Raw genomic sequence first — 57,572 nt, forward strand, 5'->3', positions numbered from 1 at the left:
ATTCCCATTAAAATCAAACTAACTGTTCCCGATTTCAACGTATCAAGTGCGATATTTCGTGGATTGTGAACCCCCAAGCCTTTGATTGTTTGAACAACAATGATTCCAAAAGCAAGAGATGCTAACGCATCCATGGTATTGTAACCTTCAGTAAATCCTTTAAAGAAAGGATTTGTTACATAAGCTCCATGAACATCAGCTGCTTGAATACTTCCCATCGGTTTGATAAAAGCCGTCACAATCAAAACCCCTAAAAAGACTAAAAATAATGGGTTTAAAATTTTCCCTACATACATCAAAATCTTGGTAGGTTTCATTGAAAATATAAGTGCAACACCAAAGAAAATAATTGTAAAAATAATTAATCCAAGTGAATGATAGCTTGATGAAATAAAAGGTGCAATCCCAATTTCGTAGGAAACTGTTCCAGTTCTTGGCAGTGCAAAGAATGGCCCTATTGTTAAATAAAGTAACACAGTCATACACATGCCATACAGTGGGTGTACCCGACTTGCTAAATCAAATAATCCATCACTCTTTGAAACTCCAATCGCTACAACCCCTAGAAACGGCAACCCGATTCCAGTAATTAAAAACCCAAGTGTTGCAGGTCCAACATTGACTCCTGCTTCTTGCCCTAAATGCACTGGAAAAATTAAATTTCCAGCTCCAAAAAATAATCCAAACAACATTGATCCTATAAATATATAAGATGATAATGACAATCGTTTATCCATCCAAACTCTCCCTATTTCAGATTTAAAAAAATACTCTTAACCAATGGTAGCCTGTTTAAAAAAAAATCGCAAGTGAATTTGTAACTTTCCTCTTTTTTTAAGTCCTACTCTTTCAATCCCCTTTTTGCTATACTTACTATAAAGGAATCAAACGAAAGGGCGTGTTTTGGTGGCAAATATCAAAGATATTGCAAAAGCTGCAGGTGTTTCTTCAGCAACCGTGTCTCGTGTAATTAATCAAAATGGTTATGTGAGTGAAGAAACGCGAAAAAAAGTCGAGTTGGTTATCCAGCAATTAGATTATGTTCCAAACCTAAATGCCGTTTATTTAAAAAAAGGAGCTACAAAAACCCTTGGCATTGTTGCTCCTTATTTTTCAGATTCTTTAACTGTTTTTTTACGAGGTTTTACTCTTTCTGCCCAAAAAGAAGGATACAATGTCACTTTATTTATGACTGGTGACGATAAACAAAAAGAGCTAGATGCTTTTGAAATGCTTCGTCGCAAGCAATTAGATGGTCTTTTACTGCTCATTCGTTTAAATGATTGGAAACAATTAGAGCCTTTCACAAAATATGGTCCCATCGTGACTTGGCAACGTGTAGAGTCTGATCATATTCCTTCCGTCTTTATGAACCACTACGACGGTTATATGTTAGGCTTAGAGCATCTTTATGCCACTGGTTGCCGAAATATTGTGAATTTATATGGCAGTACAAGTGGCTTAAACACTAAAAGTCGCATGAAAGCCTATCTTGATTTTTGTGAAAAATATCAACTCAATCCTAATCTTCAACCTCAGTTTAAAGGATTGAATTCAAGCGAGGATGGAGAAAAAGTGGCCCATTGGTGGAAAGAACAATCCACTAAACCAGATGGCTTTGCAACAAGCTCTGACGCCGTTGCAGCTGGTTTAATTACCGAAGCCAAACGGCTAGGTGTGCGAGTTCCTGATGCTTTTTCAGTTGTTGGCTTTGATAATATTGAAATTGCCCGTCTCTTAGATATTACAACGATTGATTACCCCATTGAAAAACAAGCTCAAAATGCGTTTACTCTTATTTTCAATCAATTAACTCATCGTGAAAACCCATTAATACCATTAGATTTCCATTTAATCAAACGACATACAACAAAATAAAGCAGCGTGGCAAAAGTTCGCAACGCTGCTTTATTTTTTTACGCATATTCAGAAAATTTCTTTTCCAAAACAACTTGAATCACTGAAAATAAACTACATATTCCCCAGTAAATCAATGCGACTAAAATATACATTGTCATATAATCAAACTCTCGTCCACCAACAATTTTAGCTTGTTGAAAAATCTCCGGTACTGTAATCATCGCTGCTAATGAGGTTCCCTTAATCAAGTCCAATAAAACATTGCTTAGAGGTCCTACGGCTGTTCTTAGCGCTTGTGGAAGGATAATCTTACGCATAATGAAAAAATGCGTTAACCCTAATGCATAGGACGCTTCCCATTGCCCTTTATCGATACTATTTAAACAGGCTCTAAAAATCTCAGCAATATACGCTGAACTATTCAAACTAAAACCAATTAATGCTGCTGTAATCGCTGAAAATTGAATTCCAATGAAAGGCAACCCAAAATACAATAGAAATAAAAAAACAATCATGGGTGTTCCTCGCATAAAAGAAATGTAAAGCCTCGCGATAAAATTTAGCACTTTAATAGAAGACATTCGCATCAGCGCTAAAAAGAATCCCAAAATCAAGCCTACAATCATGCTAAAAACCGCAATGAACACCGTATAACCTAATCCTGTTAAAACAAAGGGTAAACTATCTAACGCTAATTCAGGATTAAAAATAGCTCTCCATTGAATGTCCCTCATGATTAAAACTCCTAGTCTACTTTTATTTCTTCTGTAATTTTAACATCTGTCTTTTTAGAAACATCTGCTCCGCCAAAATACTTCTCTGATAGTTTTGTCAGTGTCCCGTCTTTTTGCATTGCGCTTAATTGTTCATCTACTTTTGCTTTTAATTCTGTGTCATTCTTTTTCATCACTAACCCAATACTTGTTGGTTTGTAGTAAATTTCTGGAATCATCACTGGAATTTCAGGCATAGCTTCCACAGTCATTTTTTGTAAATAGTAGTCATTTAAGATCACATCCGTACGACCATTAGCCACATCCGATAAATATTGATCATTGGTCACATTATCATAAATAACCGGCTCTGCTCCATACTTTTTAGAAATATCCATGTAAACAGTCGTTGCTGCTCCAGCTGATTTTTTACCTTTTAAATCCTTTAATGAATGAATCCCAGATTGATCTGATTTACGTACAATCATACTGCCAAATGAATATTTGATTGGTTCTGAAAAATCAAATTTCTTCTCACGACTTTTTGTGATTTCAACATCACTTGCTGTAATATCCACTTGTCCATTATTAACTGCAGCGAACATTCCATCTGCTCCAATTTCAGAGTATTCCACTTTCAAGTTCAACCGTTTGCCCACTTCATTCATTGTATCAACAACATATCCTGTTAACTCATTTGTTTTTTTATCATGAAAAGAAGTTGGGTAAAGCGTTCCTGGAGTAGCTACTTTAAGTGTTCCAGCTTTTTCAATTTTCGCCCATTTCTTGGCACTTTCAGTATTTTGTGTTGCCTCTTCTTTATTTTTTGTTCCATTACATCCTGCTACTATAACTGCTAGCATAATCACTAAAGCAGCAATCCATTTTTGTTTTCTTTTATTCACTATCAAAACTCCTTTTTCTTTATTCGCGCCTGTTTTAATAGCGCTTCAAAGAATATAACAGTAGGTAGAAACTGTGTCAATTTGTAGTATGTTTTTGATAAATTTATTTCTTTCTTATGTCTCTCTCAACTAGAGTTTATCAGGCTTTCCTTATTCTTTTAAAATACAATATTGTTTTTTTGAAACAAAAAAAGGATAGAGAATTCCTCTATCCTTTAATAACTCCGACTATAATCAACTACATTTTTTGGCAAACTCTCTTTTCCTATATATGCCGTCAAGTTTTCTAGAAAAATCGCTCCTAAACGTTTTTTAAAATGTTCTGCGATTCCACTAATATGAGGCGTAATCAATACCTCTGGCATCTTCCACAACGGAGAATCGCTTGCTAAAGGTTCTTCTTCAAAGACGTCCAACCCTGCAAATGCAATATTGTTTGATTTAATCGCTTGGATCAAATCATTCGTTTTTACAGACGCACCTCGACCTACATTGATAAATAGCGTATGCTTTTTCATTTGATTAAAGAGTTTTTCGTTATAAAAACCATTTGTTTCATCTGTTAAAGGTAAACTATTAACCACGATATCTGTCTTAGGCAATTCTACCGTAATCTCCGTTTGCCTGATAACCGTATCCATATACTTAACTTGGCGTCCGCTACGATTAACCCCAATCGTCTCCATTCCAAAAGCTTTGGCAAGACGTCCTACTTCAAAACCAATCTTTCCAGTTCCTACAATCATAATCGTTTTTCCTTGTAATTCAATTAAACGAGTGACTTGATCCCACATCGCATCTTTTTGGTCTTCACTTGCTTTTTTGATACCTCTTGTATAGAATAATAGCATCCCAAAAACAGATTCCGCTATTGGTATCCCGTGAATCCCACTACCGTTTGTTAAGGTAATACCGTGCTTTTGAAATAAGTCTAAATCTAAATAATCTACACCAGCCGAGCTTGCTTGTATCCATCTTAATTGAGGAAGTTTATTTTCTGATATTAGCTCCGTTAGTTCTTTTTTCCAACCGTAAATAATCTCAACAACCGCTAACATTTCTTGAGGATCTTGATCGGTGATCAACTCGAACTCAGGAGCACGTTCTTTCATTTCGGAAAGTTGCTCTGCGGTAGTATCTTGTATCAGCCAAATGGCTTTTTTCATTCTAATCACTCCATTTCAACTTCTATTATCTCATGACTTATTTTTAGTTGAAAGGGATATGATTTTATCAAAAAAAGAACTTGCAAAAAAAACAAGTTCTTTTTCTTCTTATTTAGTTGAAGGTTTTGTTTCTCTAACAGTAAAAGCTGGCAATACTTGTTGTATTTGCTCACGTTGTGGTTCATACCATTCAGGTAGCATCAAGCTTTCTCCCATTGTTTCAGGTGATTCATCATGAGCGAATCCTGGTGTATCTGTCGCAATTTCAAAAAGAATTTCACCTTTTTCTCTAAAATAGATAGCTTCAAAGTAATTCCGGTCTTGGACTGGTGTAACTTGGTAACCATCCTCACTCAGTACTTGCTTCCATTCAAGTTGGTCTGAGGCATCTTTTGCTCGAAATGCTATATGATGAACAGTTCCACTTCCCATCGTCCCTCTTTCAGCAACTTTTTTCAAAACTTCAATCGTATTTCCAATTTCACTAGTTGATTTAAAACGAAGATGGGTTTCATTTTCAGCTATTTTTTCTAAGCCCATCGTGTTTTCTAACAACTCTCCAGTACGTTCTGGTCTTCTAGAGTTCAGCGTTGCTCCTGCAAAGCCGATAATGGCTACTTCTTGAGCAACACCATTGAAATTCCATTGATTGAGTTGTGAACTTTCTCTTTCGACAATTTCTAATTTTAACCCATGAGGATCGCTAAAAGTTAAATAACTTTCATCAAAACGAACTTCTTTATGTGTTTCTATTTGATAAGCATGTAATCGATTTTCCCAAAAAGTCAAACTATTTTTAGGAACCATAAATGAAATAACCTCTACCTGCCCAGCACCTTTTTTTCCATTATAGGCATTTGGCCAAGGGAAGAACGTTAAAATAGATCCTGGATTTGCTCCATCATCTCCAAAATATAAATGATAGGTTTGTGGATCGTCAAAATTAATCGTTTTTTTAACTAAGCGCAACCCTAAAACACTAGCATAAAAATCGACATTTTCTTGTGGATTTCCAACAATTGCCGTAATGTGATGAATTCCTAAACTTTTTTTCATTTTATTTCATCCTCCCATTGCTCCATTTTAATCACTTGAATAGTTGGTTTCGTTTGTTTGTTTTTTAGCGCTACTGGCGTAACATCTGCTCCTGTGGAATCATAAACGGTTGTATTTAATAGAATATCGTCCAAACTGCCACGAAATAGGCTTAAATACATTTGGCGTAGTTCTACTTGTCGTTCTTTTTCGGCAGATGATAATCCTTCTTTTTTTGATTTGTTCGCTAATTGGTTGATTTGCATTAATAATTGTTCCATTTCGTCACCTCTTTTAATTAATGAAACGAGTTAAAACGTTCTAATTCATTTCTTAGTTTTATTCTAACACTTTACTTACTTTTTGTAAACTGCTTATTTATAATAAATAACAATAATTTAACAAATACTTAATAATTTTTTCATAATCATTTAAAAAGAATTGTTTCCCCTTCGTTTTAAGCTTATGATAAATTGGTTATAACTATCATATTTTTGAGAAGAAGGGATGTTTGCTTTAATGAAAGAAGAAAAAAAGTTAAGGTGGTATAATGTTGCCCTAATCGCCTTTGTTTCAGTTTGGGGACTAGGTAATGTTGTAAACAACTACGCGAATCAAGGCGTTTCCGTTATTACATCATGGATTTTAATTATGCTCCTTTATTTTGTACCTTATGCCTTAATCGTTGGTCAACTTGGCTCCACTTTTAAAGATGGAAACGGTGGCGTTAGTACATGGATTAAAGAAACGACAACGAAGCGCTTAGCTTATTACGCTGCTTGGACCTATTGGGTCGTGCATATTCCATACTTAGCACAAAAACCACAAGGAATTTTGATTGCCTTAGGTTGGGCCGTACGTGGAAATGGAAACTTAGTAAATGTAACACCCGCTTTACAAGTGTCATTGATTAGTTTAGTCATTTTCTTATTTTTCTTATGGGTTTCTTCTAAAGGATTAACAACATTAAAACGTATTGGTAGTATTGCAGGTATGTCAATGTTTGTTATGTCATTATTATTTATTCTCTTAGCGGTTACTGCTCCAGCGATTACAGGTGCTTCTTTTGCAACACCTAATATGGGAGACATTAAAACCTATTTACCAACTTTTAACTTCGCTTACTTTACAACGATTTCAATGCTTGTCTTCGCTGTTGGTGGTGCAGAAAAAATTTCTCCTTATGTAAACAACACTAAAAATCCAGCTAAAGAATTTCCAAAAGGAATGCTAGCTCTTGCTGCAATGGTAGCCATTTGTGCGTTACTTGGTTCATTTGCAATGGGGATGATTTTTGATAGTAACAATATTCCAAAGGATTTAATGGCCAATGGAGCATATGTCGCTTTCCAAAAATTAGGTGTCTATTATAATGTAGGAAACTTCTTTATGATTCTTTATGCAATTGCTAATACGTTAGCGCAAATTTCAGCTTTAGCCTTTTCAATCGATGCTCCACTTAAGATTTTATTAGGTGACGCTGACGAAGAATTTATTCCTCGTAAACTTGCTAAATTAAACAGCAAAGGAACGCCAGTAAATGGATACGCTATGACAGGAATTTTAGTTAGTATCTTGATCGTTGTTCCAGCAATCGGAATTGGCAATATGAACGAACTATACAACTGGTTGTTAAACTTAAACTCAGTTGTAATGCCTCTAAGATATCTATGGGTATTCTTAGCTTATATGATGTTAAATAAATTACACAAAAACTTTACGTCTGAATATAAATTTGTTAAAAATCCAAAAGTCGGTTTCTTAATTGGGGCATGGTGTTTCTTATTTACTGCTTTCGCCTGTATCTTAGGAATGGTACCAAAAACAGATTTCGATGCAAATCCATCTGCTTGGTATTTCCAATTAAGCTTAAATATTGTTACACCAATCATTTTTGTTGCACTGGGAATGATCTTGCCAGCAATTGCTAAAAGAGAATTTGCTAAAAAATAAAAACGACTAAATAGCTAGCTTATCTCATAAAAAGATAAGCTAGCTATTTTTTTGTTGTGTTTATTTTATAAGATACTGTATCCTAATGTTTTGATGTCACGGTTAAACATTCGAACAGTGTCTAAAGAAAGTTCATTTAAATCCATGCCAATCATCGACATTTTGTTAATAATTTCTGGTGTACATGTAATGATATCAGCTCCTGCTTCTTGGGCTTGGAAAATATTTAATACTTCCCTTGAGCTTGCCCAAAGCAATTCCGTTCCTGGTTTTGTATGACATTCTTTTGCTGATGCCTTCATTAATGGCATTGGATCTACTCCAGTATCAGCTGCTCTTCCTGCAAAAACGGAAACAATATTCGTTGTTCCTTCTTTAAATGCTGCCACCGTTTCTTCGACTTGTTGAATCGTTAAAATTGCTGTTACATTTAAGGATAGCCCTTTTTCAGAAAGCTTTTTAATTAACGGTACTGCAGACTCTCCTTTTGTATTTGTAATTGGAATTTTTACATACACATTTTTCCCAAAGCTTGCAATTTTTTCGGCTTCTTTTTCCATCGTTTCAAAATCATCGGCAAATACTTCAAAAGAAATCGGCAAATCTGTAATTTTTTCTAGTGCTGCTTTTGCAAAATCTGTATAACTTGTAATCCCTGCTTTTTTCATCAAAGAAGGATTCGTTGTAAAACCAGTAATTTTACCCGTTTCATAAGCGGCTACCATTTTATCAATTTCTGCTCCGTCTGCGTATACTTTTATTGTTAATTCTTGTGTCATTTAAATCGCTCCTTCTTATTTTATTTATTCTTGGTCCATTTCAACATTGTTAATCGCAATTTTTGATGGTCGAATAATACTTGGTAAAATTAGAACAACTACCAAAATACCGACTAATCCATAAATTCCAAATGTTCCCATAAATTCGCCTACTTTTCCGAGAGTAATGCCAATCACGCCAAAGTCAATGTCACCAAAAGTGGTGTTGCTAAATCCTAAACTACCTAAAACGGGTAATAACAATGCGGGTAGGAAAGCTAAGCCTAAACCATTTACGAAAGCGCCTAAGACTGCACCACGACGTCCACCAGTAGCATTTCCATACACGCCGGCTGTTGCTCCACAGAAGAAATGAGGAACTAAACCTGGAATAATCAACACGCTTCCTGCAAATCCTAAAATAAACATTCCTAATAAGCCTCCGATAAAGCTGCTCACAAATCCTAGAATAACCGCTGTTGGAGCATATGGGAAGAATACCGCGCAATCTACTGCTGGCACTGCATTTGGGATAATTTTCGTAGCAATTCCTTGGAAAGCTGGAATCAAATCGGCTAAAATCATTCGTACACCGGCATAAACGATGGTAACGCCCACTGCAAATTGCAAGCCACAAATAATTGCATATAGATACGGCGACTTACCGTCAGACAATGTTTCAACAAAACTAGAACCTGCCGCAATTGCCGCAATCAAGTAAAAAATGACCATTGTCAATGCTGTTGAAATCGTCGTATTTCGCAAGAAACTCCATTTTTCAGGTACTTTAATGTCTTCTGTACTTCGACTGCCTTTTCCAACTAATTTCCCAATCGAACCTGCAACAAAGTAACCTAAGCTGCCAAAGTGACCAATTGCGACTTCATCACCATCGGTTACTTGTAACGTGAATTTTTGATTGATAGCTGGTGAAATAGCACTCCAAGCACCTAAGAAAAAGCCTCCAACTAAAATCATTTGCCACCCACTAAAACCAACTGCTCCTAGCACGGCTGAAAGTAAACACGCCATAAAGAAACTATGATGCCCGGTTAAAAACACATATTTGTAGCGCGTAAAACGAGCAATCAACAAGTTAAAGATTAGTCCAAATACTAAGATTGTCATCGTTTCAACGCCAAGCAAATCCTGAGCTACTGAAGTAATCGCTTCGTTATTAGGCACAACGCCTTTAATATGGAATCCTGCCTCAATCATTTTCGATAACGGTTCAAGATTAGATGAAATGACCCCTGCTCCTGCTGCTAACATTAAATATCCTAAAATGGGGCCAAGAGTTCCAGTTAATACCTTATGTGCGGGTGATTTAAGCGAAATCAATCCTACCATTGCCATCAAGCCCATTAAAATAGCCGGCTCGCTTAATACATCTTTTAAAAATTCTAATACTGCCATTTACTACCCCTACCTTCTTTTTTAGTTGTTATTCATTTCAATTAAAGTCGGCAATACATCTTCTATAATTTTCTTTTTATTCATATAACTTCTAGTAAAAACAACTTTTTGGCCATTTTTAAAAATATCGGCAAATTCCTTAACCGTTACAAACAAATCAGCATCTTTTCCTGTTGCAGCATTAGAATCAATTGATTCTGCATCAATTGCAATGCCATTTTCTTTTGCTATTTCTTCTATTTTTAGTTTCAACATTAAACTGCTTCCAATCCCATTTCCACAAACTGTTACGACTTTAATCATCTTAAGCACTCCCTATTGTTTTTCAATTATTTGTTTTATTTTTTTATACATTGTTGTAGGATCCTTGGTTTCAATCAAGGCATCAATTTTTTCTTCGTCTTCCAGTATTTCTGACAGCTGTTTTAGCGCTGTTAAATGCCCCACGCTATCAACTGCTGCTAGCACAAAAATCAACTGAACTTGGCGATCGTCGTCTTGTTCTTCTCCTAAGTTAAAATCGACTGCCGTCTCCAAATGAAGCAAACTAATGCCTAGTTCTTTGACACCATCCTCAGGTCTGGAATGCGGTACTGCTGTTTTTGGTGCCAACACAATGTAAGCTCCCATGTCATGAACATTGTCAATCATTGAGGTAATGTATTGGTCTGTAATGTACCCTGCTTCCCTCAAGGGTTTTGCTGCTAATGCAATGGCATCTTGCCACTCCAACTTTTGATCACTAAATTGAATAAATCGTTCTTCTAATAATTCTGTCAAAACTTTTCCTCCCGATAATTGATTTAACCCAGCGCCATATATTGAACGAGACAAGGCTTCATAAAGTTCTTTTTCATGATGAATCGTAGCATTTCTAGCAATAATTTTAATTAAATTAGAAACTTCAATCGATTTGTTCACAGCCTCAATTGCAAAATCATCAAACACTTTACGTTTTAAAATCTCTTGCTCTACGTAATTCAACATGGGGGTTGAAAGATATAATTTTTTCGTCGTGTGAAAGTAAGTCGTTGAAAAAACCATATCGTATTCCTGCTCATTAATTTGCTTTGCTTGCTTCAAATCATGAATTCGATTAAATTGAATCATTGGAAACAATTCTTCTAGTTGATGGTTCATGATTAAAGATGAACTGATGCCATTCGGACAAATCGACAACGCTTTTAAAGTTCGAGAAATCGGCTGATTCCGTTTTAATTGCCCGCCAAAATGAATCGTAAAATATGCCAGTTCATTTGCTGGAATAGGTTTATTTAATAGCTCCTCAAAAGGCAATAGTCCTTTTGAAACTAAATAATAAAGTTCCTCATATTCCGTCATGATTTGCTTTGCATAAGGATTTTCTAAATGAATATCAAACAATATCCGAAAATATGCAGGCACCAAATGTTCATATAAGCTCAATTGCAATTCTTTTTTATCCGCAAAATTATTGCCTGTAATCATTTGAACACGATTGATGATATCGTACGTTACTTTCAGTAAAGTCTCATCCTTATAAAACTGTTGCGTTCCTTGTAAAGCACTTAATAAATGTACTGTAACGAAAATGGCTTCATTTTCTGATTCATCTTGAAAAAATTCAATGGCTAGTTTTTCGCCTAGTTCATAGAGCGGCTGGCTTTGAATGAAATGTCGCTCCACTTCCGAAAATAACGGTTCATTCACAGACTCTCTCTCTATTAAAAAACACAATAGAAATAAAAATTCTTTTATTCTTTCAGATACAAATTCAACTTTATAGCTTTTTGCCATTTGATACAGTCTTTCACTGATTGAATCGATGGGAAACGTTATCTGCCAGTTGTTAAAAATCAGCTGAATCATCCATTCTCCAATTGAAAGTTGTAAAAGCTTCCCAAGAGAATATTCGGCTAATTTTCTGATGTCCATTTCTGTCCCTTGAAAATCATAACCCTCGCTTCTTGAATAATTAAAAGCAACTTTATTTGTCTGACACAACTGCCTTACTTTTTTTAAATCTAAAATGACAGAACTTTTACTTAACTGCATTAAGTCTTGATAATGGCTGTGGGAAATAGGTTCTTTTTTGATAAATGTATAGAGAATAATTAAATAAATACGCTCTTCTTGCATCAAAACATCGCGATGATTCAATTGCTTTTGTTCGTTGCTCCACTCCCTTTTTAGCCCCTCTGGAATCTTAATCTTTCCTTGTACTAATTGAATCGTAGGTAATTGAAGATTGGAAAGTTCCATATTGGCTTGCTGAATTTCATAGTGTGCTTTTTTCTTAGAGATTGACTGCTTTCTGGAAAAAGCGTTAACTGATACATGATCATGTTCCATTAATGAATCAATAAACGTAACGATTTCATTTGTTAACATGCTTGCCCTCCTCTTATCCTTAGAGTATAATAAAACGCTTTCATATTCTATCTTAATTGAGACTTAATTGGTAGCCACCTTTTTAAAAGTGATTGGTCTTTGCTTGTTTTAATAAGCAAATTAAAAAGAAAAAAGCTGATTGATTAGCTTATACGAACTAATCTTCCAGCTTCTTTTTTTAATTCTATTAACGTCGAATTGATTGAGCCATGCGGTAATACGTATGACGTTTCCCACGAATAGCAATCGATAAGGCCATTAAATTTTCAGGATCTGCCACACCTGAATACCCCGCATCACCAATATGCTGAATATCCACACCAGCTCGTTTGCTTGATAAGGCAAATTCTCGGATTGTTTGAGGATCTGAACTTTCTTGACTGGTTCCAATTGCCGTCATAGATAAGGCTCCTTTGGACTTAATCAATTTCACTGCCTCATGGACTTCACTTTCCAATAAACCTGGGACCGTTCCAACGGCCGGCATTAAAATAATATCTGCTCCATTTGCAATAAAATTTTCAATTGATTGTTGATCAACTACCGGCTCCGCCACACCAGCTCCATGCATTTTCCCAGCAATAATTAATCCATCAAAATGCTCTTTTGCTAAAAGAATAGCGGCCTCTATCTCTTGATTACTCACACCTGTTGATGGATTTCCTGTTAAACAGATAAAATCAAACCCTAGCTCATTTGCTTTAATAAGAGTTTCTTTAGTGGCTCTGCGTCCTAACGGAAGTTGAAGTAAGTCTCCCACAGTTTCAGCGGTCACATCGACTGGTTCCAAATTCACTCCGATAGGTCGTCCAACTATTTTTTTTAACGTTTGAATCGGATCTTTTAGCCCCTGTTCCAACCCTTGAATCACTGGATTAAAAACATCCAGTATATTTAATAAAATTAAATCTGCCCCAAAAGCTGCAGCTGTTTCTGCATTCGTCAAATCCCCTAATAAAGGCTGTGAAATCACTACGTTTTCCGATAACACTGTTCGGCCTTCACTGGCTAAAATCGCTTGCTTTAACTCTTCTTTGCTCATTTTTTCAAAATCACTAGCATGACAATTTAATAGACGTTTCATAAAAATCCCCTCACTTTTCGTTGATTGCTTTAAGTTTACCATAAATCCGCTTACATCTTGATATTCTTTTCTCCTGATTCAACTTTTATGATACACTTAAATTAGAAAATCAGCTGATGAAAGAAGGAAAAATAGTGACTCAAAATCAAGAAATCGCAGTCGTCGGTGCTGGAATCGTAGGCGCGACAACGGCTTTTTATTTAGCGAAAAAAGGCTATTCCGTCACCATTTACGATGAAGGCACAGGTCAAGCAACTGCCGCTGCTGCCGGTATCATTTGTCCGTGGCTCTCTCAAAGACGAAATAAAAAATGGTACCACTTAGCAGCAAGTGGGGCAAAATTTTATCCTGAATTAATGACGGATCTTGGAGAATCTTTAACGGACTCAGCCATTTATCAACAAGTGGGAACGTTGTTATTCAAGAAAAATGAAAAGTTGCTTTTAAAATTAGAAAAATTAGCAAAAGAACGTAGAGAAACGGCTCCTGAAATAGGGGATTTAACGATTGTTGCTAGCGATCAGTTACACGATTACGTACCGATTTTGAATAGCTCACAGGCGGCTTTATTTGCAAGTGGGGGCGCTCGAGTAGATGGCGAATTGCTGACTAGAAAACTCATTGAGCAAGCCGTTGAATTAGGCGCAACTTTTCAACAAGGAAAGGTTGCTTTAACAATTGACGCAGAAAATCAGCTTTTTGTTCAATCGAAGAAATATGCACAGGTCGTTCTTGCCGTGGGCGCTTGGTTGCCTGAACTATTAGAACCGCTTGGCTTTACAGTAGATATTCGTCCACAAAAAGGACAGCTTCTTTGTTTAGACATTCCTGAAGAAACTACGAACTGGCCTGTGGTGATGCCAGATGGCGAAAAGGATATTATTCCTTTTAATAACGGCAAAATCATCGTAGGAGCAACTCACGAAAATGATAAAGGCTATGATTTAACACCCACGGCACCAGAGCTGAAATTAATGATAGCCGAAGCAAGTGAATTAGCTCCTTCATTAAAGCAAGCAATTCAAGTATCCACCAAGGTCGGTACAAGAGCCTATACCTCTGACTTTTCACCTTTTTTTGGTCAAGTCTCAGAATGTCCTCAACTCTATGTTGCAAGTGGATTAGGTTCTTCTGGTTTAACAACTGGACCTATTATTGGAAAAATGATCGCGCAAGCAATTCACCAAGAAGAAACGGAATTGGATTTTGCAGATTATCCAGTTGCTGATTATGTTTTTGAGCGGGAAAATAAGTAATTCCCTTTTTTGTCTAACAAATTTGTTATTTTTACATTTTACACAATCCAAATTGCTTTAAATAAAAAACATCATCTAATAACTATATGTAAAAACGTTATCTAAAAGTTCCATATTTGGAAATTTTTTAGATAACGTTTTTTCGTTTCTTGTTACATAATGGTCATACTTTTTACTACATCTATAAAATCTATTTCCCTAGTGAACCTTTACTAAAAACATTCCTAATTTCTGGAGAGACATTTGACACATCATAACTTTTCACTAGCTTGCCTTTCACAATCCACCGCCAAACAGTTCCGACTTCTCCCACACATGTTATCAATGTGATTTCTTTTTTAGCCTGGTCATTAACAACCGATGAATCTGCTTCATTAATTCTATAAGCTTCTTCTGTTTGGTATTCGTATACTTTTTGAAAATCAGTTACATAAATTAAACTGCCCTTTTTGATAGAGAGTAGTTTATCAAATGTATTTAAATAATTGTGACTAATCAACGTATAGTTCTTCTCTCCCATTACTTGCCGGGGTTTGTATTCAATTGCAGTTTCACTCATCCCTTGATTAAATAGCTGTTGATTATCGCTATATTCTTTGATTCCCATTTCTAGATCTAAGGTTGGAATCACAATGACCCCTGTTAACGAAAGTTGTTGTTTTTTTGAGGTTACATATTCATTTTGAGTTTCATCACTAGCTCTATTTTTTTGTATGACTTCTTTATATTCATTTTGAGTCAGTCCAATCTGTGGTAATTTTGTTTGTTGATAATTCTTATATAGGAAAAGCAACAATAAAAAGACTATTGCTGCTTTACATACAAATTTAATGGCTTCTTTCATTTTTTGATTCTTTTACGAATTCGCTCAAAAACAAAAACACCACTGATTGCACTTATCATTAAACTTCCTAATACCAATTTTGTAACTTGAGGATTGTTTACTCCTGACGAAACAAGCGGCTTACGTTTATTTGTCATTTGACATTTAACGATTTCTCCATGATTTTTAATGGTAAATGGTACTGGCGTTTCATCAATCAAATATCCTTCTGGTGCATCGAACTCTACAAAGGCATATTCCCCATCTGGTAAGTTCTCAAAGGTAAATTTGCCATTTTCATCGGTTCTGCCTTCTACGACTGTTTGGTTGTCCTTATCAAGAATTTTAATTCCTGTATTCGGTAAAACTTCACCTGTAGAAACATCACTTTTTGATAGCTCCACAATTCCTTTAACATGCTCATTTTTTAACTCAATTAAAGGGAATACCTCTTCATTTTCAGTTACATCCATTTCATTTAATAAAGTCCCTTTTTCATTAAATAGACTGATTTTTTCTTTCGTAACAATGATTTTTAATTTTTCTGTATTTAAGACATGACTTTGATCAGAAGGTTTTACTTCTCTTTGATAGTACGTACCAACAATCAGTTCTTTCCAACTAGCCATACCTTCATCATCTGTTTGAGTAGTTTGAATCACTTTTCCAGCTTCATCCAACAATTCAAATGTAGCTCCTTTTCCAACTTGATCGTATGCGTAGACATAACCTTCATTTGGTTTAAGAGTTGCGGATTCATTGATTTTTTTAAAGGATACATTTGTTTTGAATAATTCGTTGATTAATTGATTACGAACTTGTTTAGTCAATGCATTTTTATCAACTGCAAAGGAATCTTTCCACACATGGATAGTTTGTTTGTCTTCATTATTGTAAGCTTTGTATTCAAATGGATAGTGATGGGTATCAAGAATATGGTTTGCTTTACTGTCCACTTCTTGAATGTAATAGTTACCATCTACATTTGGCAACAAAATATCCTCGAATTTCACGATTCCATCTTTTACAACTGCGTAATTTAGCGTTGTATCTGCGGGGATCGCTACATCACCAACTACTAATTCATGCGTGTTTTTTAGAGCAAACACTTGGCCATTATTGGCTGCTTCTAACTGAATTACCGGTGAATTGTCTTTCCATTCTGTTACTGTTTCTTGTTGTTTGTAGCCTAAAACATCAATTTTTTGCAAATAGTTATCCGCTTTTACTGATGCACTCGTCAAATCAATCAATTGCCCTTGATACTTTATTTCAAATTTAATAGGCTCTTTTAATTTCACTACGCCATAAGGAGCTTTTGTTTCTACAAGTTCATATTCTCCAATATAGAGAAATTCTGGTGATTCTGCATTTCCTGATGCATCTGTTTTTAAAATAAAATCTGTTTTATCTACTTGAATAAATTCACCTTTTTTATAACGAACTGTTCCATCAGGTGTAATAATGTCTTTAGCTGGACGAATTTTGAATTCAAAGCCTTCGCCATTTTGTAGCGTATAATTAATTTCTGTTAATTTTCCAAACTCACTGTCTTTTTCTTTCACCTCAGAGGCTTGTTGGATATTTTTATGCAGGTTCACTTTTCCTTTTTGATTGTCATTTTTGAATTTAATCACAATAATACCATCGGCATTCATTTCTAATACGGAAAAAACGACAGGCTCTTTGGCTAATACATAGCCTTCTGGAGCTTCTATTTCATGTAATTCATATCGCTTTTCGCCCCATTTTAACATTTCAGAAGTAACAAGGTACCCTTCTTCATTTGTTTCAAAAATAGTGGTTTTCTCAACTGAATTTGGTTTTAGCATTTCTACCCATTGAGTTGCTTTACGGTCAAAAATTTTAAACTTAGCCCCGCTGCGAGGAATGGTTTTGTTTGTTTCACTATCTACTTTGAAAACTTGAATTTTTGACTCAATCACTTTATCTTCTAATACATAATGATGTGTGTAGCCCTGCTTTTCAATTTTAACTTCAAAAGGGGCAAATAATTTATAGCCTTCTTTGCCTTTTGTTTCAGTAATTTTATACGTATCATAGGGTAATTGTTTCAGTATAAAATAACCATCTTTATCGGTTAAAGTTGAGTAGGCAATACCGGTTGTTTTTGAAGTTGCTGTAATTTCTACATTAGATAGTGGCGGTTTTATGTCTGGATTAATTGTTAAGTCGTTATTCAATAAGGTTTTGTTCCCGACTTTATAGCCATCGATGTTACCTTTAATAACGTCTTCCTTAGCTTCAATCATTTTAATCGATTCCGCTACTTCTTGACCTGCATATTCAATTGTAAATGGAATTTTATTGGGATTTAAATTATAGCCAACAGGAGCTTTTTCTTCTAACCAATAATAACTACCTAGATATAAATCTTTGATTTCACCTTGGACAATGCCTGCTTTAGGGCTTAACGTAATCGATTTTATTTTAGTCCCATCGGATTTGAACAGTCCGTAGACTGCGCCGTTTAGAGTAGCTGCCCCCTGTGGATGATCTCCTGTTTCTGAATCTTTTTTATGAATTCTTGCCACACCACGTTGGCGTTTGTTGTTAAATGTTAACGTGGCTGTTTTATTCGCTTTAATAATAACTTTTTGCGGAGTGCGGTTGATGACATATCCATATGCTGCTTTAATTTCTTGAACGGTAACTTCAGTTCCATCTAATACATCTTTTAATTCAGCTTCACCTTTAGCATTTGTTGTTACTTCTTTCGTTTGACCATTATAAGTTAAACGGAAAATGGCTCCTGGAATAAGTTCTCCATCTTCTCCTTTTTTCATTAATTTTACATGACCATTTTTGATGACATTTAAATTAACTCTGATTGTAATCGGATTATTATTCCCACCGGTAGTAACTGTTTGTGAGCCTGGATTCACCCAAAAATATTGTGAGCCTGAATAAGGACGATCTCTTACTAAAGTAATCGTTCCATTAGTTGACGTCACTTTAGGGGTTACTTCAAGAGCATTTCCATTGATTTTAGCACCTGAATTGGTTCCATCACTAGCAATACGATAGTGGCTTAAAACACCTTTTGTATCTGCAAATGAGCTTTTCTCATTTACGACTACTGATTGTGTAGACTGATTAATTGATGGAATTGTTTGATAATGATTAATAGCATTTTCTATTTGATTTCGATACTCAGCAAGGCCTGGCATACTAATTTCAATGTTCCAACCTAAGGCTTCCCAAACCATTACTTGAGTTGTAATAAAAAATTCTCTTGAAAAACCCGCTGTTCCTGCCCCACCTGAACCGAAGTTTACAATCTCATTAACTCGACTAGCCTGACTTTCTGATATCCCTGCAAAACTTGTTTGTGGAGTGAAATTTCCATCTGCAAATAGGACATCTGGCTGAACACAATACGCTACTTGACCATCCACTTCAAAATAACCAAATACAGATTGACTTGCAACTACACCATTTCTACTGGCTACATAATATTGTGAAAATTTATCTGCCATTACTCCAGTACTTCGAGTATTATACCCAATGATAGGATAGTTAATTTTTGTTTTATCTGTATTTAAATCTGTATCTTCAGGCTGCACCTGATTATCTGATTCATTCACTTCCTGTTTCAAAGGAGGATCTTCCGTTTCAGGATGACTCGTTTCAGTTTCTATCACCTGCTCTTGTGTTTCGTTCTTTAATTCATCACTCACTGCCAACGCAGAGGGAACAAAAGTTGTATTTAAAGTTAAAAATAAAATAATAATCGTTGTTAATTGACTAAGCTTTTTTCTCATATTGATTGACTCCTTTTTCATTTAATGTGTGTACGTAATTAAAATAAGTTGGTTCATAAATAGAACACGTAAGGTTTATAGCAATCGTAACCTCAAACTCTAGCAAGATAGAATACTTATCAAGTTCTTGCATGTACGCAGCACACCTTTTTTATGTAGGTCCTCCCTTTCGCCTTAGAGCTGCACTGATAACGAAAGCAGTCAAAATATCGCTGACTGGTTATTCACTTTTGACTTTCAGTAATATAGACTATTACTTACTTTAAGATATTGACAGGGGACGCTTGGTTTATATGTCAAAATTAAAAATGTACTTAATTTTACTTCGAGGAATTGTACTAACAATCGTTATTTCCTCTACATCTTCAAAAATAACTTTATCTGCCCCAGATTTCTTCAACACATAGTTGACTAATTTTCGATTTTGTAAGCTCAAATTATAAAATACAACTTCTTTAACAGCAGGATTATTTTTTAGCTTTGCTTGTAATTGTTTACGTTCATTTTTTTGAAAAAGTTGCTTTTTCTTTGATGTTACCTGAGCACTTAGCTCTATTGAGCAAGTTCCTTTTCCAGTATAATAGAGTTTTCCACCGATTGTTCTTCTAGCAATTACTTGTCTATCCCTATCCATTACTTTTTGAATATTTGAATAACAATCAGCTATCTTAAATGACTTTACAACTTTATAGTCGTTGCTGCCAAAAATATTCTGCCTTAATTCAAGGCTTGCCTCCTTAACAAAAAGCTGCTCTCCAGAAAAACAGTGGACCAAATAGCCATATTTTTGAATATTTCCACTATTCATTTCAAAATTTTTAACCCTCAATCTCGCGCCCCCCTTTCCATTTCTCTTAATAACATCTCATTGTGCTACTACAAACAAATCACCTCCATTAACCTTTAACAAGCAAATAAAAAAAGGCAGCAATCACTATATCTTAGTGACTACTACCTTCTGTTCTATTAAAAATCATTCTGAAATGTATCACAAAAAACATAACAAATAAAGTATTTAAATCTCCAAGAATTTTAATTATCAAAAAATTCCATTTTGAGTTTTAATACAAAATTGTCTTATAAATGTGTTATACTACTTTCAGTGACTATTAATAGTTACAAAGGGAGATTGACACCTAAACATACTAACCTATGTTTAGAGTTCGCCAAAACACGTCGACCAAAGGTTGGTAGCCTTTGAGAGTGTCTTGGTTTCTCTCTGATTTTATATACTATTTTCTATCTGCTTGTAATTTTAGATAGCTAAAATGCTATCTTCATACAAAGCATAACAGAGGTTTCCAACTACTGCAAGTTAAATTTAATTTAAAATTAAATATATTTTAATATAAAATTTGATTATTTTAATAAAAAAGAGAAGAAAAACATTTCAATTATTCAAAAAAAAATAACAACTATCTCTTTTTTGACATGTTTTTTCATTTAAGTATTCCCAGTGCTCTTCAAATTAAAATGAAAAAAAAGCAATCTGATGTGGAACTTACATCCTCAGATTGCTTTTTTTCATATCAACTATCTTATAAACAATTAGAATAACAAACAATACACATGAATCATAAAAATGGAATTCCATTTCAATTTATTACTCATTAGATATTTCCATCTTATGCAAAAAACAACTATAATAATATTTATTAAAATAGAAAAAATAACCTATTTATTTGTTGGTTTTAAATTTGTTCACTTTAACAACATTATCCCGTTTATCCCATTCAATATAATCACAAAAATAACAACAACTTGATAGATTTTTAAGACAACTTGTTCAGAAAATAGTCCACTTAATTTAGCCCCCATAAAACCACCTACAATCGCTGCAGGGATAATCCAATACAACATCGTTAAATCATAGTGACTATATCTTCCAGAAATACCAATAATGCCTAATTTAGCAAGCTGTGAAAAGAAAATCGTAATAATCGAGTACACAGTGGCATCCTTAATATCTAATCCAAAGAAAAGCATCAATATAGCTACATTTATTGGACCACCGCCAATACCTAAAAAAGTTGATAATCCACCTAAAAACGCGCCTACCAAAAGATAAACAAGTACTGACTGAAAGGCAAGTGGTTTCCATTTTTTTTTAGTATAAAGCAGTGCAAAAAGTAAAGATGCGATTGTTACTAAAATCTGCAACCATTGAACACGTACTTCTCCACCAAATAAACGCAAAGCTCCCTCAAACAATTCATTACCTAAAAATCCACCTATAACTGAGCCTATCGATAAAGTAAGTACAGGAATAAGCTGAACCTTAATGCCATTATTTAGTTGCTTAATAGTCGAGACAATTGCCATTGTAAAAACAGCAATACTTGAATAAAACGAAATAGCACTTAAACTATGAGCACCAATTGCATCTAACAGTGGCTTAATAATTACACCGCCACCCATACCTGAAATAGCTCCTATCGTATTCGCAAAAATAATGATAAGAAAATAAATAAGTCCCGTCATGTTTAACCTCTCCTTCATCAAACACTCTTATTTATTATCCTATCATTTTTCCTTCTATTATTCAGTAATTAAAAATAAAATTCTACTTATTTTCTTAAGTCAATGCAATATCTCTTTTCTTAAAAATAAATGTCGTTGCTAGATAAATGACTAAACTATATCCTAGTAATGCAATACTAGTTTGCATCAAACTTAATTCTCCTGGCATCACGCCACCTTGTGAGAAAGTATTTACATTTAATAGATTAAAAATACTCCATTTTAAAATAGGCCATTTTGGAATAGCAATCATTAACATTCCATTAATGATTGAACTAGCAAAGACCGTTAACATTCCAATTCCAACAGCTAATGCTTGTGAACGGAAAACAGCTGAAATCATTAATGAAATTGCACTATAAAAAACAATTAGTAGATAGTTTGTAGCAGCCAACATCCCAGCTGCTTTTATTGCAGAGACAGCTCCTAAACTTGCTGAGGCCGGCAACATAAATGATTGTACTGGGAATAAAATCAATCCTACAATTCCTGCGCTAAGCATCGTAAACAATGTGACGAATGCTCCAAATAACAAACAGACAATAAATTTAGATAGTAAAATCTGACTGCGTTTAAATGGACGAATCAATAGTAATTTAATTGTTCCATCACTGAATTCAGATGCAACTGAAATACTTGCAACGATTACTACAACCATATTCACAATACTTAACACACCTGCCAAGCTTGCAAAGAAAGATCCTGCTGATTGCCCACCATTATTTGATGTAATAGGAGTGACACCACTTTCATAGTATTTCTCATAATAAGCAAGTTCATTTTTAGCACTTTTTAGCTCTTCCGGATACTCCAGCTTCTCTTTTTTAGACGCTATTAAATAGCGATCACGACTAAGTAACATCGCATCTTCTAGGTTGGTAACTGGTTTTCCCTCGTCATCAAAAGTAAAAAGTGGTTCATCTTTTTTCAGTGTTTTTGTTACAGATTTCCCATTTTCTTCAACTGTATATTCTGCTGATTGTTGAGAAAAATAAACTTGTAAACTTCCAGCAGCTAAAGTTAACACGAAGATTAAAGCAAGGTATACATAAAATGATTTTCTAAAGATCAATTTTCTCGTTTCATTCACAACCAAATTTATCATTTTAAGCTGCCTCCTTTAGTGAGTTCTAAAAATCGCTCTTCAAGATTCGCCTTATGTGGTGTGATGCCGTAGAAAGATATCCCAACTTGAACACCATGCTCAATCAATGCGGGAATTTGATCTCTTTCAATTTCAATTGTCAAGGTGTCTCCAGCTGTTTGGACAATGGACAATCCCATTAACGCAATTTCTCTTTGCAATTGGGCTTGTTGAGGCGTTTCAATGGTTACTTGAACGCGACCATTGCTTGAAGTCGTTTCAGCTAAATTTTCGATATGGGTTACTTTCCCACGTTCAATAATCATAATTCGATCGGCAAGCAATTCCATCTCTGATAGAAGATGACTGGAAATCAAGATACTCGTTCCTTCCTTAGCGATTTCTTCAATTAGTTTCCTAAAATCATACATTCCTTTAGGATCTAAACCATTTAACGGCTCGTCTAAAATTAAAAGAGCTGGTTGATGTAGAATCGCTTGGGCGATTCCTAAACGTTGACGCATACCTAAAGAATATGTCTTTACTTTTTGATGAATAGCTTCCGTCAAACGAACTCTCGTCACAACTTCCATCAACACCTCATCAGTTATTCTCCGTGGACTCATTCGTGCAAATTGTTTTAAATTTTCCCATCCAGATAAATATTTATAAAATTCTGGGTTCTCAATAATTGCTCCAATATTTTCCATACACTTGTTAAACTCTTTATCTAAATCATTCGATGCAATTTCAACAGTCCCCTTATTGCGACTAATTAAGCCTGTCAACATTCTGATAATCGTGGTTTTACCTGCTCCATTCGGTCCTAATAACCCAACAATTTCACCTTTTTGAACTGTGATATCAACATTTTCAACAATAACCTTATTTCCAACTCGCTTTGTTAAACCATTTGCAACCAAAACTTTTTCTTCCATAGCTCCTCCTCCATTCTTTTCATGATATTTTAAGTATAACAAACTTCTAACTCATACATAACAATCTCTAGTTGGAACTTTGTCTACTGCTTAAGACCTATTTTATAATAACAAAGATAGTTTCTTTATTTTTATTGTTTTTTGCTAATTTTATCTTAAGATTTGAAAACAATAAAGCAATATATATATTGCTTTATATTGAAGTTGTTGTATACTTTAACTATAAATACTATTTGTTTTTTTATGATTAGAAAGTTGGAAGTAGATGAAAAATTTAAATTTAAAACAAGCACGAATTGACAAAGATCTTTCACAACAAGAACTAGCTCAACTTGTAGGAGCTACTAGGCAAACAATTGGCTTGATTGAATTGGGAAAATACAATCCCTCTTTACACCTTTGTTTAGCCATTTGTTACGCTTTGGAACAAAAATTAGATGCTTTATTTTGGAAGGAGTCCGATAAAATATGACATTCGTACAATTATTGATTAAAGGTTTCAATAAGAAGGAAGATGAAGCACTTGATGAACGAGAGTCAAAAGAATACCTAAAAGCTTTAGAAATTAGTTTCACGGGATTACTACTGACTGCTATCATAGGTTCCATTCTATTAGATACTTTAAAAACCCATTGGGGTTACACTGTTCCCCTCACTTATTTTCAGCTATTTGTGTTACCCATTTGTATAGCGAATGCTTATATTTGTTTTTATTTGGCCAAACAAGCCATCGTGCCACCAATCGTATCTGCTATTTTTACGCTACTTGTTCTGCCCATCACCTGTTTAGGCTTAGGTCTAGATTTGCTCTTTATTTTAAAGATTGATTCGTTAGTCTTGGCAATTCTACTCTTCCCAATGATTGTTGCCGCACCTTTTCTAATGTATTTCCTATTAAAAATAGTCTATCAACATGGGGTTAAAAAAATGGAACGCCAATTATTAGAGCTCTAAACAAAAAACAACGGACACAAAAGTCTTTAACACTTTTGTATCCGTTGTTTTTTTATGCATTTAATTAAACACCTGTATTGTCTTTCTTGAAAGGACCATATTCACCAGTAATTGGATCCATTTTTTCTAAACCTCCAGTTGAAGGCGTGTATTGGAACATTCCAACCATATTTGAAATTTCAGTTCCATCTACGGTATGAGCATGTCTGATTTCAACTTGGAACAAATCAGCATTTTCTTTGGTTACATAGTATTGATTATCTGTATACGAATAGCCAGTCAAACCTGATACTGCTGTAATAATTTTTATTTTTTCACTATCTGGGTTTGTAGCAGCAGAGCTGTCACTACTTGCGGCACTGCTATCTGACGAGCTAGAAGAGTCAATCGTTCCAGTGGTAGCTTTTTCGCTGTCTGATTTTTGCGCTAACCAAGCAGCAATCTCATCATCCGTTGCCTGTTTGATGTCTTTTCCAGTTGCTTTTTTAAATTCAGTTGCAGCAAGTTCAGAATTGCGTTCTGTTTTATATTTTGAGCTCGTTGTAACTTGTTGTTGCTGTTGTTCTTTAACTAACGCTGCTTGCGCTTGATTGATTTTCACTTTTAGTACTTCTGCTTCTTGTTTTAATGATTTAAAGTTAGCTGCAGTTAAATCTTTTGCTAACAACTCATCAATGGTTCCAGCTGCATCGTCTAATTTACCTGCATCAAATTGTTTCTTACTTGTATCGTACAAAGCTTGATAGACCTCTTTATTCGTTGTAGCTTCTATTTTAGCTAATAGGCTTTCTCCAGCTTTGATTAAATCTTTTGAACCTTTTTTCTCGTTCACTACATTCGTTGCCTCGGTTTTAGCTTGATCTAATTTTTCAGCTTTAAAATCACTTTCTGCTTTAACATAATTTTTAGTCTGATCTAAGAAGGTTGTTGATTTTGTATCTTTTTCTTTGTAACTTAAGGCTTTTTCAAATGATTTTTCCGCCTCAGTATAGTCTTTATTACTAATTGCTAATTGTCCCTCGCGCATCGCTGTATCATACTGATCGTTCTTAGATGTGGTAGCTTCTCCGCTGCCATTGTTACAAGCCGCTAATACAAAAATACTCATAACCATTACCAACACAACACTTACTTTATTTTTTACTTGTTTCATTTTTATCGTCTCCTCCCATAACATCATTCTTTTTATACTTTTATTATACCTTATTTAACTTCGCAACCCATCCAATATCCCTTAATATTAAAAAAATCTTACTAATTCGTTCTATTATGCTCAACTAAAAGTTAATAAAAATTCTGATAAATCAGTTTCTATACCAAAAAATCAGTTCGTTTGTGATTTGTTTCACTTACATAAGTTACATAAGTTTAACTTAATTACATATTGTTCACTATTTCACATACTCGCAGTATGATAAGAGTGTTCAAAGGACATGGCCGTGTTTGAAGCAATTGAAATTATAACAAAATCGTTTGTGATTAAAAATACATTATAAATTTGGAGGAACAAAAAATGAACCTTGGTGAAATTATCAAAACTACTTTAACCGATATGAATATTATTAGTGCTATCACTTCAACTGTCTTTATCATTATGCTTGGCTTCTTTTGCAGAAAGAAAGGAATTTTTTCAGCAGAAGTTGGGAAATTACTTTCTAAAGTCGTTTTAACCGTTGCCCTTCCTGCCTTAGCTTTTAACGCTTTTATGCAAGATATTGATCCTGACACATTAAAACAAGGTATGAACGTTTTGATTTGGGGAATTGCAATCTACATTATTTTGATTTTTGTTTCAAAACCATTTTTCCTTAGCTACAAAGGAGATAAACAAGATACTTTACGTGTTTTAACTATTTTCGGCTCTACAACATTCTTTGGAACACCTATCGTAAGTGCAATCTATGGACCAGTTGGTGTGATGTTCAGTTCAATCTTTAACATTGGTTACCGTATCTTCCTTTATTCATATGGCTACATTAAAATGAGTGGCTTAAAAATGGAACTTAAAAATATTAAAACAATGTTCTTAAACCCAATCGTTATCGCTACATTCGCTGGACTTTTCATCTGGATTTTCCAAGGTTACTTGCCACAAGTAACTGTTGCTGGTATTGATGGTGGAGCTGCTCATCAAGTTGCGTTCCTACGTATCGACCAAACTGCATTATGGTTATTCAAACCTATGACTTATCTTGCTGGACTTGCTTCACCTCTTGCTTGGTTATCAATTGGTTCAACTCTTGGCGAAGTAAGTTTCAAAAAAGCTGCTTCTGATAAAACTTCTTGGTACTACAGTGTTGTCAAAGTAATCTTAGTCCCTGCAATTAACATCGTATTACTAGCTCTATTAACTGTCACTCATATTTTACCAGTAAGCTACGAAGCTCTTGCTACTATCGTAATTATGATGGCTACACCAACTGCAACGGTTGCTGCTGCTTATGCCATTAGCTTTGACAAAGATGCCTTACTTGCCTCAAATGCTTCTCTAATTTCCACTGTTACGGCTGTTGTAATGACACCTATCTGGATTGTTATTTTAGAAGTAATCAGTAAAACTGGCTTATTTTAAACCTTATTAAAACAACTTTAAATAAAAATTAACGGAGGAATTTATCATGACTATTCAAATCGCTTGTTACGGAGTACGCCCAAATGAAGTAGCTTTCTTCAATAACTTAAACAAATACAACTTCAACTTAACGTTGATTGAAGACTTATTAACACATGACAATATTGAAACTGCTGAACATCACGAAGCTGTGTTACTACGTGGAAACTGTGTTGCTGATCGTCAAAACATTGAAAAAATGGCCCAATATGGTGTGAAATATTTATTCACTAGAACTGTTGGCTTTAATCATATCGATTTAGAAGCAGCTAGTGAATACAATATGGAAGTAGCTCGTGTCCCTTCTTATTCACCAAATGCAATCGCTGAACTTTCATTGACTTTAGCAATGATGTTATTACGCCACACCGCTTACGCTACCATGAGAACAGCCAACAAAAACTTTATCGTTGATAGCGAAATGTTTAGTCGTGAAATTCGTAATTGTACCGTTGGAATTATCGGAACGGGTAAAATTGGTTTAACTGAAGCAAAATTATTCAAAGGCTTAGGCGCTAAAGTAATTGGTTACGATGTCTTTGAAAGTGATGCTGCAAAAGAAGTTCTTGAATTTAAAGATTTAGATACTTTATTAGCAGAAAGTGACGTTGTCAGCATGCACGTTCCTTACTTCCCTGGAAAAAATGATAAAATGATCAATGCAGACTTTTTAGGAAAAATGAAAAATGATGCCATTTTAATCAACACTGCTCGAGGTGAATTGCAAGATGACGATGCCATTTTAGCAGCACTTGAAGCAAATGAATTAGCCGGTTTTGGAACAGACGTCTTTGCTAATGAAAAAGACTTATTCTTTAAAGAATTCGCTCCTTGGGAACCACTTCCAAGTCCAACTGTTCAACGTTTAGTCGATATGTATCCTCGTGTTCTTGTAACTCCTCATATCGGTTCAAATACAGACGAAGCTTTATCAAACATGATTGAAAAAAGTTTTGATAACTTCAACGATATTTTAACAACAGGACAAACTGAAAACAATGTTCCCTTGCCAACAATGGCTTAAAAAAACGACTCTTTCAAATTGAAAGAGTCGTTTTTTTTATAAATATTTTTCAATGACTTGTTGTTGGTCTTTATTTTTCTTATAAAGCGTGATAGGGCGCCCTACTTCACGGTATTCCATTTCCTCTGTCAGGTAGCCAATTTCAGCTAAAAAAGCGAGGTATTTTTTGGTAGATATTCTAGATAATCCAACTTTACTAGCAAGTGATTCCGTTGAAAAATGAATTTTTTCTTGATTAATTTGAGCTTGAATTTTTTTCAATGTTAATTTAGACAATCCTTTGGGTAGGTCTTCGTGTGCTTGTGTAGCTCGTTGCTCTGAAAGCTGACCTACATTGAAAAATTTATCTAAACGCGTTTGATTGGTTTTTTCATCTTCTTGAAACACCTTATTTAGCTCCAAGTATTTAGTAAAGGCTACTTTAAAGCGTTCAAAAGTAAATGGCTTGATTAAATAATCCACCACACCATAATATATCGCTTCTTTAACCGTAGCCACATCATTTGCAGCCGTGATTAGGATAACAGATAGTTCTTTTTTTGTTTCATGCAGTTCTGCTAAAAACTCAATGCCTGTCATCCCCGGCAAGTAAACATCTAATAGCAACAAATCAACCGTTTCATGATCAAGAATCACTCTAGCATCTGCAACGTTTCGGACATTTCCAACGATTTCAACTGCCGAAAGCTGTTGAATGTATTGCTGATTCAACATCGCTACCATCGGATCATCTTCAATTATTAAGACTTTGGTCACTCTTCTTCCCCCATTTCATACGGTAATTCAATATAAAAACGTGTTCCTTGTGGTTCATTTGTCGTTACTTCAATAAATCCTTGATGATTCGTCACAATTTTTTGAATGAGATTTAAGCCGAAACCACGATGCTCGCCTTTTGTTGAAAAGCCTCTTTTAAACATCTTTTCTTTTATTTCAAGTGGAATACCAACACCTGTATCGGTTACTTGAATAATAAAAATTTCTCCTTCTAAATCATAATTCAATAAAAGTTCTACCGTTTTTAACTCTTGGTTTATCATAGCCTCTTTAGCGTTATCGAGAAGATTCCCTAAAATTTGCAATAAAATATGAATACTGTTGCCCATTTTAAGTTCTGGTAAGTAAGAGGCTTCGGCTAGCACAATATCTACATCTTGCTCTTTTGCCTCGTTGATTTTCCCAAGGATAAAGCCTGCTACTGCAGGGACTTTGATTTTTTCTGTTACAAATCCAACTTCTTCTTGGTAGTCATAGCTTAACTGTTGAATAAACCCGGTTACTTCCTCATATTTTTGTAATTCAATTAAGCCTAAGATTACATGCATCTTATTCATAAATTCATGGGTTTGTGCTCGTAATGAATCAATATATTGTTGCGTTCCGCTAAGCTCATGAATCATATGTTGCATTTCTGACTGATCTCTAAAGGTGGCCACTGCTCCATAAAAATTACCCTCAATAAACATCGGCGCAATACTTGCAATCACTTCTAAACCATTTAAATAAAGAACTTGATCTTTTATTTTTACATGAGTATTAAAAATTTCTTCAAATAAAACAGTGTATAAGTGTTCTTCTAGTGGCTGATTTACAGCAACATCCATTTGAAGGTTCATTTTTTTGAACATCTGGGTAGCTTCACGATTCACTAGCATTACGTTTTTATAGGCATCAATCGCTACAATTCCTTCACTAACCTCGTCTTCAATAATTTCTTTTTCACCTAAACGAGTTGCAATTTCACTTGGTTCTAAACCGAATAAGATTAATTTTACTTTTTGAGCTAAGAAGATTGCGCCTACAACGCCTACAATCAATCCTAACAATAAGCCAATTAGAATCTTACTTTGAGCTGCTTCCACTTCTTTATTCACTGTTGCAAGTGTCAATCCTACGCAAACGACACCAATTACCTCTCCTTGATCGTTTTTCACGGGGCTAAAGTAACGAATCCCATCTCCTAAAACACCCTCTTGGACAGAATAATGTCCCTTACCCGACAGTGTTTTTTTTGCATCTGCTAAGTTTGAAAAGGGTTGTCCGATTACTGTTGCATCGGGATGAGAAAGCCGAATCAAGTCTTTATTTAGAACAACTACAAAATCAACATTGGTCATTTTTGACACTTCTAATGAAAAGTCTTGTAATGTATTGTTAGAAACGGTTCCCGTAATACCACCTTGAACCTCTGTATTTGCAGCAACCAGATTCGCTACGGTTGCAATCTTTTCTTTCGTATTCGCATATTCTTTTTCGACAACGTAATTGCGAATTAGGATAGCCGATACAATTAATGATACAACCGTTGCACACACGACTACAAAAATAATCGTACTTTGCAATGAGAGCTTACGGCTATTTCGATATTTAATCATTGACTCTTTTCGCTGTTTTTTCCCCATTGAATACCACCTACTCTACGCATTCTTCTTAACAATAGTAACGAATTGTCTGATAATTAGCAACTCATTGAACTACGAATTATTATGTTGTTATTTTAAAATAACTATCAACATAATGCTTCTATAATAAATGAAGTTCGTTTTCATAAATTAGTTGAATGTTTTCCCGAAATTTTGATCCCAGCATCTTATCTTAAAAGTTTATTCTACATAAACGTTTCTCTTTTATTTTAAGCCACTTTTCTATATACTGTTATTGAATACACTATCTTAAATAAGGAGGTCTCTGTTATGTTTAAAAATTTTATGAATGAATTTAAAGAATTTGCTCTACGTGGAAATGTACTTGACTTAGCTGTTGGGGTTGTTATTGGGGGTGCTTTTAGCGCCATTGTAACTTCACTGGTTAAAAATATCATCACACCCTTAATTGGAATTATCTTAGGTGGTCATGACGTTTCTGGTTTAATGGTCAAAGTTGGAACTGCTGAATTAAAATACGGCGCATTTTTACAATCAATTATTGATTTTGTTATTATTGCATTTGCTATTTTTATCTTTATTAAAGCAATCAACACTTTAACAACTAAATTCAAAAAACCTACTGAAGAAACAACCGAAGAACCTACAATTGAAGCTTCTGAAGAATATTTGAAAGAAATTCGCGATTTATTGGCTCTCCAAGCTAAAAACAATCACACTAACTAAAACAAGGTTTGCTTTAATTGAATCAATTGAAGCAAACCTTGTTTTAGTTTAGTAGTCCAGTAATCTCCCGTCATCGTGCCAAGAGCCATACAGCTTATTCAATTTTGTATGATCAATCAATTTGTCTAACCTTTTCTCAAATAATTCCGTTTCTTTTTTATTACTTTGGATTGTATCGATACGAATTCTTTGATATAACTCAGGAAAGGCTGTGAAATTTTTATAAACTTCTAAGTCTTCTTTTAAGCGTTGAAGGATTTGTTCATCTATTATAAAAGAAGACGGCTCCATGTTTGGAAGTACTTTTGCACCAAAATCAGTCATCAATCCTTGTTTCTCTAATCTTCGAACGCGTTCTTTATTTAATTCTGTCCAATTGCTTTTGGTTGATCTTGGACTTAATCGTTGAACTAGTTGTCCATCTAATTTCTTTTTTATTCCATCAATCCACCCAAAACACAACGCTTCTTCTACAGCATCTAAATAGAGAAGTTTATTGACTTCAGGTTGAATACTTACCGTTATCCAACAATACTTAGCTGTTTCACAATTAGTTATCAGCCAATCACGTAATTCCCGTCTACTTGTAACTTTGAGTATGTTATCTATTTTCATCCTCTTACCTTTCGTACTTAAAATTATTCTTTCCTTTAAGTTTATCATAATAACTGAACTCTATACATCTGTTTTAGCTCTATCTAACTAAAAAAAGAGACTTGAAAAAAACATCAAGTCTCTTCTTTATTAAAAAATGCTTTAAATCGCTTTCCAAACAATTGAAGTAGCTAAACCTGGCTCTTCTCCTTTAGTCCACCATTGCGCTTGGTAGCCTTTTCCTTTGTAGGTAACTTTATCCCCTGCGACATAGGTTTTGGTTGCATCCCATTCATTACTTGGAACTTCAGGCCCTTCTATCGTTTTTACAGCAAGTGATGCACTTCCTAATGAAACATTTCCAGCACGGTCTGTTGCTTTGATTTGATAGCTGTAACTAGTAGCTGGTTTTAAACCGCTATCGCTGTACGTTGTACCCTTTGCAGTTCCAACTACGACGCCATCGCGTAGAATCTGATAGCCTGTCACACCAATATTGTCTGTTGATGCTGTCCAATCCAACTGAACTTGGTTAGCGGTTATATTACTCGCTTTCACATTCGTTGGAGCTGATGGCTTTTCCGTATCTGCCACACCTCCACCACCGTTAATCAATGTATCATACGCTTTTGAAAATCCTTGATTGTAAGCAACGCCATTGACATCCTTGCCTAAATCCCAGTTAATCGACCAAGTCATCAGCCCTTTAATAGGATTGCCGTCTTTTTTTAATTGATCAAAGACGTTATACACCACTTGTGGATCTTTAACATAGCCTGATGCCCCTGCATCATTATTAGCTGGTAAACCGATTGCTAATTTTGAAGCTGGAATTTGTAAGAAGCCTCGTGTCCCATGAATTAAAGAATCTGCCATATAATAAAGAAATTCATATTTATAAGCATCATCATTTTGTGTTACCCATTTGCTGATTTCATCTACCCAAACACCATCTCCACCTTGGTTGTACAATTGTGGTGCGATAAAATCATACTCATCTTTTAATGAAGTTAAATAAGATTCATACGCATTTCCAGGTTTTAAATAAGGGAATTCTGGTGCCATGCTAATAATAAAGTTTTGATTTTGAGCTTTGTAATGTGCTTTCACGATTTTTAGAGCTTTAGGAATAACCGTTTTGTTATCTCCAGCTGTAATGGCTGCTTGTTCTAAATCGATATCAATTCCATCAAAGCCATAGGTTTCGACTAAACGAATCAGTTCATTCGCAAATGCTGTTTCATCGCCATTTTTTAATTGCACATGAGCATCCGCTCCACCTAATGAAATCAAAACCGGTTTGCCTGCTTTATTTAGTTCTCCGACTTGCTGGCGAAATTCTGCATCTGTTCCTTTGTAAGGTTTAAAAGTTGGAATTCCTTCCCCTTTCATAAAGGCTACTGCAACAACATTATATGCGTCTGGTGTATTTCTCAATGCAATTTCTGCTGAAGAACCACGTTTATATCCATCATTAGGATTGGCTTGCCAGTTATGCCAAAATCCCATTAAAATCTGTTTATTTTCAATACTTGGCATGACTGAAGCATCATCTGCCGCATTTACCTTTAATTGTTGAACTAAAAATAAAGAACATGCTGTTACTCCTAAAATTAACCCTTTTTTAAACAAGTTTCCCTTTTTCATTATCAAAACTCCTTATCAACTTTTATTTTTAAAAGCGCTTTCAACAACCATGTTATAATAAAAAAAATAAAATGTCAAAATTTAAGTCAAAATTATATTAATATTTTAAGATATATTCCAATTGGATTTATATACCAATTTACAACCAGAGTAATTATCATTTCAGCTTCTAATTAATATATCCTTCATTAATATATAGACCAATTCTCATGTCTGTACTTTTTTATTTTAGATCTTTTTTTATTAATTAAAAAATACTCTCATACTTTTTTCTATTTTATAAAAAAGAGGAAATCCTTATTCAAATGATTGTTTTTAAGGTATACTTATTGAAGATAAAATAACTAATTTATAAATAAATACTCTCTACTAGTACTATTTTTATCTACATATAAAACAACCAAAAGGAGACTTACTACTTATGAAGCACTTTAAAAATGTCTTTGAACTGTATCGTTTAGATTGGCAACGTATTTTTAAAAATCCCTTTGCCTTTCTTTTAATTGTTGCCATGATTATTATCCCCTCACTCTACGCATGGTTTAACATTGCGGCTCTATGGGATCCGTATAGCAATACGAGTGAATTAAAAATTGCCGTTTATAGTGCAGATAAAACCGCTTCGATTAAAGACACAAAAATCAATATTGGAGATAAATTAATTGCCTCCCTTCACGACAATCACAATTTAGGTTGGGAATTTGTAGACTCAAAAAAAGAGCTAGATAAAGGGGTAAAAAGCGGAAAATTTTATGCTGGAATCTACATTCCAAAAACTTTTTCTGCTGATTTATTAAGTTTTGTTAAGGGGGATATCAAAAAACCAACCATTGATTACAGCGTCAATGAAAAAATCAATGCGATTGCTCCTAAAATAACTGATAAAGGCGCTTCCACCTTGCAAGAAACTATTTCTCAAGAGTTTGTTTCGACCGTCAGTAAAACAGTGGTCTCTGAGTTTAACGCCATTGGTATTGACTTAGATAATAATTTGCCAGCTATTACAAAAATTTCAAATCTTGTTCTCGATTTAAATAATAACTTAGACACAATAGACGGCTACACAAAAGAAGTGGTTGATCTTCAAGGAAAAATGCCAGAAATGAAGGACAAATTGGCTAAAGCAAATGAGTTTATTGATTATTTACCGGAAATTAACCAAGTTATCCAAAAGGTTGTTGAGGTCAATCAGTTGCTTCCTCAATTTGATCGAACTGGCGAACTAATTTTAACCCTTCAAACAAAAATTCCAGAAATTCAAAATGCTGGAACCCAACTTGCAAAAATCGATCAAGATTTTGACGGAATCGCCAATACTTTAAATGAAGGTATTACTGAAGCTAATGGTGCTTTAAGCATTATTTCTGATGTTCAAAAAATTCTACCTGACGTCACTAAATTAGGTGAGCAGGCAAGTGGTATGGTCTCTACTGTAAAGGAAATTTTACCTAAGCTAAAACAAGCTTTTGCGGCAATTAAAACGGCGATTGATTCTGGACTGAATGTCATAACGAATATTGCTTCAACGGTTAAAGAGGTTGTCTCTTCCTTACAAACTTTTATTGACAAAGCAGAATTAACCCCTGAAGATAAAGCCACTATCAAACAAATTTTAAATCGCCTAAGTGAAAACTTAACGTCAGCAAATGCTTTAATTGGCAATTTGATTGATAATTTAACACAATTGCAAACCGCAGCTGGCAATCAAGATTTAGCGCCAGTTATTGAAGACCTAAAAAAAGTCCAAACGGCGCTCCAATCACTCCAACAGAAAGTACAAAAACTCTATGATACCATTGATACCTTAACAACCGAACAAATCAAACAGCAATTAACTGAAATCAGCAATTCGGCTGACGCCTTTATCAATGCTGTTTCAGTCGTTGAAAATGCAGGAATTAGTGACAAAGTAGACCGCTTAATAACACAATTAAGCGATGCTTTAGATAACGCAGGCAATGTATTAAACTCTGCAAATACAGAAATTCCAAATATCGATGGCCTGCTAACGAGTACCTCTGGTACGATTACAAATGCCATTGCTTATTTACAAAAATACCAACAAGAACTACCTGCTTTAAAACAAGAAATTCATGATGCAAACACGATTTTAAATGGCAATATGGATTTAATTATCGGTGGCATTAACAAGGGTGCTGATTTTTATAAAAATGATTTCCCAGGCATCAAAGAGCATTTAAACAAGGCCACCGCCTTTATCCAAAATGATTTGCCCGGGGTTGAAAGTGATTTAACTAAAACACTTTCAATGGTTAACGAGAAATTCCCTGATGTTGAAACAGCCTTAAACGCAGCTAGCGAACTTATTACAAACGATTGGCCTTCTATTCGCGTAGGAATTGAAAAAGCAGCTACCGTTGTAAAAGAACAGCAACAAAATGTTGATTTAGGCGAAATCATCAAGCTACTCAAGGCTGATGCAAATGCAGAAAGTGATTTCTTATCCAAACCTGTTCAGATGAAACAACATTCTTTCTATCCAATTCCTAATTATGGATCGGCTAGTGCGCCTTTCTATACAGCTCTTTGTCTATGGGTGGGAGGCTTACTTTTTTCAAATATTGCTAGTACAGAATTTGTCCTGTCGGATAAAGATAAAAAGCGCTTTTCAAAAAGAGAACAATATTCAGCACGTATGTTAAGCTTCCTATCCGTTGGCTTTTTCCAAGCGTTGATTGTTGCTTTAGGCAATCTCTACTTGCTACACACCTATACTGCTGAAAAAGGCTGGTTTGTTTTGATGACCATCTTTGTTGGTCTCGTCTTTATGTCGATTTTATACATTCTCGCTGCTGTCTTTGGAAATCTCGGAAAAGGTGTGGGAATTATCTTACTTGTCCTCTCGATTTCAGGAGGTGGCGGAAACTTCCCAATTGAATTATCCGGGAAATTTTTCCAAATGATTAATCCCTTACTTCCCTTTACTTACGCGGTTAACCTCTTACGAGAACCTGTTGGTGGTATTTACTGGGCAAATGCTTGGACGTACATTACCGTCCTGTTGATGTTTGGGTTAGTCATTGGCATCTTTGGAATTATTTTCCAACCTTATATTAGCGTCTACGTTAAACGATTGCATGCAGCCGTTAATGAGAGTAAATTTTTCCATTAAAAAAAGTTCCTGATATTGAATTCAATATCAGGAACTTTTTTCTATTTAAAATCAGGATTTAAATAATTTTCACGCTTTAATCCACTCACACTCAACATAATCAAAAAGCTGATTAAGTACAAAATTGATAGGAAACCCATCACGACTAATAAATTGTATTGATCTAATAAGAACCCAATCACTACTGATGAAAACCCACCAACAGCACGCCCTGTATTAATAATAACGTTATTTGCCGTAGAACGAATGGAGGTTGGATATAAGCGGCTCACAATAGCGCCATAACCTGCAAACATTCCATTAGCAAAAAATCCGACAATGGCTCCGCCAATCAGCATAGTCCATTGATTTGAAGCATAAACGAAGATAAAAACTGAAGCTGCTGAAGCTAATAAGAACACACTATATGCCAAGCGAGCACCTAATGTATCTAATATTTTCCCAAACAATAACATACCTAAGCTCATACCTACTATGGTGGAAATCATCCATAAAGACGATCCCGAAACGGACAACCCTAAATTCTTTTGAACGATGGAAGGCAACCAGTTCATTAAACCAAAGTATCCAGCGATTTGGATAATCGCCATCATCATTAGAGAAATCGTTTGACGCGCCAACTTAGGCGTTTTAAAAAGTTCTGTTAACGAAACATTGGGTTTATTTTCGGTGTCTGCTTGACTTTTTTTCCACTCTTCACTTTCATCTAAATGATTGCGGATAAAAAAGGTCATGACTACCGGTAAAAGTCCGAATAAAAATAATGCGTGCCAACCAAATAGCGGAATAATGATCGCCGCAATAATGGCAGCTAGTATCGCACCCATTTGTCCTGCAACTGCAACAATCGAAGTCATTTTCCCTAATTTTTCTTTCGGAAATGCTTCAGCGACAATTGCCATTCCAATTCCATATTCTCCACCAGCACCAATTCCTGCTAAAAAACGGAAGAGGTAAACCAAGTAAATATTGCTTGCAAAATACATCGCTCCTGTTGCCAGTGCGAAAATTAAAATCGTATAGGTAAAAATTTTAATTCGTCCATATTTATCTGCTAAGACGCCAAAAATAACGCCACCTAAAAGCATTCCCACATTTGTAATGGAAGAAATCAAGCCTGCTGCTGCGCCGTTAACATTTAAATCTGCAATGATTGATGTTAATGCGAAAGATAAGAACATGATGTCCATACTTTCTAACCCTAATCCTGCTGCTGACGAAGCCAATACCCTTTTTTGGTAGCCTGACATTGCTGTTTTGCCTTGTGCCGTTTTACTTATCATATTCACTTTTCCTCCTAAAACGAATGATCTCTGCCATTCATTATTTTACGTTAGACTTATTATACGGATAACTGAGGAAAAGTACAATAGCTTTTTTGCATTTCGTCACAATTTTTTTATCCACCTTCATTTTTAGCTAACAGCAATTCTTTTCATCATAAAATAATGTGCTTCTGCCGGTAATGGGTGTTCTTCGATTTTTCCAATTTCTTGATACCCATTTTTTAAATAAAAACCTGGGGCATTGAAACTCATTGTTTCTAATACGATCAACTGACATTTTGCTTCTTTAGCCAACTGCTCCACATGCTCCAGTAATTGCTTACCTACTCCTTTTCCTCTTGTATTCTCAGCAACATAAAACAATTCAATCCGTAAATAATTCCAATGAATTTCACCCACGATGCCACCTAGCACTTCTCCTGCTTCTTCAATAGAAAAACTGATTTTTTGACTTTCATAACCTGTTAAATCAGGGACTTTCACTTTTGTGTAATCATCTAATTTCTTCAACAATTGTTGGCTATTTTGTGTATAATCTACCTGTTTGATTTCCATTTTGCTTCACTCCATCATTAAATTTATATCTGAACACAAAAAAACTGGACAAGAAAATTAACTTTCGTTAACCATCTTGTCCAGCACAACGTGTACCCTCCGATATTGGATTTCAGCATATCATCCTTTTCGCTAAATTGCAATACCTTTTACAGCTCATGATAAGCGCTATACACCTCTTGCTTTTTCAATTCTCTCAACAACGCCACTTCTTTAATGGCTTTTTTACTTGGCAATTCTTGTTCGTCCATGACTTTTTCAACATGCTCTTTCAAACTCAAATTTTCCCAATCACGTATTTCCTCATGATAAGTTCCCTCATGATTGCCTTCTAAAATCAGACAAAATTCTCCACGAACTTCTGAATCAGTCGCCCACTGGTAAGCCTCTTCTAAAGTACCTCGCAAGAACTCTTCAAATTTTTTCGTCAACTCTCGACAACACACAATTTTACGCGTTGGCCCAAAAACTTCTATCATATTTTTCAACACTTCTTTTAAACGATGGGGAGATTCGTATAAGATAACCGTTTCTTGATGCTGATTTAGCTTTGTCAATTCTTGGATTTGTTCTTTCTTTTTCCGCGGTAAAAACCCATAAAAATAAAAAGGTTGCGGTGCTAATCCAGAAGCGATTAAGGCAGTTAAACCAGCGTTCGCTCCCGGTAATGGTACCACTGGAATGGCTAATTCGATACAAGCAACCACCAATTCATGACCCGGATCACTAATGGAAGGCATTCCTGCATCACTCACTTGTGCAATGCTTGTTCCGGCTAACAATTTTTCCGTTAATTGACCAATACGCTCTTGAGTATTGTGTTCATGAAAACTGATTTGCGGCGTCGTAATTTCAAAATGATTGAGTAATTTTTGCGTATTTCTCGTATCTTCTGAAGCAATTAAATCGACTTCTTTTAACAACCGAATGCCTCGCAGCGTCATATCTTCTAAATTGCCAATTGGGGTTGGGATTAAGTATAGAATTCCTTTTGTTTCATCTTGAAAACTTTTTTGACTTGAAATCATGCGCTATCCCTCCTTTTCATTCTCTGCTTGGCTTAGGTCAACAATACATACTTGTGTTTTTTTAATTGGAAATTCAATTCCTGCCTGTTTTAAAAAAGCTATTTTTTTAGCCTTCGTTTGTTTTTTAAAGGCATACTCTGCCTTCGTTGCTTCACTTCTTGATGGAAAGCCAGCAGCGTAAATCATTTTCAAAGGCCGTCGGTACGAAGGCTTTGTATATTTTGCACCGACACCATCATTATGCTCTTTTTCACGTCGTTTCAAATCCGTTGTATACCCACCATAAAACGTACCATCCTGACAAAGGAGTACATAGAAATAACTAGTCTTTATCGCCATATAAAATCCCTCTAATTTCTGGTAAATACTCATTATCTTCACCGTACACAAATAATGGTGGCATCACGCGAAAGCCTGTCTCTTTCCCATCTTTAATGCCTTCAATCAACAAAATATTGGCTTCTTTATTCACTTTTGGATAAACCAACTGCATTCTTTTTGGCGCTAAACGATTGGCCTTCATGGCTTCTAAAATTTCAATCAAACGATCTGGTCTGTGAACAAAATAAGCTTTGCCGTTCATTTTTAATAAGCCACTGGTCACTGACATCACTTCATTTAAATTTGTATGGATTTCATGTCTTGCAATTGCCAAGTGTGGATTGGGATTTTTTTTACTGGTGACTGGAGATGAAAAATACGGTGGATTACAAGTGACAACATCTACCGAATCCTTTTCAATCCATTTTGTCGCCTCACTTAAATTCCCTTCAATCACACGGACTTGATCCGATAGCTGATTTAGCTGAATACTTCGTTCTGCCATATCTGCTAGACGTGGTTGAAGTTCAATTCCGGTAATTTTACTTTTGGTTTTCTCACTAAGAAGCAGCCCTACCGCACCATTTCCAGCACATAGATCCACGATTTGGCTGCGATTTCCTTGTGGAACATTTGCAAAATGCGCTAGCAAAACGGCATCCAATGAGTAGGAAAAAACAGATGGGCTTTGAATAATATCTAAATTAGCTCGAACTAAGCGATCCATCCGTTCATCGTCTTTTAACCATTGTGTCAAATAAGCCACTTCCTTCACTAGTATAATCGTCATTTATTATAACATAAAAAAGATACAAAAAACGTTAGAAAAAGGTGAATTCCCCTTTCTAACGCCTTCCTTTTATTCCGTTACTTTTAAAATGATTTTCCCAATATTTTTATTAGCTTCCATATAATCATGTGCCGCTGCTGCCTTTTCAAGTGGAAAAACACAATCAATAATCGGTTTAATCGCCCCTGATTCAAAATAAGGCAAGGTTTTATCCATCATTTCATGCGTTAATTTTGCCTTGTAAGCATCACTTCGAGGTGTTAACAACGTTCCCACCAACGTAATCCGTTTTGCCATCAAACTTCTTAAATCAAATTCTTCCACCACAGAACCACCCAGAGTGCCAATCAGAACCCAATGACCATCTACTTTAATACTTTTTAGATTTTTTTCTACATAGGACGCACCAATAAAATCAAGGATCACATCCACACCCGCTTGATTCGTTACTTCCATAACGCGTTCAGAAAAGTCTTCTGTTTTATAATTAATCACAACATCCGCTCCAAGTTCTTCACAAAATGCTAACTTGTCTACAGAACCTGCTGTTACAATTACGGTTGCTTTTGTTAATTGTTTTGCTAATTGAATCGCTGCCGTGCCGACACCACTAGCACCTGCATGAATCAACACCGTTTGACCTTCTTGTAAATCACCTAACCAATACAAGGTTTGATATGCTGTTAAAAAGACTTCTGGAACACCTGCTGCCTGTGTAAAATCAAGATGTTCTGGAATTAGAATGGCGCGATCTGCTGGCAATACTGCATACTCTGCGTACCCTCCACGATTCACCAAACCACAAACCCTTGTCCCTTTTGGAAATTCCGTAAACGTGCTCTGATTTTCAACTACTGTACCTGCAATTTCTACTCCAAAAATTGGATAGGGTTCTTTGAAATTTTGGTTTTCTCTTGTCACAATATCTGTCCGGTTAACGGCAGCTGTTTCTACCTTTACTAACAATTCCCCTTGTTTCGGAATTGGAATTCCACTATCTTTTAACACTAATTCCTTAGAACTCCCTGGTTTTTTCATACTAATTGCTTTCATCTATTTCCCCTACTTTCTCTTGTGATCGTAGGATTATTGTAACATAGATGATTCAACTTTCTAAAGAGTTGCGCTGTTAAATTCAAATAAAAAACTACTACTCTATGAAATGAGTAGTAGCCAATTAAAATTATTTAGATCCAACGGTAAAGCGTTCATTAATATGTTTACCTGCTTCTGCTTCGTCAACCAATGCTGTTGCAAAATCAGCATAACTAATTTCACTTGAACCTGCAGCATTTACTAATAGATGATCTTTTCCAATCACATACTCACCAGTTTTAGCGCCATCTGGTAAGAACATTGCTGATGGACTAATATACGTCCAAGTAACATCATTTGTTGCTTTTAATTGGTCGAAAGCTTCACCCATATTACTTGCAGTTGGTTTAAATGCATCTGGAAAATCGGGTGTATCCATTACGCGTACCTTCATTTCTGGATCAACATAAAGACTTCCTGCACCACCCACAACCATTAAACGAGGAGCTTTATGGCTTTTTAATAGCGTTACTAAATGTGCTAAGCTTGTTTTGTGTAACTCTTCATGTCCATGGGGTGCATTAAAGGCATCTACTAAAATATCAAAATCTGCAATATCCTCAAAAGTTAAATCAAATAAATCACGCTCCAAAACAGCGACATCTTTATTAGTTACTTTTTTTGCATCTCTTACAATGGCCGTTACTGTATGACCTTTTGCCACTGCTTCATCTGTAATCATTTGTCCTGCTTTTCCACTTGCTCCAATAATACCAATTTTCATCATAAATTCCTCCTAATTGTTTTTTTTGTAACCGAAACAGTTACAATTTAACTAAAAATGAAAGGATGAACATTACATTCAACCTATTTCTAACGTTACTTCACTAAAGAACGAGCCTCTAAAACGGTAATCTCGTTAATCGTATCTGCCAATGTGGTTTTCTTAAGCTCATCTTCCATCGCTTCCTCGGCTGTTCTCATCACTCCAACAAGTGATTGCTGAATATTTTTTCCAACGACACACTCTGGGTTTGTATCTTGATGCAAGCTAAACAATTGTTTGTCTTTGACGCTTACGGCATTGTAAATATCATACAATGTAATCTCTTGCGGTTCCTTCAATAGAGTAATGCCTCCCATACCAGGAGCGGAATCAACTAAACCTGCTTTTTTGAGTAACCCTACAATACGTCTGATAACAACTGGATTTGTATTGACACTTGCAGCAATATAATCCGAGTAGATTGTTGCTTGTCGATTTAAAGAGAGAATCGATAACACATGGACAGCTACAGGAAATTTTGTCGAAATACTCATAACAACCCTTCCTCTCTATATGTAACCATTATAGTTACAAAAGAATAAAATGTCAACCCATTTACTCAAAAAAATAAAAAGAAGAGTAGCTAATCGCTCCCCTTCCTCACTTTCTATTAAATTAATTCATTTGCTCCAACGAGTTCAAAAGTAGATTCTGTATTTTTTTCAATAAATTCATAGGCATCAGAATTATTTTTCAATTCAATTACCATCATAAAATTATCTGGATTTACCATATTAAAGGTAAACGTAGTTGTTTCTTTTTGACGTTTTAAAAATTCAGTTACTTCTGCTACAGTCATTTGATTCATTTGTAGTTCACCCTTCCTCTTAATCTAAAAGCGCTTTCTTTATCTTTGTTATAATATATCATATCTTAAAAGAATTGTCTTATTATTTTTCTTTTAAGACTAGCTTATATTCCTTAATAAAAATAAAACAATCCTGTTTAGACTTGTTATTTTAACAATCTAAACAGGATTATTTTAACGTCGTTCTCCATAAATAACATCCAAACAAAACGCACAAGGCTCATCATCTACTCTTCTTGAACCATAGAAAACATTACAAACATGGAAACCATCTTCATAAAGTTTTTCTAAATTCATTCGTGACTTGGTCATTTCAGGTTCGATAGCTGCCTCATCAATTCGTTGTTGTTTTTCAATATCATCTAGCCGGTCTCTCAAATGTTGATTTTCAATTCGTAAAACGGCATTTTCTTCTACTAGCTCTTCTACCCCTTTTTTTAAACTTGTAATTTGGTGTAGCGTCGCTTCAGTCTCAAGTTCTAGTTTTGTAAAGCTATCATATAAAGTTCTTTTATCCATTTATTATCACCCGTTCTTTAATATGAAATTATAAACTTACGATCCCTTTAAAAGAAACTTACTTTACATACTAGGAGTTGCTCCATTTAACTCTTCTAACGTATACTCTAGAGCTGTTTCGCGGCCTTTTAAGCGTACCTTGATGATACGACTTAATAAATTCAAACCTACTACGGTGCCTTCACCATCTGGTGTTTGAACTTTTTTTCCGTAATCAGGCAACTCACGTTTTGCTGATTCATACTCATCATTTTCATATTTCAAACAACACATCAAACGACCACATAATCCTGAAATTTTCGTTGGATTTAATGATAAGTTTTGATCTTTTGCCATTTTAATTGAAACGGGCATAAAATCACCTAAGAAAGTCGAACAACACAGCATCCGTCCACAAGGTCCGATTCCACCAAGCAATTTGGCTTCATCACGCACACCAATTTGGCGCAATTCAATCCTCGTTTTAAAAATACTCGCTAAATCCTTCACGAGCTCCCGAAAATCAATTCGTCCTTCCGCACTAAAATTAAAAATCATTTTACTTCGGTCAAATGTATATTCTACGTTAATTAATTTCATTTCTAAATGATGTGCTGAAATCTTTTTATTTGCAACACTAAAAGCTGCTTCAGCGTCTACTTTATTTTGTTCTTCTTTTTTTAAATCTTTATCAGAAGCAATGCCATTGATTGTTTTAAGTGGTTGCACTAAATCGTCCTCATGCACTTCTTTTTTTTCAATCACAACAACGCCGATTTCTATACAATGCTGTGTTTCTACAACTACTTTATTTCCTACATGACACTCATATTTCCCTGGAGAAAAATAGTAAATTGTGCCAGCATGTTTGAATCTAACTCCAATTACTGTTTGCATTCCTTGTCCCTCACTCCAAGCATTATCTATTAATCCATTAAAAGAAGCGTCAATTGTTCAAAAACTCCTTGTGCTGAAACATTGCTTTCAAGTTTTTTCTTACTTGTTAAGATCATTTCAATACTTTCAGTCAATTTTTTTCCATTAACTTTTTGCTGGAACCTATTTAACACGTCTTGATGCTGTGGAAAAGCTAACAAATCAACTGAGCGATAATACAACATTAACGCATCACGATAAGCAAGCAACAACATGTCTAAGGCGAGTTGTTGGTTCTCACGTTCTTTAAAATGGGTGATAATATCTGTTTGTACAAAAATAAATGCTTGTTTCTCATTTTTGGAAATCTGGTGAAACCATTTCCAGATAATTTCCCTAGCTTCATTAAACCATTCATTGCGATTCATTTCAACCGCAGAATCCAAACTATTCGTCAAATGAACCAACAAAGCCCCTTGTTTTTCACTAATTTCTAATTTTTCCAATTCTTGGAGTAAAATTTGCTTTGGCAATGGACTAAAATGAACTAGCTGACATCGTGACAAGATTGTGGGCAAAATTCGATTTTTAGCTGTTGTTAATAAAAATGCAACAACTGTTCCATCTGGTTCTTCTAAAAATTTCAATAAGCTATTAGCAGCTCCAACGGTCATTTTTTCAACATCCGTCACAATAAAAACTTTTTGTCTGCTTTCTACACCACTTTTAGAGAATTCAGTTTTTAATTCTCTTACTTGATCCACCTTGATTGATAGGCCATCTGGTTCGATTTCAAGCACATCTGGGTGTTGATGATCTGCTACCCTTTTGCAGTTTAAACAAACCCCACAAGGAGAACCATCCACTTTATCCTGACAAAAAAGTGATTGCGCTAACCACATAGCCATTTCTTTTTTACCCGTGCCTGTTGTTCCTTCAAAAAGGTAAGCATGGAGAAGATCTCCATGCTTTAAATTTCGCTTAAAGCGATTCATTAATTCAGGTTGAAGCCACGCTAATTTTTTTTCTTCTGTTCCTTCCATTTTGTCACCTTCACTCATCCCTTAAAATTGGTGAAATTGTTCAACTGGCATTACAAAAACGGTCGCTCCGCCGACTTGAACTTCTATTGGGTAAGGCATATGAGTATCCATTGAAACATCTAAACTAATTGGTGGCGTCATAAATTGTTCTCTAGCTTGACAGGTTTCACGAATCAAGTTTAAAACTTCATCCACTCGCTCGTCTTCAATCCCTACGATAAACGTTGTATTTCCTGCTTTCAAAAAACCGCCTGTTGTTGAGAGTTTTGTTGCACGTACACCTGCATCTACAAATTCATTAGACAAACGTACACTATCTTTATCTTGGACAATCGCTAAAATTAATTTCATCATTACTCAACCTTTCTCTTTTTAAAATTTAGTTGGAAAAACACGTTTAATCTGATCTAAACAAGCTGCTACGACTTCTTCAATCGTACCACTTGCATCAATTAAGGTGATTCTTGCTGGATTTTCTGCTACTAAAGTTAAATACGCTGCACGAACCGCTTCATGAAACTCCAATTTTTCTTGATCCAAACGATCAAATTGACGTGTTTCCTTATTGCGATTGATGCGTTCAATTCCGACACTAGCCTCTACATCTAAGTACAAGGTTAAATCCGGCGTTACACCGTCTGTTGCAAAGTGATTGATTGCTGCTACCTCTGAAATTCCGATACCACGAGCAGCCCCCTGATAGGCTAGTGAGCTGTCGACAAATCGATCACAAATTACTAAAGCATCCTTGGCTAAAGCTGGGTTGATTCTTTCAATTAAATGTTGACGTCGAGCTGCTGCATAAAGTAAGGCTTCTGTACGAATATCCATCTCTGTGTTTTGAGGATTCAGAATCAATTCACGAATCTCTTCTGCAATCCGACTCCCGCCTGGTTCTCTTGTTGCGACTACATTCATTTTAATTGTGCTTTCTAAAAGTGGCAACAACTCCCTTAAGACACTTGTCTTTCCTGCACCATCTGGACCTTCTACTGTTATAAAAATACCTGCCACTTTATCATACTCCTTATCTACTTTAATTCTTAGTTCTTATTATACGTTATCTAGTGTCATCAGTCTAATTGAAATCCTTATTTGGATGAATTTATTCTAAAAAAAGAAGACTATTCACTTAGAATAGTCTTCTTGCTTATTCCTCAAAAAAACCTTCATCTTCCAAATAGCCAACCGCAGCATCTCTAGTTTTAAAGATAGCCTCTAATGCCCCACTAGACATGATAATGGACCACATGCCATTACGATATTCTAGCGTTAAATAATCGCCATGATCTTCCACCCAATTTTCTTGGTATCCTTCTTCATAGCCATCAACCGTTTTCTTTAAATACTCAATCGCATCAGCTGTCATTTGACGAATCATTTCTGCATCTTCCTCTAAAACAGAAATGTAGCCTTTCATTGTATCTTCTTCTGGCAAATACCCCGCATAAATAAAGGCATTTCCATTAGGATGTAAAAATTTGACTACTGTTGTTTTCGGAACAGCACTTTCTTCAAAATGGTAATTCAAACGTTTAAGGGAAACTTCGTGCATCGTTAATTCTTCAAATTCATCAAAAATCGCTTTTTTTTCAGCAAATGATAACATAATTTAACCTCTTTCAATTCTGTAATTTCAATCTAATATCCTAATGAGAAAAAACCAGGATTTTATTCTTATTTTTCAATCCTACAACTCGATTAAACTGTGCCAACCCCGCTTTTAAAACAGCCAGCTGCTCTTGTTTAATTTCTTCTCCCTTTAAAATCAATGGAATTCCTGGTGGATAAGGAGTTACCGTAACTGCTGAAATACACCCTATTGCCTGTTCTAAATCAACGAATTCAACAGCCTTCATCTTTTGCTGTTCATAAGATAACGCTAAAGTTGCCATTTGAGGGTATCTGACAATCGGTCGTTTTTTTACTGCAACTTCTCGGCTCTCAAGCTGTGCAAGCTCTACCTCTGGTAGTTGAATAGGTTGCTGCGCTTTCAACAAGGGAAATGTCAACAAAATAAAGGATTCCGTCGAAAGCTCTGGGAACAACCCTTTTTCTTCAAAATAAATAGCTAACTCTTCTCCTAAATAGCCCGTTTTACGAATGTTCAATTTAAGTGGATCTGCTGTTTTCAGTACATCAAATCCAGCTTGCTCTAATTTATTTTCCCAAAAAGTCACATAGGCAAGCGTCTGCTTAAGATCATCCAATGTCCAATTAGCTAAAAAGTAACGTGCATACTCCAATGACATCATCAACAAATATGAAGGACTACTAGATTGAAGTATGTGTAAATAATGTTCTATTTCCCTTTGGAATTCTATGGAACTTCCTTTTCCAATATGCAAATAAGAGCCTTGCGTTAGTGCCGGCAACATTTTGTGTGCAGAATGAACCACTACATCTGCTCCAAGTTCCAGTGCAGAAACTGGAAAAGGTGATCCTAACGTAAAGTGAGCCCCGTGCGCTTCATCGACTAGCACCAAGCAATTATTTGCTTTTGCAAGTTCAATCAACTCTTTTAAAGGATAAATTTCGCCGTAGTAAGTTGGATACGTCATAACCAGCGCTTTAATTCCTGAATATTGTTTGAATACTGCCTTTAAATCTGCCGGTTTAATTCCTGCTTTAATTGTGCCTTCCGCTTCACTAACTTGACCTAAAAACAAAGGAGTTGCCCCTGCCAATTCAACCCCATGAATAACGGACTGATGGGCATCACGCGTCATTAAAATGAGGTCATCTCGTTTCACAGATGCCATAATCATCGCTAAGTTTCCTACTGTTGAACCGTTAACCAAATAATAACTCTTCTCACTTTTATAAAAATCAGACAACAAGGTTTGACTTGCTTCAATCACACCGGTTGGTTCATGCAGATAATCTAAGCCACTTACTTCGGTTTGATCATACGCCAACAGCTGTTTAAATTCACTCATTTCATCTAGCCAATTTAAACCATTTTTATGTCCAGGAACATGAAATGATTGTTTTTCCACTTTCTTGTGCTTTCTCAAAGCGTCAAAAAGAGGCCGTTGCTGTTGGTTAAGTTGTTCTTTCTCCATCGGCTAATGACCTCCTCTAATCAAACCTATCTAATTTTTGTACTTTTAATTTTACGAATTCGTGCTTCTTTAAATAAATAAAAGTATTTAGCTTCAGCTAATTTCGTTTCTGCAAATAATAACCCATCTTTATCAAATACAGCCTCTTCAATTTCTTTCTTATTTTCCCATTGGTCTTTTGTACGATACATCAAGTTTAAAAGGGCCTCATCGTATTCTTTACGCAATAATCCTTTTTTATTTTTCTTAAAAAACATTTTCGCTTCCCTCTTCCTTAAAGTTCTCTACGTCCTTCAACAGCTTTCAATAACGTAATTTCATCGGCATATTCAATATCACTACCTACAGATAATCCATGAGCTAAACGCGTCACCTTAATTCCTGCTGGCTTAATTAAACGTGATAAATACATAGCGGTTGCTTCGCCTTCTGCGGTTGCATTTGTAGCAATAATCACTTCATTGATTTCATCCGATTGAAGTCGTTTGATTAAACTTGGAATGTTGATATCTTCAGGACCAGTGCCTTCAATTGGTGACAATACGCCATGTAGGACATGATATAAACCATGATATTCGCGCATTTTTTCCATTGAAATCACATCTTTAGGGTCTTCCACTACTAAAACAATGCTACGATCTCTCGTTGTGTCTTGGCATATTTCACATGGATCGCCTTCCGTGATATTTCCGCAAATCGAACAATAATGCAAATCTCTTTTTGCACTAATCAACGCTTTAGCAAAATCCGTCACGTCTTCTTCCTTCATATCAATTGTAAAAAACGCTAATCTGGCAGCTGTTTTTGCACCAATTCCGGGCAATTTCATGTAGCTATCAATTAATTTTGAAATTGGTTCTGGGTAATGCATTCTGCTCATCCTCACTGTTTTAAAAAGTGGGACGCTTCAAACGTCCCACTTTTTTTATCGTTGATTTATAAACCTGGGATTCCTTTAGTGAATTTTCCCATTGTTGATTGTGTTTCAACTTCAATTTTTGCTAATACATCGTTTGTTGCCATTAAAATTAAATCTTGCAACATTTCAATATCATCTGGATCTACCGCTTCTGGCTTGATAACAACGTCTTTCACTTTCTTGTCACCTGTCATCACGATGGATACCAAATCACCACTAGCTACCCCGGTAAATTCTTTTTGGTTTAAAGCCTCTTGTGCTGATCCCATTTCTTTTTGCATTTTTTGCATTTGTTTCATCATACCTTGCATATTTCCCATTCCACGCATGTTGTCTACTTCCTTTCATTGGTTCGCTTTTTATTTTAAAACTAAATTAGTTAAAAATCTTAATCATTCAACACTTCAACCATTTCTTCTCCAAATAACTCAAGTGCTTCAGTGACGACTGTATTTTGATCGTCTGCAATTGGAGGTGCCACGAGGTCATCAAGACCGTCAAATGTTGGCGTTAGCGCTGGTGGTTCCTGAACGAGTTGTTGGTTCATTGCTTCAGAAGTGGGTTTTGGTGAACCCCCGTGTGCTTCTTTTGGTTGTTCCGTTGGTTTTGATTTATTTTGACTCAAATACTCGCTACGAATCGTTGGCCATTGATCGCTTGGCACACAAATCATTCTTGGGGTATGTCCGATTAATCGGCGCATGTCCTCACTAACTGCTTCCATTAATTCTTGATCATCGGTTGCTTTCTGACATAAAATATCATATTCAAAAGAAACAATCAAGCCTGTTGGACTTGCTGCAACAGGTGTTGAGGCTTTCATCACCGCTCGTTGCGTCACTGAAAGCATATTTAATAAATCAGGCCACAGTTCTTTTAATTGCAATAAATTGTCTTTTGTCGCTTCTTTTAGAACTTGATAGATCCCTGTTGTATTTGGTTTAAATTGATTGTTCCCAGTTTTTTTGGTAACTCGTTGTTGTGGTTTTTTTGCAGCTCCACTTGCAACGATTCCATTCTCTTTTAGTTCTAAAAGCTGTTTTTTTAATTCGTTGATTTCAGCTTCTAAATGCCCTACATTTCCACTCGCTTCTTTTGTTTCAGGTATTTCCTGAGGTGCTGGCTGAATAGATTCCATCTTAGGCGCCACATTCACTCGCAACTGTGTCATTTTAACTGTTGCCACTTCCAAATAAATATCTGGGTGATTCGTAAAGCGCATTTCTGTTTGAGAGTCATTTAAAATTGTAATCATTTGATATAAAATACTCGCCGGAATCTTCCCGCTTAATTCCTTGAACGTCGTATCTGCACTCGCCTCTTCTAGTAAATCAATCATTTGTGGCGCTTGTTGATACACCAATAAATCACGACTGAATAAAATCAAATCTTCGACAAAACGTGCAGAATCTTTGCCTTCAGCTAAAATACCTTGTAAAATTGCCAATCCTTTTTCAGTATCATTTGTTAAAATGGCCTCAAAATAAGTTAATAACAATTCTTGCGTGAGGCTTCCAGTGACACTCATTGCATTTTCCAACGTTACTTCCGTCTCACCATAGGAGATTACCTGGTCTAAAATGCTTAATGCATCACGCATTCCGCCTTCTGCTGAGCGCGCAATAATAGGCAAGGCACTTTCCTCAAATCCAATTTTTTCTTGCTCCAAAATATAAGCCATTCTTCCGCATATATCTTTCACTGAAATACGCTTAAAATCAAAGCGCTGCGTCCTCGAAATAATGGTTAACGGAATTTTATGAGGTTCGGTTGTTGCTAAAATAAAAATAACATTTTTTGGTGGCTCTTCTAGTGTTTTCAATAAGGCATTAAACGCACCTGTTGAAAGCATATGAACCTCATCAATAATGTATACTTTGTAATCAGCACTTGTTGGTGCATATTTGGCCTTATCTCGAATATCACGAATTTCCTCGACGCCATTGTTACTCGCCGCATCAATTTCAATGACATCATTTAATTGACCTTTCGTAATCGCCATACAAGTTTCACAGGTATTACATGGTTCACCGTCAACAATATGATGACAGTTAATTGCTTTTGCAAAAATCTTGGCAGCACTCGTCTTACCCGTTCCTCTTGGACCTGTAAATAGATAAGCATGACTTGTTTTATGTTGTATCAATGCATTACGCAGTGTTTGAGTAATCGCTAATTGTCCAGCAATATCTTGAAATCTTTGGGGACGCCAAACCCGATAAAGTGCTTGATAACTCATCTATTTCCCTCTTTCTGAACCGAAGATTTACTAATTTCTATTATACGTTAAAAAAGATAGGATTTCATTCATTTAAACTAAAAATTTAGTAAAATCTCCCATCATTTTCTTAAGCGTGAAAAAAAACTCTCAATACAAATTGTATTAAGAGTTTCTCACTATGTACTTACAGCACATGGCGAAGCATACTTAGTGCTGCTTCCTTCCAGATCTGACACGATTCATAAGTTCACCATTGCTATAAGGCCTTTCGGCAATCTTTATTTTACCTTATCTTTCCCCTAAAAGCTAGCTTTTTTTAGAAATTGTATCAATAAAGTTAAATTAACTTATTTTGCTCCGCACTTTTTCTTGCAAGCTTCTCTTCTTTTTTTCGTTGTCGCAGGGCTTTAAAAAACTCACTTAACAATTGACCACACTCTTCTGCTAAAATACCTGATTCAACTGCCACTTGGTGATTAAAGCGCTCGTCTGTCAGCAAATTATAAAGCGTCCCCGCAGTTCCACCCTTAGGATCTTCCGCACCATAATAAACCTCTTTGACTCGTGACATAATCATTGCTCCACTACACATTGGACAAGGTTCTAGCGTTACAAATAAACTTGCTTCTTCTAAACGCCAACTGTCTAAAAGATGATTTGCCTGGCGAATCGCAATCATTTCAGCATGAGTCGTAGCGTCATTGGTCTCTTCTCGCATATTGTGACCACGAGCAATCACTTTGCCATCTAAAACCACAACAGCCCCAATAGGAACTTCTAATTTATCGCCAGCCTTTTGTGCTTCTTTTATTGCTTCCTTCATAAAAAATTCTTTTTCTTCTTGTGTATACATCTGCCAATTCCTTTGTTCGTTTTCTATATCCTATCATAGTTCGCTTATTTTCTATATCTAATTTTTCTAATCTGTGGGATTTTATTAAGTTCATTTTAAAATTGTGTTATACTAATGTAAGCAATTACAAGTTGATTCGAAAGGAGTTTTTCCCTTGGATTTTGAACGTTTACAAACCCTTTATCCAAATGCAACCCTAGTTGAAACTCCCAGTAATGAGAGTGGGATTCTGTGTCTACCCTATCATACTCAATGGATTAAAATCTCAACTAATGAACTTAAGCTATCTGAAATTCAATTATTACAAGCTCTTTTCCCAATAAAAAAAGAAACAAAAAAGGCCTTAAGTCATTCGATTTGGTACCAATTTCTATGGCAAGCTAAGCAGCTGCCGTCAACTAAAAAAGGCAATTATCGCGTGATTCAATTTACCCTCTCTCACCCACTTGATTCAGAGAATCAGTTTATGTGGCTAGAAGCTTTTTCACAAGTTTTTCCTGCCTGTGAGGATTCTTTTTTTATCAATCCGACTACTGGGATTCTTATTCAAGAAGAAACCAAAAACGACTTTACACTGGAAGAACTAAGCGGCGTTATTCAAGCTTTGGAAGATGATTTTTCGATAAAAGTATTTTGTTATATCGGCCATTTTTGGCAATTAACAACTGATTTCCCAAAGTTATTTCACGAAGAGCAGTCCATTTTTAATCACCAACAACAGACCACAAAGAATCCTGTTCTGTCTCTTCCCCAAATTGCTCTTGCTTACTACACAAAAACATCTACCGAAAAAAGTTTTTTGATGAAAAACTTGAAAGACAGTCTTTCCGAACAAGTCGATTGGCAAGAACTCGTCCAAATTCTTTGGGAAACACAAGGAAATCTTTCATTAGCAGCAAAAAAATTATACATCCATCGGAACACTTTACAATATCGAATTGATCGTTTTTTAGAAGCAACCTCATTTTCTTTAAAAGATCAAAACGATTTAACCTTGTGTTACTTACTTGTTCTTATTTAAAAAAAACTCCTCATTCGTTCAACTAATGTCCGAATGAGGAGTTTTCTATTTACTTATCGAATTTTTCTTTGACTGTTTCAGTGTAACCATGTAACGTGTGTTTAAAATCTTCAGCCATATCTTTTACATTATCGCCATAAACGTTGATTTTACCTTTAAGATTTCCAATCTTGTCTACAATTTTTAACAGATTTGAGATTTCTTCATCTGATAATTGGTCCACAACAGATAACGCATCGTCATTGCCGTTTAATTTTTCTTTGATAAAGTCTTTAGCGCGTTTACGATTCATGTAACTTTCAATCTTTTGGAGTGCTTTTTCTGAAGAAGAAACAATAATGGTTCCTACTACTACTGTTGCGCCTAAGCCTATTAATAAACCTTTAGTTGAATTTTTCATATTCTTTCACGTCCCTTTTCTTAGATTGATATTTAGTATAATTTTAACATAGATCCTTACTTTTAACTAATGAAAGCCTTATTTTGAAACAGCTTTTATTTTTTTGATTTTTGGTTCTTTGACTTGAATCCGAATTTTCCCTTTAACCGCACCAATTGTTACTTCGTCTCCAATTTTAACCGTACCGTTTAATAATTCTTCACTTAGACGATCTTCAACTTCTTTTTGCAAGGCTCTTCTTAGTGGTCGTGCTCCATATTCTGGATCAAAACCTGCCTTAGCAATCACTTCATTGGCTGCAGGTGTGATTTTCACATGAATGTCTAACTCTTTTAGACGTTTGATAATCGTATTGCCCATTAGTTTCACAATTTCCGTTAATTCGTCTTTTTCTAATGAATGGAAGACAATTGTTTCATCAATTCGGTTGATAAATTCAGGTCTAAACGTATTTTTCAATTCTTCTAAAATTCGTTTTTCCATTGCTTTATGATCTTTCTTCTTATCCTTTGTACTAAACCCAACTGATTTTTCATCTCTTAAAGCCGTAGCACCTAAGTTTGAAGTCATAATCATAATGGTATTTTTAAAGTCCACCTTACGACCTTTTGAATCCGTTAAATGACCATCATCTAAAACTTGTAATAAAATATTAAAGACATCCGGATGCGCTTTTTCTACCTCATCTAACAAAATAACAGAATAAGGTTTTTGGCGAATTTTTTCTGTTAACTGTCCGCCTTCATCGTAACCGACATATCCTGGTGGTGAACCAATTAAACGGCTTGTACTGTATTTTTCCATATACTCAGACATATCCACTCGAATGAGTGCTTCCTCACTCCCAAACATAGCTTCACTCAAAGCTTTCGCTAATTCCGTCTTCCCGACACCTGTAGGGCCTAAGAACATAAATGAACCTATTGGTCTATTTGGATCTTTCAAACCACTTCTAGCGCGTCTCATAGCTCTTGAAACAGCACTAACCGCTTCTTTTTGACCTACAACTCGGCTGTGCAATACTTTTTCCAAATTTAGTAAACGGTCACTTTCTTTTTGTTCCATTTGTTGAACTGGAATCCCTGTCCACAATGAAACGACCTCTGCCACATCAATTGGTGTTACTTGTAATTTAGAAGAAGTTGTCTGTTTCCCTTCTTTGATAATTAAGTTTTCAATTTTTTTCTTTTGACGCATCTCTTTTGATCTAATTTTAGCAGCTCTTTCAAAATCTTGAGTTTGAATGGCTTCTTCTTTCTCAGCCACTAATGCATCCAATTCAGCAATTGCTACTGCTACTGGCGTAGGTTTATCTGAAACATCTAAACGAACTTTGGCAGCCGATTCATCAATCAAATCAATCGCTTTATCTGGCAACTGTCTTGATGTGATATAACGCATTGAAAATTGAATCGCAGAATGGATTGCTTCATCCGTAATTTCTACACCATGATGCTCTTCATAACGAGATCTCAAACCAAGTAAAATTTCCTCTGCTTCTTCAGCCGTTGGTTCGTCTACTTGAATAGGTGCGAAACGACGTTCTAAAGCAGCATCTTTTTCAATATACTTTTGGTATTCATCCAAAGTCGTTGCACCAATCGTTTGTAATTCTCCCCTTGCAAGAGCGGGTTTTAAAATATTTGAAGCATCGATGGCTCCTTCTGCTCCACCAGCCCCGATTAAGGTATGCAACTCATCGATAAAGAGAATCACTTCACCGTCTTGATAAATTTCTTCAATAACTTTTTTCATGCGGTCTTCAAATTCACCACGGTATTTAGTTCCCGCAACCATCGATCCCATATCTAACATCATTAATCGTTTTTTAGATAAGTCTTTTGGAACTTCACCATTAATAATTTTTTGTGCCAAACCTTCTGCTATTGCTGTTTTACCAACACCAGGCTCACCAATCAAGACAGGATTGTTCTTCGTTCTCCGACTCAACACTTGAATCAAACGATGTACTTCCTTTTGACGTCCCACAACAGGATCCATTTTTCCAGCTCTGGCTAGCGCAGTTAAATCTCGAGCCAAAGAATCTAACGTAGGCGTTCCACCAACTGATTGAGTTGCTGCAGTCTTACTACGCTTACTTTTGCTATCACTAACACCAATTTTTTTAAGTAGCAGCTGTCTTGTTTTATTTAAACTTACATCTAAATTACTTAATATTTTAGAAGATAAAATTTCTTCTTCGCGTAATAAGCCCAATAATAAATGTTCCGTTCCAACTAATGGTGCTCCTAAACGTCTAGCTTCATCTGTTGCAAAAGTAATAACTTGTTTAGCTCTAGGAGAGTAGGGTAAAATGACATTTTTAGAAATACTTCCCATTGTTCCATATCCAGTAAAATGTTCAATTTCTTCTCGAACATCCTGCTCGTTAACGGCAAATTGTCTTAGTGTTTTACCTGCCATGCCTTCTTGTTCAATCACTAGTGCTAATAAGATATGTTCTGTCCCAACTGAATGATGACGAAAACGTTTTGCTTCATCTTGTGCTAGAATTAAAACCATTTTAGCTTTCTCTGTAAATAATTCGTTCATTTTAACGCCTCCATCATTTATTCATATCTTAAATTGTCCACAAATGCGATCAAAATCTTTGCTCGTAAACTATTTTCATTTTTTTCACTACTTGCCAGAACATTTTTTTCCAGTGCAGAGAGCATTAAGGTAGCTTCTCTCTTAGTAATAACTTCATCTTCATATAATTTTTGAATAATTGAATAAGCATCTTTTTGGGAAATTTTCTCTCCAATTATTTGAATCATCGCATCTAGCATTTCTACTTTGTCTAATAACTTCACTTTAATAATTCTAATATAGCCACCACCGCCACGTTTACTTTCAACTAAATAACCTTGTTGAACAGTAAAACGAGTATTGATAACATAGTTAATTTGAGAAGGTACACAATTAAATTGATTAGCCATTTCACTACGTCTAATTTCAATTTGTTCATGAACACCTAAAACTTGTTTCAAATAGGCTTCAATGATATCTGACATATTTTGATTTTGCATAAGTCTCCTCCTTCTTAAACGATTTAATAGATTTTGACTAATACTGACTTTAATTATACGAGAAAAATGTTCATTTGAAAAGCAAGTCTACTTATTTCAATAAAAAAATTCAGTTTATGTAAAATAAAAAAGATGAGTTATCCATATCTAGGATAACTCATCTTAACTTTGTCTTCATTATCGGGAAGACAGGATTCGAACCTGCGACCCCTTGGTCCCAAACCAAGTGCTCTACCAAGCTGAGCTACTTCCCGTT

The 57,572-nt window shown here is 35.4% G+C and carries 56 protein-coding genes, 1 tRNA gene and 1 other RNA gene (1 of these 58 running past the window's edge); 10 read left to right on the top strand and 48 right to left on the bottom strand.

The window, feature by feature from the left end; all coding sequences use genetic code 11:
* A protein-coding gene (brnQ, locus tag AC07SW_RS09085; protein ID WP_494632712.1) for a branched-chain amino acid transport system II carrier protein crosses the window boundary here: on the bottom strand, window positions 1–737 show its 5' portion. It extends 619 nt beyond the left edge of the window; 737 of the gene's 1,356 nt are visible here — the first part of the coding sequence; it begins with the start codon at window positions 735–737; the stop codon falls past the left edge of the window.
* Window positions 738–906: 169 nt separating this feature from the next.
* Here brnQ and AC07SW_RS09090 point away from each other — a divergent pair, with 169 nt between their 5' ends.
* On the top strand, window positions 907–1,878 hold the full coding sequence (locus AC07SW_RS09090; protein ID WP_119908596.1) for a LacI family DNA-binding transcriptional regulator: 972 nt from the start codon (window positions 907–909) through the stop codon (window positions 1,876–1,878).
* A gap of 38 nt (window positions 1,879–1,916) precedes the next feature.
* Here AC07SW_RS09090 and AC07SW_RS09095 read toward each other — a convergent pair whose 3' ends face one another.
* From AC07SW_RS09095 to AC07SW_RS09115, 5 genes are all read right to left on the bottom strand, one after another.
* Window positions 1,917–2,594 carry an amino acid ABC transporter permease gene (locus tag AC07SW_RS09095; RefSeq protein ID WP_119908597.1) on the bottom strand — a complete coding sequence of 226 codons (678 nt, stop codon included), beginning with the start codon at window positions 2,592–2,594 and terminating at the stop codon, window positions 1,917–1,919.
* A gap of 11 nt (window positions 2,595–2,605) precedes the next feature.
* Window positions 2,606–3,436, bottom strand: a complete 831-nt coding sequence (locus tag AC07SW_RS09100; protein ID WP_051915728.1) for a transporter substrate-binding domain-containing protein — start codon at window positions 3,434–3,436, stop codon at window positions 2,606–2,608.
* A gap of 257 nt (window positions 3,437–3,693) precedes the next feature.
* The gene (locus AC07SW_RS09105) at window positions 3,694–4,644 is read right to left on the bottom strand and encodes a phosphoglycerate dehydrogenase (protein WP_494632714.1); all 951 of its coding nucleotides are present in this window, start codon (window positions 4,642–4,644) and stop codon (window positions 3,694–3,696) included.
* Window positions 4,645–4,752: 108 nt separating this feature from the next.
* Window positions 4,753–5,700, bottom strand: coding sequence for a ring-cleaving dioxygenase (locus AC07SW_RS09110; RefSeq protein WP_135023112.1), 948 nt, complete (start codon window positions 5,698–5,700; stop codon window positions 4,753–4,755).
* Window positions 5,697–5,960, bottom strand: a complete 264-nt coding sequence (locus AC07SW_RS09115) for a DUF896 domain-containing protein (RefSeq protein ID WP_135018267.1) — start codon at window positions 5,958–5,960, stop codon at window positions 5,697–5,699. Before AC07SW_RS09115 ends, AC07SW_RS09110 begins: the two co-directional genes overlap by 4 nt.
* Window positions 5,961–6,198: 238 nt before the next feature.
* On the opposite strand from AC07SW_RS09115, the gene AC07SW_RS09120 reads away from it, so the two are divergent.
* On the top strand, window positions 6,199–7,632 hold the full coding sequence (locus AC07SW_RS09120) for an amino acid permease (RefSeq protein ID WP_034573313.1): 1,434 nt from the start codon (window positions 6,199–6,201) through the stop codon (window positions 7,630–7,632).
* Window positions 7,633–7,697: 65 nt separating this feature from the next.
* On the opposite strand, the gene AC07SW_RS09125 is transcribed toward AC07SW_RS09120, so the two are convergent.
* The 5 genes from AC07SW_RS09125 to AC07SW_RS09145 all read right to left on the bottom strand — a co-directional run bounded on the left by AC07SW_RS09125 (window position 7,698) and on the right by AC07SW_RS09145 (window position 13,260).
* Window positions 7,698–8,411 (bottom strand): transaldolase, encoded by a 714-nt coding sequence (locus tag AC07SW_RS09125; RefSeq protein ID WP_119908602.1) that lies wholly within the window; start codon window positions 8,409–8,411, stop codon window positions 7,698–7,700.
* A gap of 24 nt (window positions 8,412–8,435) precedes the next feature.
* Window positions 8,436–9,806, bottom strand: coding sequence for a PTS ascorbate transporter subunit IIC (gene ulaA, locus AC07SW_RS09130; protein ID WP_034568189.1), 1,371 nt, complete (start codon window positions 9,804–9,806; stop codon window positions 8,436–8,438).
* A gap of 21 nt (window positions 9,807–9,827) precedes the next feature.
* Complete coding sequence (locus AC07SW_RS09135) at window positions 9,828–10,109, bottom strand: PTS sugar transporter subunit IIB (RefSeq protein ID WP_034568188.1); 282 nt, start codon at window positions 10,107–10,109, stop codon at window positions 9,828–9,830.
* A 12-nt stretch (window positions 10,110–10,121) separates the two neighbouring features.
* Window positions 10,122–12,176 carry a BglG family transcription antiterminator gene (locus tag AC07SW_RS09140; protein WP_311779825.1) on the bottom strand — a complete coding sequence of 685 codons (2,055 nt, stop codon included), beginning with the start codon at window positions 12,174–12,176 and terminating at the stop codon, window positions 10,122–10,124.
* A 187-nt stretch (window positions 12,177–12,363) separates the two neighbouring features.
* Window positions 12,364–13,260: a DUF7916 family protein gene (locus tag AC07SW_RS09145; RefSeq protein WP_494632715.1), complete on the bottom strand. Its 897-nt coding sequence runs from the start codon at window positions 13,258–13,260 to the stop codon at window positions 12,364–12,366.
* 134 nt (window positions 13,261–13,394) lie between these two features.
* Here AC07SW_RS09145 and AC07SW_RS09150 point away from each other — a divergent pair, with 134 nt between their 5' ends.
* On the top strand, window positions 13,395–14,516 hold the full coding sequence (locus AC07SW_RS09150; RefSeq protein ID WP_494632717.1) for an NAD(P)/FAD-dependent oxidoreductase: 1,122 nt from the start codon (window positions 13,395–13,397) through the stop codon (window positions 14,514–14,516).
* A 190-nt stretch (window positions 14,517–14,706) separates the two neighbouring features.
* On the opposite strand, the gene AC07SW_RS09155 is transcribed toward AC07SW_RS09150, so the two are convergent.
* The 6 genes from AC07SW_RS09155 to AC07SW_RS09180 all read right to left on the bottom strand — a co-directional run bounded on the left by AC07SW_RS09155 (window position 14,707) and on the right by AC07SW_RS09180 (window position 23,666).
* Window positions 14,707–15,360: a class A sortase gene (locus tag AC07SW_RS09155; RefSeq protein ID WP_494632718.1), complete on the bottom strand. Its 654-nt coding sequence runs from the start codon at window positions 15,358–15,360 to the stop codon at window positions 14,707–14,709.
* Window positions 15,357–19,124 (bottom strand): SpaA isopeptide-forming pilin-related protein, encoded by a 3,768-nt coding sequence (locus tag AC07SW_RS09160; RefSeq protein ID WP_494632719.1) that lies wholly within the window; start codon window positions 19,122–19,124, stop codon window positions 15,357–15,359. The genes AC07SW_RS09155 and AC07SW_RS09160 overlap by 4 nt, the downstream gene beginning before the upstream one ends.
* Window positions 19,125–19,413: 289 nt before the next feature.
* Window positions 19,414–19,953: a hypothetical protein gene (locus tag AC07SW_RS09165; RefSeq protein WP_119908606.1), complete on the bottom strand. Its 540-nt coding sequence runs from the start codon at window positions 19,951–19,953 to the stop codon at window positions 19,414–19,416.
* 872 nt (window positions 19,954–20,825) lie between these two features.
* Window positions 20,826–21,605 (bottom strand): sulfite exporter TauE/SafE family protein, encoded by a 780-nt coding sequence (locus tag AC07SW_RS09170; protein WP_119908607.1) that lies wholly within the window; start codon window positions 21,603–21,605, stop codon window positions 20,826–20,828.
* Between the two features lie 94 nt (window positions 21,606–21,699).
* A complete protein-coding gene (locus AC07SW_RS09175) occupies window positions 21,700–22,749 on the bottom strand; it encodes an ABC transporter permease (RefSeq protein WP_494632721.1) in 1,050 nt (349 codons plus the stop codon).
* Window positions 22,746–23,666, bottom strand: a complete 921-nt coding sequence (locus AC07SW_RS09180) for an ABC transporter ATP-binding protein (RefSeq protein WP_119908609.1) — start codon at window positions 23,664–23,666, stop codon at window positions 22,746–22,748. The genes AC07SW_RS09175 and AC07SW_RS09180 overlap by 4 nt, the downstream gene beginning before the upstream one ends.
* Before the next feature lie 265 nt (window positions 23,667–23,931).
* Between AC07SW_RS09180 and AC07SW_RS09185 the strand changes: the two genes are divergently transcribed.
* Both AC07SW_RS09185 and AC07SW_RS09190 read left to right on the top strand, forming a co-directional pair.
* The gene (locus tag AC07SW_RS09185; RefSeq protein ID WP_034568181.1) at window positions 23,932–24,138 is read left to right on the top strand and encodes a helix-turn-helix transcriptional regulator; all 207 of its coding nucleotides are present in this window, start codon (window positions 23,932–23,934) and stop codon (window positions 24,136–24,138) included.
* Complete coding sequence (locus tag AC07SW_RS09190; RefSeq protein ID WP_135025224.1) at window positions 24,135–24,620, top strand: hypothetical protein; 486 nt, start codon at window positions 24,135–24,137, stop codon at window positions 24,618–24,620. Before AC07SW_RS09185 ends, AC07SW_RS09190 begins: the two co-directional genes overlap by 4 nt.
* A gap of 64 nt (window positions 24,621–24,684) precedes the next feature.
* Here AC07SW_RS09190 and AC07SW_RS09195 read toward each other — a convergent pair whose 3' ends face one another.
* The gene (locus AC07SW_RS09195; RefSeq protein WP_463684860.1) at window positions 24,685–25,773 is read right to left on the bottom strand and encodes a hypothetical protein; all 1,089 of its coding nucleotides are present in this window, start codon (window positions 25,771–25,773) and stop codon (window positions 24,685–24,687) included.
* A 360-nt stretch (window positions 25,774–26,133) separates the two neighbouring features.
* Between AC07SW_RS09195 and AC07SW_RS09200 the strand changes: the two genes are divergently transcribed.
* Entirely contained in the window at window positions 26,134–27,192 is a 1,059-nt protein-coding gene (locus AC07SW_RS09200; RefSeq protein ID WP_034568178.1) for an AEC family transporter, read from the top strand.
* Between the two features lie 52 nt (window positions 27,193–27,244).
* Complete coding sequence (locus AC07SW_RS09205) at window positions 27,245–28,255, top strand: 2-hydroxyacid dehydrogenase (protein WP_463684884.1); 1,011 nt, start codon at window positions 27,245–27,247, stop codon at window positions 28,253–28,255.
* A 36-nt stretch (window positions 28,256–28,291) separates the two neighbouring features.
* Here AC07SW_RS09205 and AC07SW_RS09210 read toward each other — a convergent pair whose 3' ends face one another.
* Together AC07SW_RS09210 and AC07SW_RS09215 are read right to left on the bottom strand one after the other, a co-directional pair.
* Window positions 28,292–29,011, bottom strand: coding sequence for a response regulator (locus AC07SW_RS09210; RefSeq protein WP_034568176.1), 720 nt, complete (start codon window positions 29,009–29,011; stop codon window positions 28,292–28,294).
* Window positions 29,008–30,657: an ATP-binding protein gene (locus tag AC07SW_RS09215; RefSeq protein ID WP_238328302.1), complete on the bottom strand. Its 1,650-nt coding sequence runs from the start codon at window positions 30,655–30,657 to the stop codon at window positions 29,008–29,010. The genes AC07SW_RS09210 and AC07SW_RS09215 overlap by 4 nt, the downstream gene beginning before the upstream one ends.
* A gap of 291 nt (window positions 30,658–30,948) precedes the next feature.
* On the opposite strand from AC07SW_RS09215, the gene mscL reads away from it, so the two are divergent.
* Window positions 30,949–31,365 (top strand): large conductance mechanosensitive channel protein MscL, encoded by a 417-nt coding sequence (mscL, locus tag AC07SW_RS09220; RefSeq protein ID WP_034568175.1) that lies wholly within the window; start codon window positions 30,949–30,951, stop codon window positions 31,363–31,365.
* A 48-nt stretch (window positions 31,366–31,413) separates the two neighbouring features.
* On the opposite strand, the gene AC07SW_RS09225 is transcribed toward mscL, so the two are convergent.
* Together AC07SW_RS09225 and AC07SW_RS09230 are read right to left on the bottom strand one after the other, a co-directional pair.
* Window positions 31,414–31,980: a YdeI/OmpD-associated family protein gene (locus AC07SW_RS09225; protein ID WP_463684887.1), complete on the bottom strand. Its 567-nt coding sequence runs from the start codon at window positions 31,978–31,980 to the stop codon at window positions 31,414–31,416.
* Window positions 31,981–32,121: 141 nt separating this feature from the next.
* The gene (locus tag AC07SW_RS09230) at window positions 32,122–33,606 is read right to left on the bottom strand and encodes a glycosyl hydrolase family 18 protein (protein ID WP_494632722.1); all 1,485 of its coding nucleotides are present in this window, start codon (window positions 33,604–33,606) and stop codon (window positions 32,122–32,124) included.
* A gap of 421 nt (window positions 33,607–34,027) precedes the next feature.
* Between AC07SW_RS09230 and AC07SW_RS09235 the strand changes: the two genes are divergently transcribed.
* Entirely contained in the window at window positions 34,028–36,739 is a 2,712-nt protein-coding gene (locus AC07SW_RS09235) for a YhgE/Pip family protein (RefSeq protein WP_494632724.1), read from the top strand.
* Between the two features lie 41 nt (window positions 36,740–36,780).
* Here AC07SW_RS09235 and AC07SW_RS09240 read toward each other — a convergent pair whose 3' ends face one another.
* The 22 genes from AC07SW_RS09240 to tadA form a co-directional block, all read right to left on the bottom strand.
* Complete coding sequence (locus AC07SW_RS09240) at window positions 36,781–38,022, bottom strand: MFS transporter (RefSeq protein WP_034568172.1); 1,242 nt, start codon at window positions 38,020–38,022, stop codon at window positions 36,781–36,783.
* Between the two features lie 132 nt (window positions 38,023–38,154).
* The gene (locus tag AC07SW_RS09245; protein ID WP_034568171.1) at window positions 38,155–38,580 is read right to left on the bottom strand and encodes a GNAT family N-acetyltransferase; all 426 of its coding nucleotides are present in this window, start codon (window positions 38,578–38,580) and stop codon (window positions 38,155–38,157) included.
* Between the two features lie 149 nt (window positions 38,581–38,729).
* Entirely contained in the window at window positions 38,730–39,608 is an 879-nt protein-coding gene (rsmI, locus tag AC07SW_RS09250; RefSeq protein ID WP_174222334.1) for a 16S rRNA (cytidine(1402)-2'-O)-methyltransferase, read from the bottom strand.
* Between the two features lie 3 nt (window positions 39,609–39,611).
* Window positions 39,612–39,947 (bottom strand): GIY-YIG nuclease family protein, encoded by a 336-nt coding sequence (locus tag AC07SW_RS09255; protein WP_034568170.1) that lies wholly within the window; start codon window positions 39,945–39,947, stop codon window positions 39,612–39,614.
* Complete coding sequence (locus AC07SW_RS09260; RefSeq protein ID WP_081890669.1) at window positions 39,931–40,686, bottom strand: tRNA1(Val) (adenine(37)-N6)-methyltransferase; 756 nt, start codon at window positions 40,684–40,686, stop codon at window positions 39,931–39,933. The genes AC07SW_RS09255 and AC07SW_RS09260 overlap by 17 nt, the downstream gene beginning before the upstream one ends.
* Window positions 40,687–40,788: 102 nt before the next feature.
* Entirely contained in the window at window positions 40,789–41,772 is a 984-nt protein-coding gene (locus tag AC07SW_RS09265; RefSeq protein ID WP_119908615.1) for an NAD(P)H-quinone oxidoreductase, read from the bottom strand.
* A gap of 130 nt (window positions 41,773–41,902) precedes the next feature.
* Window positions 41,903–42,538 (bottom strand): NAD(P)-dependent oxidoreductase, encoded by a 636-nt coding sequence (locus AC07SW_RS09270; protein ID WP_034568168.1) that lies wholly within the window; start codon window positions 42,536–42,538, stop codon window positions 41,903–41,905.
* Window positions 42,539–42,633: 95 nt separating this feature from the next.
* Complete coding sequence (locus tag AC07SW_RS09275; RefSeq protein ID WP_119908617.1) at window positions 42,634–43,074, bottom strand: Rrf2 family transcriptional regulator; 441 nt, start codon at window positions 43,072–43,074, stop codon at window positions 42,634–42,636.
* A 116-nt stretch (window positions 43,075–43,190) separates the two neighbouring features.
* Window positions 43,191–43,388: a hypothetical protein gene (locus tag AC07SW_RS09280; protein WP_074401466.1), complete on the bottom strand. Its 198-nt coding sequence runs from the start codon at window positions 43,386–43,388 to the stop codon at window positions 43,191–43,193.
* A 174-nt stretch (window positions 43,389–43,562) separates the two neighbouring features.
* Window positions 43,563–43,907: an initiation-control protein YabA gene (locus AC07SW_RS09285; protein ID WP_034568165.1), complete on the bottom strand. Its 345-nt coding sequence runs from the start codon at window positions 43,905–43,907 to the stop codon at window positions 43,563–43,565.
* 63 nt (window positions 43,908–43,970) lie between these two features.
* Window positions 43,971–44,783 carry a PSP1 domain-containing protein gene (locus AC07SW_RS09290; protein WP_034568164.1) on the bottom strand — a complete coding sequence of 271 codons (813 nt, stop codon included), beginning with the start codon at window positions 44,781–44,783 and terminating at the stop codon, window positions 43,971–43,973.
* 29 nt (window positions 44,784–44,812) lie between these two features.
* Entirely contained in the window at window positions 44,813–45,805 is a 993-nt protein-coding gene (gene holB / locus AC07SW_RS09295; RefSeq protein ID WP_119908618.1) for a DNA polymerase III subunit delta', read from the bottom strand.
* A gap of 21 nt (window positions 45,806–45,826) precedes the next feature.
* A complete protein-coding gene (darA, locus tag AC07SW_RS09300) occupies window positions 45,827–46,156 on the bottom strand; it encodes a cyclic di-AMP receptor DarA (RefSeq protein ID WP_034573295.1) in 330 nt (109 codons plus the stop codon).
* Window positions 46,157–46,177: 21 nt separating this feature from the next.
* Complete coding sequence (gene tmk, locus AC07SW_RS09305; RefSeq protein WP_034568162.1) at window positions 46,178–46,819, bottom strand: dTMP kinase; 642 nt, start codon at window positions 46,817–46,819, stop codon at window positions 46,178–46,180.
* A 136-nt stretch (window positions 46,820–46,955) separates the two neighbouring features.
* A complete protein-coding gene (locus AC07SW_RS09310; RefSeq protein WP_034568161.1) occupies window positions 46,956–47,414 on the bottom strand; it encodes a hypothetical protein in 459 nt (152 codons plus the stop codon).
* 40 nt (window positions 47,415–47,454) lie between these two features.
* The gene (locus tag AC07SW_RS09315) at window positions 47,455–48,870 is read right to left on the bottom strand and encodes an aminotransferase class I/II-fold pyridoxal phosphate-dependent enzyme (protein WP_135023126.1); all 1,416 of its coding nucleotides are present in this window, start codon (window positions 48,868–48,870) and stop codon (window positions 47,455–47,457) included.
* 26 nt (window positions 48,871–48,896) lie between these two features.
* Window positions 48,897–49,127, bottom strand: coding sequence for a YaaL family protein (locus AC07SW_RS09320; RefSeq protein WP_034568159.1), 231 nt, complete (start codon window positions 49,125–49,127; stop codon window positions 48,897–48,899).
* A gap of 17 nt (window positions 49,128–49,144) precedes the next feature.
* Window positions 49,145–49,741, bottom strand: a complete 597-nt coding sequence (gene recR, locus AC07SW_RS09325; RefSeq protein WP_057002203.1) for a recombination mediator RecR — start codon at window positions 49,739–49,741, stop codon at window positions 49,145–49,147.
* Between the two features lie 65 nt (window positions 49,742–49,806).
* A complete protein-coding gene (locus tag AC07SW_RS09330) occupies window positions 49,807–50,118 on the bottom strand; it encodes a YbaB/EbfC family nucleoid-associated protein (RefSeq protein ID WP_057002204.1) in 312 nt (103 codons plus the stop codon).
* Between the two features lie 59 nt (window positions 50,119–50,177).
* A complete protein-coding gene (gene dnaX / locus AC07SW_RS09335) occupies window positions 50,178–52,028 on the bottom strand; it encodes a DNA polymerase III subunit gamma/tau (RefSeq protein ID WP_494632727.1) in 1,851 nt (616 codons plus the stop codon).
* 160 nt (window positions 52,029–52,188) lie between these two features.
* Window positions 52,189–52,275, bottom strand: an RNA gene (ffs, locus tag AC07SW_RS09340) — signal recognition particle sRNA small type.
* A 72-nt stretch (window positions 52,276–52,347) separates the two neighbouring features.
* Complete coding sequence (gene tadA / locus AC07SW_RS09345; RefSeq protein ID WP_057002206.1) at window positions 52,348–52,863, bottom strand: tRNA adenosine(34) deaminase TadA; 516 nt, start codon at window positions 52,861–52,863, stop codon at window positions 52,348–52,350.
* Window positions 52,864–53,017: 154 nt separating this feature from the next.
* Here tadA and AC07SW_RS09350 point away from each other — a divergent pair, with 154 nt between their 5' ends.
* Window positions 53,018–53,884 (top strand): helix-turn-helix domain-containing protein, encoded by an 867-nt coding sequence (locus AC07SW_RS09350; protein ID WP_119908622.1) that lies wholly within the window; start codon window positions 53,018–53,020, stop codon window positions 53,882–53,884.
* A gap of 49 nt (window positions 53,885–53,933) precedes the next feature.
* Here the strand turns inward: AC07SW_RS09350 and AC07SW_RS09355 are convergent, their stop codons facing one another.
* The 4 genes from AC07SW_RS09355 to AC07SW_RS09370 form a co-directional block, all read right to left on the bottom strand.
* Window positions 53,934–54,284 (bottom strand): hypothetical protein, encoded by a 351-nt coding sequence (locus AC07SW_RS09355; protein ID WP_034573289.1) that lies wholly within the window; start codon window positions 54,282–54,284, stop codon window positions 53,934–53,936.
* Between the two features lie 78 nt (window positions 54,285–54,362).
* A complete protein-coding gene (locus AC07SW_RS09360) occupies window positions 54,363–56,837 on the bottom strand; it encodes an ATP-dependent Clp protease ATP-binding subunit (RefSeq protein WP_119908623.1) in 2,475 nt (824 codons plus the stop codon).
* A 17-nt stretch (window positions 56,838–56,854) separates the two neighbouring features.
* Window positions 56,855–57,316, bottom strand: coding sequence for a CtsR family transcriptional regulator (locus tag AC07SW_RS09365; protein WP_034573285.1), 462 nt, complete (start codon window positions 57,314–57,316; stop codon window positions 56,855–56,857).
* Between the two features lie 180 nt (window positions 57,317–57,496).
* Window positions 57,497–57,570, bottom strand: a tRNA-Pro gene (locus AC07SW_RS09370).
* Window positions 57,571–57,572: the final 2 nt, after the last annotated feature.

This window comes from Carnobacterium sp. GW821-FHT04C06 (assembly GCF_059420345.1).

Excerpts from the sequence above, each read along its gene's own strand:
- AC07SW_RS09275 (WP_119908617.1), bottom strand. The coding sequence starts at position 43,074 with ATGAGTATTTCGACAAAATTTCCTGTAGCTGTCCATGTGTTATCGATT.
- AC07SW_RS09145 (WP_494632715.1), bottom strand. The coding sequence starts at position 13,260 with ATGAAACGTCTATTAAATTGTCATGCTAGTGATTTTGAAAAAATGAGC.
- AC07SW_RS09365 (WP_034573285.1), bottom strand. The coding sequence starts at position 57,316 with ATGCAAAATCAAAATATGTCAGATATCATTGAAGCCTATTTGAAACAA.
- AC07SW_RS09285 (WP_034568165.1), bottom strand. The coding sequence starts at position 43,907 with ATGGATAAAAGAACTTTATATGATAGCTTTACAAAACTAGAACTTGAG.
- AC07SW_RS09155 (WP_494632718.1), bottom strand. The coding sequence starts at position 15,360 with ATGAAAGAAGCCATTAAATTTGTATGTAAAGCAGCAATAGTCTTTTTA.
- recR (WP_057002203.1), bottom strand. The coding sequence starts at position 49,741 with ATGCATTACCCAGAACCAATTTCAAAATTAATTGATAGCTACATGAAA.
- AC07SW_RS09120 (WP_034573313.1), top strand. The coding sequence starts at position 6,199 with ATGAAAGAAGAAAAAAAGTTAAGGTGGTATAATGTTGCCCTAATCGCC.
- AC07SW_RS09355 (WP_034573289.1), bottom strand. The coding sequence starts at position 54,284 with ATGAAAAATTCAACTAAAGGTTTATTAATAGGCTTAGGCGCAACAGTA.
- AC07SW_RS09135 (WP_034568188.1), bottom strand. The coding sequence starts at position 10,109 with ATGATTAAAGTCGTAACAGTTTGTGGAAATGGGATTGGAAGCAGTTTA.
- AC07SW_RS09360 (WP_119908623.1), bottom strand. The coding sequence starts at position 56,837 with ATGAACGAATTATTTACAGAGAAAGCTAAAATGGTTTTAATTCTAGCA.
- AC07SW_RS09270 (WP_034568168.1), bottom strand. The coding sequence starts at position 42,538 with ATGAAAATTGGTATTATTGGAGCAAGTGGAAAAGCAGGACAAATGATT.
- AC07SW_RS09280 (WP_074401466.1), bottom strand. The coding sequence starts at position 43,388 with ATGAATCAAATGACTGTAGCAGAAGTAACTGAATTTTTAAAACGTCAA.
- AC07SW_RS09105 (WP_494632714.1), bottom strand. The coding sequence starts at position 4,644 with ATGAAAAAAGCCATTTGGCTGATACAAGATACTACCGCAGAGCAACTT.
- AC07SW_RS09330 (WP_057002204.1), bottom strand. The coding sequence starts at position 50,118 with ATGCGTGGAATGGGAAATATGCAAGGTATGATGAAACAAATGCAAAAA.
- AC07SW_RS09320 (WP_034568159.1), bottom strand. The coding sequence starts at position 49,127 with ATGTTTTTTAAGAAAAATAAAAAAGGATTATTGCGTAAAGAATACGAT.
- AC07SW_RS09140 (WP_311779825.1), bottom strand. The coding sequence starts at position 12,176 with ATGTTAACAAATGAAATCGTTACGTTTATTGATTCATTAATGGAACAT.
- holB (WP_119908618.1), bottom strand. The coding sequence starts at position 45,805 with ATGGAAGGAACAGAAGAAAAAAAATTAGCGTGGCTTCAACCTGAATTA.
- AC07SW_RS09110 (WP_135023112.1), bottom strand. The coding sequence starts at position 5,700 with ATGAAAAAAAGTTTAGGAATTCATCACATTACGGCAATTGTTGGAAAT.
- AC07SW_RS09225 (WP_463684887.1), bottom strand. The coding sequence starts at position 31,980 with ATGAAAATAGATAACATACTCAAAGTTACAAGTAGACGGGAATTACGT.
- AC07SW_RS09125 (WP_119908602.1), bottom strand. The coding sequence starts at position 8,411 with ATGACACAAGAATTAACAATAAAAGTATACGCAGACGGAGCAGAAATT.
- AC07SW_RS09185 (WP_034568181.1), top strand. The coding sequence starts at position 23,932 with ATGAAAAATTTAAATTTAAAACAAGCACGAATTGACAAAGATCTTTCA.
- darA (WP_034573295.1), bottom strand. The coding sequence starts at position 46,156 with ATGAAATTAATTTTAGCGATTGTCCAAGATAAAGATAGTGTACGTTTG.
- AC07SW_RS09170 (WP_119908607.1), bottom strand. The coding sequence starts at position 21,605 with ATGACGGGACTTATTTATTTTCTTATCATTATTTTTGCGAATACGATA.
- mscL (WP_034568175.1), top strand. The coding sequence starts at position 30,949 with ATGTTTAAAAATTTTATGAATGAATTTAAAGAATTTGCTCTACGTGGA.
- AC07SW_RS09265 (WP_119908615.1), bottom strand. The coding sequence starts at position 41,772 with ATGAAAGCAATTAGTATGAAAAAACCAGGGAGTTCTAAGGAATTAGTG.
- AC07SW_RS09215 (WP_238328302.1), bottom strand. The coding sequence starts at position 30,657 with ATGGGGAAAAAACAGCGAAAAGAGTCAATGATTAAATATCGAAATAGC.
- AC07SW_RS09310 (WP_034568161.1), bottom strand. The coding sequence starts at position 47,414 with ATGTTATCATTTGCTGAAAAAAAAGCGATTTTTGATGAATTTGAAGAA.
- tadA (WP_057002206.1), bottom strand. The coding sequence starts at position 52,863 with ATGTATACACAAGAAGAAAAAGAATTTTTTATGAAGGAAGCAATAAAA.
- dnaX (WP_494632727.1), bottom strand. The coding sequence starts at position 52,028 with ATGAGTTATCAAGCACTTTATCGGGTTTGGCGTCCCCAAAGATTTCAA.
- ulaA (WP_034568189.1), bottom strand. The coding sequence starts at position 9,806 with ATGGCAGTATTAGAATTTTTAAAAGATGTATTAAGCGAGCCGGCTATT.
- AC07SW_RS09245 (WP_034568171.1), bottom strand. The coding sequence starts at position 38,580 with ATGGAAATCAAACAGGTAGATTATACACAAAATAGCCAACAATTGTTG.
- AC07SW_RS09100 (WP_051915728.1), bottom strand. The coding sequence starts at position 3,436 with ATGCTAGCAGTTATAGTAGCAGGATGTAATGGAACAAAAAATAAAGAA.
- AC07SW_RS09160 (WP_494632719.1), bottom strand. The coding sequence starts at position 19,124 with ATGAGAAAAAAGCTTAGTCAATTAACAACGATTATTATTTTATTTTTA.
- AC07SW_RS09175 (WP_494632721.1), bottom strand. The coding sequence starts at position 22,749 with ATGATAAATTTGGTTGTGAATGAAACGAGAAAATTGATCTTTAGAAAA.
- AC07SW_RS09195 (WP_463684860.1), bottom strand. The coding sequence starts at position 25,773 with ATGAAACAAGTAAAAAATAAAGTAAGTGTTGTGTTGGTAATGGTTATG.
- AC07SW_RS09240 (WP_034568172.1), bottom strand. The coding sequence starts at position 38,022 with ATGATAAGTAAAACGGCACAAGGCAAAACAGCAATGTCAGGCTACCAA.
- AC07SW_RS09180 (WP_119908609.1), bottom strand. The coding sequence starts at position 23,666 with ATGGAAGAAAAAGTTTTGGTTGCAAATGGTTTAACAAAGCGAGTTGGA.
- rsmI (WP_174222334.1), bottom strand. The coding sequence starts at position 39,608 with ATGATTTCAAGTCAAAAAAGTTTTCAAGATGAAACAAAAGGAATTCTA.
- AC07SW_RS09200 (WP_034568178.1), top strand. The coding sequence starts at position 26,134 with ATGAACCTTGGTGAAATTATCAAAACTACTTTAACCGATATGAATATT.
- AC07SW_RS09255 (WP_034568170.1), bottom strand. The coding sequence starts at position 39,947 with ATGGCGATAAAGACTAGTTATTTCTATGTACTCCTTTGTCAGGATGGT.
- AC07SW_RS09115 (WP_135018267.1), bottom strand. The coding sequence starts at position 5,960 with ATGGAACAATTATTAATGCAAATCAACCAATTAGCGAACAAATCAAAA.
- AC07SW_RS09315 (WP_135023126.1), bottom strand. The coding sequence starts at position 48,870 with ATGGAGAAAGAACAACTTAACCAACAGCAACGGCCTCTTTTTGACGCT.
- AC07SW_RS09290 (WP_034568164.1), bottom strand. The coding sequence starts at position 44,783 with ATGCAAACAGTAATTGGAGTTAGATTCAAACATGCTGGCACAATTTAC.
- AC07SW_RS09095 (WP_119908597.1), bottom strand. The coding sequence starts at position 2,594 with ATGAGGGACATTCAATGGAGAGCTATTTTTAATCCTGAATTAGCGTTA.
- AC07SW_RS09230 (WP_494632722.1), bottom strand. The coding sequence starts at position 33,606 with ATGAAAAAGGGAAACTTGTTTAAAAAAGGGTTAATTTTAGGAGTAACA.
- AC07SW_RS09235 (WP_494632724.1), top strand. The coding sequence starts at position 34,028 with ATGAAGCACTTTAAAAATGTCTTTGAACTGTATCGTTTAGATTGGCAA.
- AC07SW_RS09190 (WP_135025224.1), top strand. The coding sequence starts at position 24,135 with ATGACATTCGTACAATTATTGATTAAAGGTTTCAATAAGAAGGAAGAT.